Origin of the sequence: Conexibacter stalactiti (assembly GCF_033542075.1) — a bacterium.
GTDB classification, from domain to species: Bacteria; Actinomycetota; Thermoleophilia; order Solirubrobacterales; family Solirubrobacteraceae; genus Conexibacter; species Conexibacter stalactiti.
This window is the reverse complement of sequence record NZ_JAWSTH010000001.1, coordinates 223,130-272,288: the sequence shown is the minus strand read 5'-3', so window position 1 is coordinate 272,288 and position 49,159 is coordinate 223,130. Positions and strand designations below refer to the sequence as shown.

Annotated in this window: 46 protein-coding genes; 30 read left to right on the top strand and 16 right to left on the bottom strand. The window is 72.9% G+C overall.

The genetic code is table 11. From position 1 onward, the window contains the following. Together R7226_RS01250 and R7226_RS01245 are read left to right on the top strand one after the other, a co-directional pair. On the top strand, window positions 1-612 hold a 612-nt coding region (locus tag R7226_RS01250; protein ID WP_318595203.1), incomplete at its 5' end, for a LytR C-terminal domain-containing protein. A gap of 7 nt (window positions 613-619) precedes the next feature. After that, on the top strand, window positions 620-2,428 hold the full coding sequence (locus R7226_RS01245) for a N,N-dimethylformamidase beta subunit family domain-containing protein (protein ID WP_318595202.1): 1,809 nt from the start codon (window positions 620-622) through the stop codon (window positions 2,426-2,428). A gap of 25 nt (window positions 2,429-2,453) precedes the next feature. Here the strand turns inward: R7226_RS01245 and R7226_RS01240 are convergent, their stop codons facing one another. Continuing rightward, entirely contained in the window at window positions 2,454-3,017 is a 564-nt protein-coding gene (locus R7226_RS01240; RefSeq protein ID WP_318595201.1) for a YqgE/AlgH family protein, read from the bottom strand. Between the two features lie 55 nt (window positions 3,018-3,072). Continuing rightward, the gene (locus R7226_RS01235; RefSeq protein ID WP_318595200.1) at window positions 3,073-3,537 is read right to left on the bottom strand and encodes a hypothetical protein; all 465 of its coding nucleotides are present in this window, start codon (window positions 3,535-3,537) and stop codon (window positions 3,073-3,075) included. Window positions 3,538-3,573: 36 nt separating this feature from the next. Here R7226_RS01235 and R7226_RS01230 point away from each other — a divergent pair, with 36 nt between their 5' ends. After that, window positions 3,574-5,064 carry a lipopolysaccharide biosynthesis protein gene (locus R7226_RS01230; RefSeq protein WP_318595198.1) on the top strand — a complete coding sequence of 497 codons (1,491 nt, stop codon included), beginning with the start codon at window positions 3,574-3,576 and terminating at the stop codon, window positions 5,062-5,064. Window positions 5,065-5,138: 74 nt separating this feature from the next. Continuing rightward, window positions 5,139-6,152, top strand: a complete 1,014-nt coding sequence (locus tag R7226_RS01225; protein ID WP_318595197.1) for a GGDEF domain-containing protein — start codon at window positions 5,139-5,141, stop codon at window positions 6,150-6,152. Window positions 6,153-6,180: 28 nt separating this feature from the next. Here the strand turns inward: R7226_RS01225 and R7226_RS01220 are convergent, their stop codons facing one another. Next, complete coding sequence (locus tag R7226_RS01220) at window positions 6,181-7,119, bottom strand: glycosyltransferase family 2 protein (RefSeq protein ID WP_318595196.1); 939 nt, start codon at window positions 7,117-7,119, stop codon at window positions 6,181-6,183. A gap of 23 nt (window positions 7,120-7,142) precedes the next feature. Here R7226_RS01220 and R7226_RS01215 point away from each other — a divergent pair, with 23 nt between their 5' ends. The 6 genes from R7226_RS01215 (at window position 7,143) to R7226_RS01195 (ending at window position 11,171) form a co-directional block, all read left to right on the top strand. Then, window positions 7,143-8,324 (top strand): glycosyltransferase family 4 protein, encoded by a 1,182-nt coding sequence (locus R7226_RS01215; RefSeq protein WP_318595195.1) that lies wholly within the window; start codon window positions 7,143-7,145, stop codon window positions 8,322-8,324. A gap of 50 nt (window positions 8,325-8,374) precedes the next feature. Continuing rightward, window positions 8,375-8,593, top strand: a complete 219-nt coding sequence (locus R7226_RS01210) for a hypothetical protein (RefSeq protein WP_318595194.1) — start codon at window positions 8,375-8,377, stop codon at window positions 8,591-8,593. 15 nt (window positions 8,594-8,608) lie between these two features. Continuing rightward, window positions 8,609-8,797, top strand: coding sequence for a PIN domain-containing protein (locus R7226_RS31625; protein WP_404827732.1), 189 nt, complete (start codon window positions 8,609-8,611; stop codon window positions 8,795-8,797). A 49-nt stretch (window positions 8,798-8,846) separates the two neighbouring features. After that, a complete protein-coding gene (locus tag R7226_RS01205; protein ID WP_318595193.1) occupies window positions 8,847-10,019 on the top strand; it encodes a glycosyltransferase family 2 protein in 1,173 nt (390 codons plus the stop codon). Window positions 10,020-10,083: 64 nt separating this feature from the next. After that, window positions 10,084-10,665 (top strand): sugar transferase, encoded by a 582-nt coding sequence (locus R7226_RS01200; RefSeq protein WP_318595192.1) that lies wholly within the window; start codon window positions 10,084-10,086, stop codon window positions 10,663-10,665. A gap of 356 nt (window positions 10,666-11,021) precedes the next feature. Further along, window positions 11,022-11,171, top strand: a complete 150-nt coding sequence (locus tag R7226_RS01195; RefSeq protein ID WP_318595191.1) for a hypothetical protein — start codon at window positions 11,022-11,024, stop codon at window positions 11,169-11,171. On the opposite strand, the gene R7226_RS01190 is transcribed toward R7226_RS01195, so the two are convergent. The 4 genes from R7226_RS01190 to R7226_RS01175 form a co-directional block, all read right to left on the bottom strand. Continuing rightward, complete coding sequence (locus R7226_RS01190) at window positions 11,168-12,949, bottom strand: peptidoglycan recognition protein family protein (RefSeq protein WP_318595190.1); 1,782 nt, start codon at window positions 12,947-12,949, stop codon at window positions 11,168-11,170. The two genes, R7226_RS01195 and R7226_RS01190, sit on opposite strands and share 4 nt — an antisense overlap. Window positions 12,950-13,032: 83 nt before the next feature. Beyond that, complete coding sequence (locus R7226_RS01185; protein ID WP_318595189.1) at window positions 13,033-13,923, bottom strand: alpha/beta fold hydrolase; 891 nt, start codon at window positions 13,921-13,923, stop codon at window positions 13,033-13,035. Window positions 13,924-13,933: 10 nt separating this feature from the next. Beyond that, window positions 13,934-14,794, bottom strand: a complete 861-nt coding sequence (locus R7226_RS01180; RefSeq protein ID WP_318595188.1) for a methyltransferase domain-containing protein — start codon at window positions 14,792-14,794, stop codon at window positions 13,934-13,936. Further along, window positions 14,791-15,684 carry a haloalkane dehalogenase gene (locus tag R7226_RS01175; protein ID WP_318595187.1) on the bottom strand — a complete coding sequence of 298 codons (894 nt, stop codon included), beginning with the start codon at window positions 15,682-15,684 and terminating at the stop codon, window positions 14,791-14,793. Before R7226_RS01175 ends, R7226_RS01180 begins: the two co-directional genes overlap by 4 nt. Window positions 15,685-15,871: 187 nt before the next feature. Between R7226_RS01175 and tkt the strand changes: the two genes are divergently transcribed. From tkt to R7226_RS01160, 3 genes are all read left to right on the top strand, one after another. Next, a complete protein-coding gene (gene tkt, locus R7226_RS01170) occupies window positions 15,872-17,866 on the top strand; it encodes a transketolase (protein ID WP_318595186.1) in 1,995 nt (664 codons plus the stop codon). A 120-nt stretch (window positions 17,867-17,986) separates the two neighbouring features. Beyond that, a complete protein-coding gene (locus R7226_RS01165) occupies window positions 17,987-18,478 on the top strand; it encodes a DUF4231 domain-containing protein (protein WP_318595185.1) in 492 nt (163 codons plus the stop codon). Continuing rightward, window positions 18,475-19,584 carry a toll/interleukin-1 receptor domain-containing protein gene (locus R7226_RS01160; protein WP_318595184.1) on the top strand — a complete coding sequence of 370 codons (1,110 nt, stop codon included), beginning with the start codon at window positions 18,475-18,477 and terminating at the stop codon, window positions 19,582-19,584. The genes R7226_RS01165 and R7226_RS01160 overlap by 4 nt, the downstream gene beginning before the upstream one ends. On the opposite strand, the gene R7226_RS01155 is transcribed toward R7226_RS01160, so the two are convergent. Then, window positions 19,565-21,049, bottom strand: coding sequence for a transglycosylase SLT domain-containing protein (locus tag R7226_RS01155; protein WP_318595183.1), 1,485 nt, complete (start codon window positions 21,047-21,049; stop codon window positions 19,565-19,567). The genes R7226_RS01160 and R7226_RS01155 overlap by 20 nt on opposite strands. Before the next feature lie 225 nt (window positions 21,050-21,274). Here R7226_RS01155 and R7226_RS01150 point away from each other — a divergent pair, with 225 nt between their 5' ends. Then, the gene (locus R7226_RS01150; protein WP_318595182.1) at window positions 21,275-21,559 is read left to right on the top strand and encodes a helix-turn-helix domain-containing protein; all 285 of its coding nucleotides are present in this window, start codon (window positions 21,275-21,277) and stop codon (window positions 21,557-21,559) included. A gap of 56 nt (window positions 21,560-21,615) precedes the next feature. After that, window positions 21,616-22,497, top strand: a complete 882-nt coding sequence (locus tag R7226_RS01145; RefSeq protein WP_318595181.1) for a DNA-methyltransferase — start codon at window positions 21,616-21,618, stop codon at window positions 22,495-22,497. Between the two features lie 12 nt (window positions 22,498-22,509). Here R7226_RS01145 and R7226_RS01140 read toward each other — a convergent pair whose 3' ends face one another. After that, window positions 22,510-23,190 carry a GntR family transcriptional regulator gene (locus R7226_RS01140; RefSeq protein WP_318595180.1) on the bottom strand — a complete coding sequence of 227 codons (681 nt, stop codon included), beginning with the start codon at window positions 23,188-23,190 and terminating at the stop codon, window positions 22,510-22,512. Between the two features lie 152 nt (window positions 23,191-23,342). Here R7226_RS01140 and R7226_RS01135 point away from each other — a divergent pair, with 152 nt between their 5' ends. From R7226_RS01135 to R7226_RS01105, 7 genes are all read left to right on the top strand, one after another. Then, on the top strand, window positions 23,343-24,140 hold the full coding sequence (locus tag R7226_RS01135) for an SDR family NAD(P)-dependent oxidoreductase (RefSeq protein ID WP_318595179.1): 798 nt from the start codon (window positions 23,343-23,345) through the stop codon (window positions 24,138-24,140). Then, entirely contained in the window at window positions 24,133-24,474 is a 342-nt protein-coding gene (locus tag R7226_RS01130) for a nuclear transport factor 2 family protein (RefSeq protein WP_318595178.1), read from the top strand. The genes R7226_RS01135 and R7226_RS01130 overlap by 8 nt, the downstream gene beginning before the upstream one ends. A gap of 89 nt (window positions 24,475-24,563) precedes the next feature. Continuing rightward, complete coding sequence (locus R7226_RS01125) at window positions 24,564-26,129, top strand: ABC transporter substrate-binding protein (RefSeq protein WP_318595177.1); 1,566 nt, start codon at window positions 24,564-24,566, stop codon at window positions 26,127-26,129. Window positions 26,130-26,136: 7 nt separating this feature from the next. Next, window positions 26,137-27,099, top strand: a complete 963-nt coding sequence (locus R7226_RS01120) for an ABC transporter permease (RefSeq protein ID WP_318595176.1) — start codon at window positions 26,137-26,139, stop codon at window positions 27,097-27,099. Next, the gene (locus R7226_RS01115) at window positions 27,092-27,964 is read left to right on the top strand and encodes an ABC transporter permease (RefSeq protein ID WP_318595175.1); all 873 of its coding nucleotides are present in this window, start codon (window positions 27,092-27,094) and stop codon (window positions 27,962-27,964) included. Before R7226_RS01120 ends, R7226_RS01115 begins: the two co-directional genes overlap by 8 nt. Next, a complete protein-coding gene (locus R7226_RS01110; protein WP_318595174.1) occupies window positions 27,961-28,953 on the top strand; it encodes an ABC transporter ATP-binding protein in 993 nt (330 codons plus the stop codon). The genes R7226_RS01115 and R7226_RS01110 overlap by 4 nt, the downstream gene beginning before the upstream one ends. After that, window positions 28,940-29,827, top strand: a complete 888-nt coding sequence (locus tag R7226_RS01105; RefSeq protein WP_318595173.1) for an ATP-binding cassette domain-containing protein — start codon at window positions 28,940-28,942, stop codon at window positions 29,825-29,827. The genes R7226_RS01110 and R7226_RS01105 overlap by 14 nt, the downstream gene beginning before the upstream one ends. Here R7226_RS01105 and R7226_RS01100 read toward each other — a convergent pair. Beyond that, window positions 29,811-30,542 (bottom strand): acetoacetate decarboxylase family protein, encoded by a 732-nt coding sequence (locus tag R7226_RS01100; protein ID WP_318595172.1) that lies wholly within the window; start codon window positions 30,540-30,542, stop codon window positions 29,811-29,813. The two genes, R7226_RS01105 and R7226_RS01100, sit on opposite strands and share 17 nt — an antisense overlap. Before the next feature lie 2 nt (window positions 30,543-30,544). Continuing rightward, window positions 30,545-31,561: a C-terminal binding protein gene (locus R7226_RS01095; RefSeq protein ID WP_318595171.1), complete on the bottom strand. Its 1,017-nt coding sequence runs from the start codon at window positions 31,559-31,561 to the stop codon at window positions 30,545-30,547. Between the two features lie 83 nt (window positions 31,562-31,644). Between R7226_RS01095 and R7226_RS01090 the strand changes: the two genes are divergently transcribed. The 6 genes from R7226_RS01090 (at window position 31,645) to R7226_RS01065 (ending at window position 39,428) form a co-directional block, all read left to right on the top strand. Then, window positions 31,645-33,030: a hypothetical protein gene (locus tag R7226_RS01090; protein WP_318595170.1), complete on the top strand. Its 1,386-nt coding sequence runs from the start codon at window positions 31,645-31,647 to the stop codon at window positions 33,028-33,030. Continuing rightward, window positions 33,027-33,776, top strand: coding sequence for an SDR family NAD(P)-dependent oxidoreductase (locus tag R7226_RS01085; RefSeq protein ID WP_318595169.1), 750 nt, complete (start codon window positions 33,027-33,029; stop codon window positions 33,774-33,776). Before R7226_RS01090 ends, R7226_RS01085 begins: the two co-directional genes overlap by 4 nt. Further along, window positions 33,773-34,897 (top strand): mandelate racemase/muconate lactonizing enzyme family protein, encoded by a 1,125-nt coding sequence (locus tag R7226_RS01080; RefSeq protein WP_318595168.1) that lies wholly within the window; start codon window positions 33,773-33,775, stop codon window positions 34,895-34,897. Before R7226_RS01085 ends, R7226_RS01080 begins: the two co-directional genes overlap by 4 nt. Next, on the top strand, window positions 34,894-35,691 hold the full coding sequence (locus tag R7226_RS01075; RefSeq protein WP_318595167.1) for an SDR family NAD(P)-dependent oxidoreductase: 798 nt from the start codon (window positions 34,894-34,896) through the stop codon (window positions 35,689-35,691). The genes R7226_RS01080 and R7226_RS01075 overlap by 4 nt, the downstream gene beginning before the upstream one ends. Next, window positions 35,688-36,650, top strand: coding sequence for an MBL fold metallo-hydrolase (locus R7226_RS01070; protein ID WP_318595166.1), 963 nt, complete (start codon window positions 35,688-35,690; stop codon window positions 36,648-36,650). The genes R7226_RS01075 and R7226_RS01070 overlap by 4 nt, the downstream gene beginning before the upstream one ends. Before the next feature lie 201 nt (window positions 36,651-36,851). Continuing rightward, window positions 36,852-39,428, top strand: a complete 2,577-nt coding sequence (locus R7226_RS01065; protein WP_318595165.1) for a glycosyl hydrolase family 28-related protein — start codon at window positions 36,852-36,854, stop codon at window positions 39,426-39,428. Between the two features lie 96 nt (window positions 39,429-39,524). Here R7226_RS01065 and R7226_RS01060 read toward each other — a convergent pair whose 3' ends face one another. Then, entirely contained in the window at window positions 39,525-42,323 is a 2,799-nt protein-coding gene (locus tag R7226_RS01060; RefSeq protein WP_318595164.1) for a PKD domain-containing protein, read from the bottom strand. A 55-nt stretch (window positions 42,324-42,378) separates the two neighbouring features. Next, window positions 42,379-43,671 carry a histidinol dehydrogenase gene (hisD, locus tag R7226_RS01055; RefSeq protein ID WP_318595163.1) on the bottom strand — a complete coding sequence of 431 codons (1,293 nt, stop codon included), beginning with the start codon at window positions 43,669-43,671 and terminating at the stop codon, window positions 42,379-42,381. Window positions 43,672-43,780: 109 nt separating this feature from the next. On the opposite strand from hisD, the gene R7226_RS01050 reads away from it, so the two are divergent. After that, the gene (locus R7226_RS01050) at window positions 43,781-44,797 is read left to right on the top strand and encodes a LacI family DNA-binding transcriptional regulator (protein ID WP_318595162.1); all 1,017 of its coding nucleotides are present in this window, start codon (window positions 43,781-43,783) and stop codon (window positions 44,795-44,797) included. Here the strand turns inward: R7226_RS01050 and R7226_RS01045 are convergent. Further along, window positions 44,794-45,420: a protein-L-isoaspartate(D-aspartate) O-methyltransferase gene (locus R7226_RS01045; RefSeq protein ID WP_318595161.1), complete on the bottom strand. Its 627-nt coding sequence runs from the start codon at window positions 45,418-45,420 to the stop codon at window positions 44,794-44,796. The genes R7226_RS01050 and R7226_RS01045 overlap by 4 nt on opposite strands. A gap of 46 nt (window positions 45,421-45,466) precedes the next feature. On the opposite strand from R7226_RS01045, the gene R7226_RS01040 reads away from it, so the two are divergent. Next, complete coding sequence (locus R7226_RS01040) at window positions 45,467-46,384, top strand: polysaccharide deacetylase family protein (RefSeq protein ID WP_318595160.1); 918 nt, start codon at window positions 45,467-45,469, stop codon at window positions 46,382-46,384. Window positions 46,385-46,386: 2 nt separating this feature from the next. Here the strand turns inward: R7226_RS01040 and R7226_RS01035 are convergent, their stop codons facing one another. Next, window positions 46,387-48,663: a putative bifunctional diguanylate cyclase/phosphodiesterase gene (locus R7226_RS01035; protein ID WP_318595159.1), complete on the bottom strand. Its 2,277-nt coding sequence runs from the start codon at window positions 48,661-48,663 to the stop codon at window positions 46,387-46,389. 145 nt (window positions 48,664-48,808) lie between these two features. After that, window positions 48,809-49,159 (bottom strand): DoxX family protein, encoded by a 351-nt coding sequence (locus R7226_RS01030; RefSeq protein ID WP_318595158.1) that lies wholly within the window; start codon window positions 49,157-49,159, stop codon window positions 48,809-48,811.

Below are 49,159 nucleotides of genomic sequence, written 5' to 3'. Positions count from 1 at the left end.
GCCCGGCCGCGTCCCGGCGGCCGGCCGCAGCCGGCAGCGCCGCTGCGCGCCTCCGGCGGCGCCGCGCGCGGCGTGCCCGCGCCGGAGGAGGAGAAGCCGCACGGCCGTCGCCGCCTCGCGGCCGTCCTCTTCGTCGTGCTCGCGCTGGTCGTCGTCGGCGGCGGTCTCTACGCCGCCGGGGTGATCGGCGGCGGTGACGACGCCGACAGACAGACCGCGGTCGTCAGACCCGAGAGCAGAACGAGAAGAAGCGCGACCAGAAGAGCGTCGACGCAGAGAGCGCAGACGCCCTCCGTCCAGCCGGCCGACATTCGCGTCACGGTGCTCAACGGCACCGGCGTCACAGGTCTCGCCAGCAGAGTGCTCGCAGAGCTGACGGCAGCCGGCTACCCGGAGGGCGCGGCCGCCGACGCCGGCGACTCCGCCCGCACCGTGACGGTCGTCGAGTACCGCAACGGCAGAGAGGCGTACGCGAGAGCAGTCGCCAGAACGCTCGGCCTCTCCGACGACGCGATCGACGCGATCCAGCCGTCGTCGGAGACCGCCTGCGCGGCGCCGACCGGCTCGTGCACGGCGGACGTCGTCGTCACCGTCGGCGCCGACAGGCAGTAGTCCGCGGTTGACCCGCGCCGCCCGGATCGTCTTCGCGCTGCTCGTCGTCGCGACGCTCGGCGCGTTCGTCGTCACGCAGAAGCTGAAGTCGACGCCGCCGCTGATCGTGCGGCCGGAGGTCTCCGTCGTCTTCTCGCCGGCCTCCGACGATCCTGACAAGCCGCGCCGCGCGAAGATCTCCTTCTGGCTCGTCAACGCCGACGACGTCTCGATCTCGATCGTCGACGACGAGGGCAGAATCGTCGCGACCGTCGCCGACGGCGTCAGCGTCCCGCGCAAGGTGCGCGAGAAGTGGTTCTGGGACGGCCGCGTCAGAGACGGCGGCGTCGCCCCCGACGGCTATTACAAGGTCCGCGTCGCGCTGCTGCGGCAGGGCCGCACGATCGACCTGCCCGACATCGAGATCGCCGTCGACACGAAGCCGCCGAAGCCGCGCGTCGTCTCCGTCGAGCCCGAGGGCGACAGCGGCCCCGCCTTCCTGCCGCAGAGAGACGTCGACGCCGTCACGGTCGCGATCAGAGGGACCGAGGGGCGCAGAGCCGAGCTGCAGGTGTGGCGGACCGACGTCGAGCCGGCGCGGATCGTCGAGCGGGTCGCGATCGACCAGCGCCAGGCGTCGGTCACCTGGGACGGCACGATCGACGGCAGCCCCGCCCCGGCCGGCACGTACCTGATGGGGCTGGAGGCGGCCGACCGCGCCGGCAACGCCGGCACCTTCCCGGCCGCGCTGCCGCCCAGAACGGGCGCCGTCAGAGGCCGCGCCGGCGTGACGATCCGCTACCTCGCCGCCGCCCCGCCGATTGCTCCGGTGCAGGCCGGGAGAGTGACGACGGTGCGCGTCGACGCGCGCGGCCGCAGATACACGTGGGCGCTGCGGCGCTACGGCGAGCCGCAGGTGCTGGCGCGCGGCAGAGAGAGCGATTCGAGACTGCGGCTGCGGGCGCCGCGTGGGCAGGCCGGACTGCACGTGCTGACGATCGCGACGAGAACGCACCGCACGCAGGTGCCGCTCGTCGTCTCCGCGCCGGTCGACCGGCGCGTGCTCGTCGTGCTGCCCGCGATCACGTGGCAGGGGCTCAACCCCGTCGACGACGACGGCGACGGGATGCCGAACGTGCTGACCGCTCGCGGTCGCGACGCAAGCGTGCTGCTCGGCCGCCCGCTCGCGCACGGCATGCCGGCCAGCGTCGCGTCGCAGGAGGGCGCGCTGCTGCGCTTCCTCGACGACAACCTGCTGCGCTACGAGCTGACGACCGACGCGGCGCTCGCGAGCGGCGAGGGACCGCCGCTCGACGGCTACCGCGGCACGCTCTTCGCCGGCGACTCGCGCTGGATCACCCCGCGGCTGCGGCGCGACCTGCGCAGACGCGTCGAGGAGGGCGGCCGCGTCTGGTCGCTCGGGACCGACTCGCTGCGCCGCGGCGTGCGGCTCGACGACGGCCTCCTGAGCCGTCCCAGCGCCGCCGCCGCGACCGACGCGCTCGGCGCCCGCCCGCGCCAGCCGCTGGTCGAGGCGCCGCCCGGCGAGACGGTCGCGCTGACGACGACGCTCGACGGCCCGATCTTCGCCGAGACGGGCGGCTACTTCAGCGGCTACGACCGCTACGAGGCGCTCGCCTCGGTGCTGCCGTCGGCTGAGTACAGCGCCACCGCCGGTCCCGAGAGCGACGCCGAGACGGTCGTGATCGCCTCCTGGAGACTCGGCGAAGGCTTCGCCGTCCACACCGGCCTGCCGCAGCTCGCCCAGCTCGCCGCCGACGGCGACAGCGGCGCTGGCGAGCTGATCCGCTCCATCTGGGCGACGCTGGCGCAGTAGGCGGCGCGGCGGTTTCCGCCTGCCGTCAGTTGACCGACGGGTCGAGCGGCATCCGCGCGACCAGCGCGAATCTCCCGCCCTTGCGCGTCAGCACCTCGACCCACAGCTCCTCGGGATCGGCGCTGAACAGCTCCTGCGGCAGCGGCGGCTCGACGATCCAGTCCTCCCGCTCCAGCTCCTCGTCGAGCTGGCCGGGGCCCCAGCCGGCGTGCCCGGCGAAGACGCGCATGTCGCGCGTGGCGTCGCGCGAGGTGGCGAAGTCGGCCTCGGCGGAGAGGAAGCCGACGTCGTCCCTGACCAGCAGCCCGGCCGCCTCCGGCTGTTCGAAGGATGCGAGCACGATCACGGCCGACGGCTGCACCGGCCCGCCGATGTAGATCGGCTCCTCGGCCTCGACCAGCTCTTCCAGCTCCGGCGCGCTCTCGGCGACCGTCGTCGTCGCGGGACGGTTGAGCACCAACCCCATCGCGCCGTCCTCGTTGTGCTCGGCAACGAGCACGACCGTACGCGCGAAGTTGGGGTCCTGCAGTGACGGCGAGGCGAGCAGCAGCTTGCCCTTCAACGACTCCATCCCTTCATTCTGGCGCACCTGCGCCGACCGTCCAGGGCCGCTCTGGACGAGCACCGCCGACAGGCGGTGCGGCTCAGCCGGAGAACTCCGCCACGCCGAGCCGCTCCAGTCGCTCCCACAGCGGCTCGTTGCGGTCGAAGGCGTCGGCCGCGGGGTCCTCGGCACGGCCGGCGGCGTCGTCGGGCGCGAACGCGAACGTCGCCTGTGCGGTCGCCTCGACGGCCGCCTCCGCGCGCCACAGCTCAGCCCCCTCGTGACGCAGCAGCAGCCCTTGCGCGAGCGGCAGCTGAAGCGCGTCGTAGAGCACCACGACGCGCACCGGGCCCGGCAGCTTCAGCCGCTTCGCCTGCCGCACGCCGACCCCGAGCGCGAGCGAACCGGGCAACCGGCCGATCCGCTGCCATGACACACGCGGCGGCTCCAGCGCCAGCACGCGCGGCGCGCGCAGCAGGTCGCGCGCGTGCTCGGCATGGTCGAAGCGCTCCAGCGGGACGGGCAGCAACAGCAGCGCGAGCGGCTCTTCGAGCGGTTCGACCATGAACCTCCGGGACGCTACCGAGTACCGTCCTGCGCCGTGCACGGCTTGCTCAAGCGCCTCCTCACGACGACCGTCGCCTATCAGGTCGGCGACCTCGTCTCGAAGGTCTTCGCGGTTGCGCTGCTGCCGGTCTACACGCGGCACGTCAGCGAGGCCGACTACGGCATCGCCGAGCTGCTGATGACCGCGATCGTGCTGGTCAGCATCCTCGTCCGCTTCGGGATCGGCGAGGCGCTCGTGCGCTACCACTACGTCGACGAGGACCAGCAGCGGCGGGACGCGCTGGCGCGCCGCGCCGTCGGCTTCCTGCTCGTCGCCACGACCGTCGTGGCGATCCCGCTGGCGCTGCTCGCCGCGCCGCTGTCGGAGATCGTGATCGACCGTCGCGACCCGGCCGTCTTCCGCGTCGCCGTGCTCGGCCTGTGGGCCTTCACCAACCTCGAGCTGGCCTACGCGCTGCTGCGCGTCGACGAGCGCGCGAAGGCGTACGCGATCACGACGCTCTCCAACGTCCTGCTGACGATCTCGCTGACCGTCTTCCTCGTCGTCGTCAACGACGAGGGCGCCTTCGGCCTGCTGCTCGGCAACTACGGCGCCTCCGCGGTCGTGCTGCTGGGGCTGTGGTGGACGCTGCGCAGACGGCTGCTGCCGCGTCGCGGCGGCGCCGACCACCCCGGCCTGCACTCGCTCAGAGCGCTGCTGAGATTCGGCTTCCCGACGGTCCCGGCCGATGCCTCCGTCTACGCGCTCAACCTCGTCGACCGCTACTACATCTTCCACAAGTACGGAGCGGCGACCGCCGGCCTCTACGCGCTCGCGGTCAAGCTCGCCGGCACGGTCGCCTTCGTCGTGCGCGCCTTCCAGTACTCGTGGCCGCCGCTGGCCTACTCGATCAAGGACGACGACGAGGCGGCGCGCTTCTACGCCTTCGTCGCGACCTACTACCTGCTGCTGACCGGCTGGGCGGTCGGCGGGCTGCTGCTGCTCGGCCGCTGGCTGACGAGACTGCTGGCGGCGCCCGACTTCTACGAGGCGCACGTCGCGATCCCGTGGCTGGCGCTCGGCTGGGCGCTCTACGGCCTGTTCGTGATCTTCGTCGTGATCGCCGGCCGTGCCGAGGTGACGACGCGCAACTTCCCCGCCGCCGCGGTCGGGCTGGCGGTCAACGTCGTGCTGCTGCTGGTGCTGACGCCGCACTTCGAGCTGGCCGGCGCCGGCCTCGCGCTGGCCGGCGCCTACGTCGCGATGCTGATCGTGATGCGGCTGCTGACGCGCAACCTCTTCCGCGTCGACTTCGAGTGGCTGCGCGTCGCGCAGATCGCGCTCGCCGTCGGCGGCGGCGCGGCGCTCGGCGAGCTGCTGCTGCCGACGTCCGGCGCCGTGGGGTTCGTGGCGCGCGCCGCCGTCTTCGTCGTGCTGCCGCTGCTGCTCGTCCCGCTCGGCTTCTACCGAGCGCAGGAGCGCCAGCTTCTGCGGGCGATGGTCGTGCCCGTGATCCGGCTGCTGCCGGGTCGCCGTAATCGCTGAGAGACATGACCTGCACGGATGCGGACCGGACCGCGCCCGACGGCGCGCGGCCGATGACGGCTGCCGACGGATCGGTGGAGCCTCCCACGGAGCTGGAGCTGGCGCTTGGGATCGCGCGCCAGCTGGCGACCGGATCCGACGTGCGCCGACAGGTCTGCGACGCCGCCCGCGCGGGCGCCGGGGCGGACTGGGCCGCGCTCGTCGAGCGCGAGGGCGAGGCGCTGGTGATCACCGCCGCCGACGGGCTGCTCGAGGGCGTCGTGCGGGCGCGGATCGAGCCGGGCACCGGGGGCGTCGGCCGCGCCTTCGCCAGCGGACAGCAGCGCTTCTCCGCCGACGCGCGCGCCGACGGCGTGCTCGACGCGCGCCTCGTGCATGCGACCGGCACTGGCGCCGTCCTGCACCAGCCGCTGCGCCACGGCGGGGAGACGCTCGGCGTGCTCGCGGTCGGCTGGAGCAGACCGCGGCGGCGGCCGCCGCTGGCCGTGCGGCGGCTGCTGGAGCTGCTGGCGCTCGACGCCGCGATCGCGATCGAGCGCGAGCAGCTGGTCGCTCGGCTGGCGGCCGAGGCTCGCACCGACGCGCTGACCGGCCTCGCGAACCGGCGCGCGTGGGAGGAGTCGGCGCCGCGTGAGCTGAGCCGCGCGGCCCGTCATGGCCTGTCGGTGACGCTCGCGCTGATCGACCTCGACGACTTCAAGCAGCTCAACGACACGCACGGCCACGCTGCCGGCGATGCGCTGCTGCGTGCCGTCGCCGCGCGCTGGCGCGCTGCGCTGCGCGACGCCGACCTGCTGGCGCGCTTCGGCGGCGACGAGTTCGCGCTGCTGCTGGTGCCCTCGGCAGCGGAGTCGGGCGAGACGATCGTGCGGCGGCTGCTGGAGCGGCTGCCCGATGGCGTCACCTGCTCAGCGGGGATCGTCGCGGCCGCCGGCTCGGCCGACGGGTCGCGGCTGCTGCAGCGGGCCGACGAGGCGCTCTACGCGGCGAAGGCCGCCGGCAAGGGCCGGATCGTCGCCGCCGGCCCGGCCGGCCCGGTCGCCGCCGCTCAGGCGACCTCGCGCAGCCGCCCGCTCTCGACCTCGTAGACGAAGCCGCGCACCGGCGCGCTCGCGGCTACAGCCGCGTGCCGCCGCGGTTGTAGTCGGCGGCCGCCTCGCGCAGCCCTTCGCCGCGCTCGGGGTGGAGCGTCGCGCTGACGTGCTGCCAGTAGCGCTGCGGGTCGTGGCGCGGCAGCAGGTAGGCGGCCAGCGCGCGCAGCGCGTACGTCCACGCCGTCAGCCAGCGCACGATCAGCGCCGAGGGCAGCGAGTGGTGCTTGCGCATGTAGCGCTCGCGGTTGCGCGACAGCTCGACGATCCGCCGTCTCGGCACGCTGCCGGTCGACAGCTGCTCGTGGTGGATCGCCTCGGCGCCCGGCACGTAGAGGTTCTTCCAGCCGGCGTCGTGAAGCCGCTTGCAGAAGTCGACCTCGTCGGAGTAGACGAAGAAGGCGGGGTCCATCCAGCCGATCCGCGCCGCCGCCTCGCGCCGCACCAGCAGCGCCGCCGACTGCGCCCAGTCGACCTCGCGCACCTCGTCGCCGCGGCTCTGGACCGTGAACCGCTTGTGCATCCCGATCGCCGCCCAGAAGGCGGTCGTCGGGGTGGGGAAGCGCCATGCCGACGGGTACTGGCCGCCGTCGGGGCGCAGCAGCTTCGCGCCCGCGGTCGCCGCTCTCTCGGTCGTGTCGAGCGCGTCGTGCAGCGCCTTCGTCGCGCCCGGCATCAGCTCGGAGTCCTCGTTCAGCAGCAGGCAGTAGCGGCCGCGGGCGCGCTGCATCAGCGTCGAGTCGTTCTCGGCCTTGCCGCGCCGCTGCTCGCGTCTGATCAGCTCCGTCGTGACCGGATGGGCGCGCGCCATCCCGACCGAGCCGTCGCGCGAGGCGTTGTCGAGCACGAGCACCTCGGTCGCGAACGGCAGCTCGCGCTGCTCGCGCGCGATCGCGTCGAGGCAGCGTTCGAGCAGAGCGCGCTGCTCGGTGTTGACGATGCAGTAGGAGACTTCGATGCTCATGCGTGGTGGGGGATGATGCCTGGATGTCCTCGTCGCCGCTGCGCGTTCAGCTCGTCGACCCGTCGGCGTTCACGCCGCCGTACGACCATGCGCTGGCCGGAGCCCTCGCGCGGGCCGGCGCCGACGTCGAGCTGGTGACCAGCCGCTTCGCCTACGGAGCGGTTCCGCGCGGCAGCGGCTATGCGGTCACAGAGTCGTTCTATCGGATCGCGCCCGGCGCCGCCGGCTCGCGCCTGCGAATGCTGGCCAAGTTGGCACAGCATGTCCCTGACATGGTTCGGTTCCGCGCCCACGCGCGCGGCGCCGACGTCGTCCACTTCCAGTGGCTGACCGTGCAGCCGCTCGACGTCCACCTGCTGCCGCCGCGGCGGGTGGCCGGCCGTCGTCGCCCGCTCGTCCTGACCGCCCACGACGTGCTCCCGCGCGAGCCGCGGCCCGGCCAGCTCGACGCCCAGCGGCGGCTCTACGAGCGCGTCGACGCCGTCGTCGTCCACTCCGAGCACGGCGCCGCGCGGCTGCGTGAGGAGCTGGCGATCGACCCCGCGAAGGTCCACGTGATCCCGCACGGTGCGTTCACGCACTTCGTGCCGGAGCCCTCGCGCGGTGAGGCCGCCGCGTCCGGTGCGCCCGCGCCCGGCGGGGCGCCCCCGCGCCCCCTCCCGCCCGAGCTGGCCGCCGTCCCGCGCGAGCGGCCGGTCGTGCTCTGCTTCGGCCTGCTGCGGCCCTACAAGGGCGTCGACGTGCTGCTCGAGGCGTGGCGCGGGATCGACGACGCCGAGCTGTGGATCGTCGGCCTGCCGAAGCTGGACCTCGCCCCGCTGCGCGCCGCCGCGCCGCCGAACGTCCGCTTCGTCCCGCGCTTCGTCGCCGACGACGAGATCGCCGCCTTCTTCTCCCGCGCTGACCTCGTCGTGCTGCCCTATCGCGAGATCGACCAATCGGGCGTCCTCTTCACCGCGCTCGCCTTCGGCAATCCGCTGCTGCTGACGGCGGTCGGCGGCTTCCCCGAGGTCGCCGCGACCGGCGCCGCGGAGCTGGTCCCGCCCGGCGACTCCGACGCCCTTCACGCCGCGCTCACCGGCCTGCTGGCCGACCCCGCCGCGCGCGCTCGCCTCGCCGCCGCCGCCCGCGCCGCGGCCGCCGGTCCGTACGCCTGGGACGCGATCGCCGAGCGCACCCTCGCGCTCTACAGATCCCTGTTGTAACAACACGGCGGCTATAGACATCGCGAACAGCGCCGCGAAGAATCCGGTGGATGGAGACCACTGCGTCGTATTACCTCACCAACGGCCGTCCTCGACGGCCCTGCCCGCCCGAGACGCGGGCCAATGTCGACCGCCTCGCCCGCGAACAGGGGATCGTCAACTGGGGCAGAGCGAGCGGCCCGCCTTCAGACACCTCCGGAGTCCTGACCGAGGAGGACTGGGAGGAGTACCACGCCATCATCGAAGAGCACTTCATGGCGGAGCCATGAGCGACATGGGCGCGGATGAAGGACGCCGAGCGGCGCCGGGGGCGCACGTTCAGTGAGAACGACCTTTGGATCGCGGCGACCGCCCAGACACTTGGGGTTCCGCTGGTCACCTGCGACAGGGCGTTCCTGCGGATGGAGTCGCTCGACGTAGAGGTCGTGTACCTGCCCTCGCGGATTCCCGCGGAGGTGGGGGAGCCTCGGTGAGAGGGGGTTGAGAAGCGGCGGCGGGCGCGGTCCGCAAGAATCCCCCGCCGTGCTCGTCGTGAAGCTCCTCTTCTGGCTCTGTGCCGCGCTGGTCGTCTACGCGCAGGCCGGCTACGGCGTCGTGCTCGCGCTGCTGGCAAAGCTCCGGCCGGCGCCGCTCGCGCGCACCGGTGCACCGAAGACGGCAGCGGACGGAGCCGATGGCGCTGACGGAGACGCCGAGCTGCCGTCGGTGACGGTGATCGTCGCCGCGTACCAGGAGGAGTCGGTGATCGCCGACAAGGTCGCGAACCTGCGGGCGCTCGACTACCCCGCCGACCGGCTGGAGATCGTCGTCGCCTGCGACGGCTCGCCCGACGCGACGCCGCAGCGGGCCCGCGACGCCGGCGCCGACCAGGTGCTGGAGCTGCCGCGCGGCGGCAAGATCCGCGCGCAGGACGCCGCGGTGCGTGCCGCCAGCGGCCGGATCGTCGCCTTCTCCGACGCCAACGCCTTCTGGGAGCCCGACGCGCTGCGCCGGCTCGTCGCGCCGTTCGCCGGCGCACCCGAAGTCGGCTACGTCTGCGGTCAGGTCGCCTTCGTCAACGAGGGCGGGACCAACCAGGAGGGGCTCTACTGGCGCTACGAGATGGCGCTGCGGGGGCTCGAGTCGCGCCTGGCGTCGGTCACCGGCGGCAACGGCGCGATCTACGCGACCCGCCGCGAGGCGTACATCGAGGTCGATCCGATCATGGGCCACGATCTCTCGTTCCCGTTCAACATGGTCAAACGCGGCTGGCGCGCGCTGTACGCGCCCGACGCTCGCGCGACCGAGAAGATGGTCCCCTCGATCGAGGGCGAGTTCGCGCGCAAGCGGCGGATGATGACCCACGGCTGGCCGATCGTCCTGCACGGCGGGATGCTCGACCCGAAGGGCTACGGCCCGCTCTACGGGCTGATGATCTTCTCCCACCGCCTGCTGCGCTACGCGACCCCCTTCCTGCACGCCGCCGTGCTGTCGACCAGCGTCGTGCTCGCCCGTCGCGGCCGCCCCTACGCGCTCGCGCTCGCCGCGCAGCTCGTGATCCTCGCCGCCGCCGCGCTCGCCAGAGTGGTCCCCGCCCGCCCGCTGCTGGTCGCGCGCTACTACGTGCTGACGACCGCCGCCCTCGGCGCCGGCCTCTACGACGTGCTGCGCGAGCCGACCGAGGCCGGCTGGGAGCCGCCGGCAGGTACTCGATGAAGTGCTTCGCATTGAGAGTTCCACGGCAGGCGGCAGTGCTGTGGGACGTCAGCGGGAACTCGCGGTGAAACGCCTGCTCGACCTGCTGCTGGGCGGCATCGGGACGCTGCTCGGCTTGCCGCTGATCGCGCTCGCGGCGCTGCTGATCCGGCTCGAGTCTCCCGGCCACCCGATCTACAGGCAGCGCCGCGTCGGCAAGGACGGCGCGCCGTTCGAGATCTACAAGCTGCGCACGATGGTCAGAGGGGCCGAGTTCACCGGCGCCGGCCTCGCCGTGCAGGAGGGCGACGATCGCATCACGCGGATGGGCGCCTTCCTGCGCCGTACCTCGCTCGACGAGCTGCCCAACCTCTGGAACGTCGTCCGCGGCGAGATGTCGATCGTCGGCCCCCGCCCGACCGTGCAGGTCCAGGTCGACCAGTACAGCGACCGCCAGCGCGGCCGCCTCAAGGTCAAGCCAGGGCTGACCGGCTGGGCGCAGGTCAACGGCCGCGCCTCGCTGCCGTGGAGCGAGCGGATCGAGCTCGACCTCTGGTACGTCGAGCACCAGTCACTGGCGCTCGACCTGAAGATCCTCAGCCGCACCTGGCGGCTCGTCCTCAGAGGCGACGGCCTCTACAAGGGCGAGACCGGCGGCTGGCGCTGAGCCGACGCGGCCTGGCGGAGAACCGGTTGGCGGCGCGCCGGGCCGCCGCGTAGCGTGCGGCGCGCGCACTGCACGACCGGAGGACAGGACGATGGGGCTGTTCGGCAAGAACGAGGAGAAGGACGCCGAGAACGAGGCGATGAAGGCCGAGTACGCGCGGCTGGAGGCGCTGTCGCTGCTGACGCTCGCGGAGGAGATCCTCGTGCGCGGGTACGGCCCCGGCGGGCCGGGCGAGCACGGCAGCTCGCAGACGATCAGCGAGCTGACCCAGATCTTCAACCCGGGCAAGAGCATCTTCGGGATCGACGAACGGGTCCGCAGCGCCTTCCCACACGCTGATCGCCGAGGGCGTCCAGGTGCTCGAGCACGCACGGCTGCTGGTGCCGCGCTTCAGCGGCGGCGACATATCGTCGCTCGGCTACGCGCTCACGCGCGCCGGCGGCGAGGTGCTCGCCGGCGGCGACGTCGCCACGCGGATCGCGGCCGTGCTCGCGCCGCCGCGTTAGCGGCGACCTCTTCCCGGCGCCCGCACCCGCGCCGTCCGCACCGGCGAGCTGCCGGCGGCGTTGAGCGCGTCGGCCGCGGTCGTCACGACGACGCGGTGGAGGCCCGACGACGGCAGCGGGATCGTCGTCTCGTAGGCGCCGTCGACGGTGTCGAGCGCGACCCGTCGCAGCTGCCGCCACGGCCCGCCGGCGCGCGCCTGGCGCTCGACGAGCACGGTCACGCGCTCCTTCGCCGGCGTCGTCGTGCCGCTCACCGTGACCTCTCTGCCCGGCTGCAGCAGCTGCGGTGTCACGCGCGCGCCGACACCCGCCGCGACCTCGGCGCCGACCGCTGGCGCGGTCACGCCGACGCCATCGGCGACGACGCGGAAGCTGCCGTTGACGGTCACCGGCACCGACGCCGACCAGATCCCGTCGCTCCCGGTTCTCAACGTGCCGAGCTCGCTCCACTCCTCGCCGTCGCGGCGCTGGAGCGTCAGCCGCGCGCCGACAGGCCGGCGTCCGCCCGCAAGCGTCAGGCGGCCGGTCAGCGCCACTGGGCCGCCCTGCGGCAGCACGCCGCCGATCGGTGAGCTGGTCAGCTGGTCGGCCGGCACGTCGACCCGCGGCGCGGTCTGCGCGCGCAGCGCCGGCAGCAGTCCGTAGAAGGCCCCGCCGGGGCAGTCGGTCTCGTCGACGTCGCGATGGCCGACGATCCGCGACAGCCGCACCGTCGAGCCAGTCGGCCAGCGGTTCTCCTCGCCGCCGGCAGAGACCTTCGCGATCGTCCCCGTCGCCGGCACGCCGCCGAGCGACAGCTTCCACGCCAGCACGCGCGAGAGCGCCTCGCGCGCGGCCGCCGGCGGGCGCCGGCTCGTGAAGCTGCCGATCACCGCGACGCCGGTCGCGATGCTGTTCCAGCCGCCGGCGTGGGCGCCGATCACGGGCTGTTCGACGCCGCCGGCGCGGCCTTCGTAGACGGTGCCGAAGCGGTCGACGAGCAGGTTGTAGCCGATGTCGAGCCAGCCGTTGCCGTTGCGGTGGAAGCGACAGATCCCGAGCACCATCGCGGCCGCTTCGTCGCGCGAGTAGGCGGTCAGCGACTCGGTGTGATGGACGACGGAGAAGTCGACGCGGCCGTAGCGGGGGGCGCTGCGCGGCCGGCAGGCGTCGCCCGGGTCCCACTGCGAGCGCGGCACGATCGCCGGCCGCTCGCCGCCGCTGCCGCTGCCGCCGTCGCCGCCCGGCGCGGCCTGAGCTGGGCGGGCGTCGTCCGTGCGAGCGCCGGCCCCGGACGCGGCCCGCACCGCGCCGCGCGGCACCGCGACGAAGTGGACGTGCAGCGCGCGCGGGAGCGTCCGCGCGCGCAGCTGGTAGCGGATGGCGCTGCCGGTCCACAGCGGACCGCTGACGGTCTCGTCGCGCCGATCGGCGGCCGGCTCGTCCTCGGCGTGCGGGACCTCGCCCCAGCGGCTCCAGCGGCCGCTCGCCCGCTGCACGCGCACCTCGACGTGCGCCTCCTCGTCGCCGCGCCAGCGCAGCCCGAGCAGCTGGAAGGGGCGCGGGGCGCGGATCGGCGCGGTCGTGCGCAGCGCGGCGGCGGCGGACGCGTGCGCGGCGGAATCGCTGGAACGCTGCTCGGCGGCGCGTGCCGAGGCGGCAGCGGGGCGGGCGGGGTCAGTGAGCGCGGGCGCGCGCTGCTCGAAGTCGGCGACGGCCGCCGGCGCAGCGGCGGCAGGTGCTGTGCTCGCCGCCGCGGCCAGCGCGGCGAGGATGACGGGGACGACGGTACGGCGCATCAGACTGCAAACACGTTCCCACCCGCGCAGGTGCGCACACGCACGATCACGTGCAGCGCGGGTGCGCGGCGAGGGAGAACCCGTCAGGCGCTGGCGCGTGGGCGCGCTCTGGCGCGGGCTCTGCGCGCTCTCGCGCGGGGTCTGACCGATCTCGCGGCGGCCGGCGCCTCGCGCGGCTTCCAGCAGGCGTCGACGAAGTCGGCGATCTCGGCCGTCAGCCGCTCGGGGCGGGTTCGCAGCTCGAGGATCGAGTCGGCGTTCAGCAACCTGGCGTCGCGCAGCTCCTCGGCGAGCATGTCGGCGTCGGAGAACGGATGGATCGGGTCGCGCTTGTGTCCGATCACCAGCGACGGCGTCGCGAACGTGCGGCGGATCTCGCGATGTGGCGCGATCCGGCCGAAGAACAGCCCTTGCAGGACGGCGGCGCTCGGCCCGGGATCCTGCGAGACCCAGTCGAGCAGGATCTCCGGCACCAGCGGCAGCGGCCGCCGCGGCACCACGCGCGCGACGCGCTGGACCAGCTTCATCGCCGGCTCGCCGAAGGTCAGCGCGACCAGCAGCGGCGTGAAGCCGATCGCGCAGCCGAGCAGCGCGTTGTCGAGCACCGGCATCTCCAGCACCATGCCGCGCAGCCGCTCGGGCGCGGCGGCGGCGACCTCGAGCGCGACGTTGGCGCCGAGCGAGGCGCCGCCGACGACCGCCTGATCGATCCCGAGGTGGTCGAGCAGCGCGACCACCTGGCCGCCGAACGTCGTCATCGAGTAGCGCCACATGTCGCGCGGCCGGTCGGAGTCGCCGTGGCCGAGCGGGTCGAGCGTGATGACGCGGTTGCCGCGCGCCGCGAGCGCGTCGGCGAGCGGCTCCTGCATCCGCTGCGAGAACAGCAGTCCCGGCAGCAGCACGAGCGGCCGCGGGCCGCTGCCGTGCTCGCCATAGGCGAGGCGGTGACCGTCGTGCTCGAAGAAGGAGGGCATCGCGCCGAGCCTACCCGCGCCCGTTCGCGTTCTCGCGCGCCGCGTCGCACGCGTCCGCGCCATCGTCCGCCGCCTCCGCCGGCTTGGTGCCGACGACGACGAAGCCCAGCAGCGCCGCGAAGAAGCCGCCGGCGGCGTGCGCCTCGTCGAGCTGGTCCCACCACGCGATCAGCTGCTGCGGCGTGAAGTCGCCGGCGGCGAGCGCCGCGTCGAGGTGGCTGGAGACGAGCCAGGAGAAGAAGTCGTACGGCAACGCGACGCCGTGCGGCACCGCCGCGACATCGGTGAAGTCGGCCTCCGCCAGCAGTCGCGGCAGCGCCCGGCCGACCCAGCCGTTGCGGATCCCGTCGGAGTAGGAGCGCACGATCCGGCGCGTCAGCTCGCGCTCGGCGCCGTCGATCACGAGCGCGTCCCAGTCGAAGTCGAAGACGACCGCGCGGCCACCGGGAACGAGCACGCGGCGAGCCTCCGCGAGCACGCGTGCGGGATCGCCATCGACGTGCATCAGCAGCCGCTCGATCCGGACGCGGTCGAAGGCGCCGTCGGGCAGGTCGAGCGCGAGCGCGTCGCCGACGCGGAACTCGACCGGCAGGTCGCGCCCCTGCGAGCGGCGCGTCGCCTCGGCGACGAGCGCCTCCGAGCTGTCGATCCCGAGCACATGACCGGCCGCGCCGACGCGCCGCGCGAACGAGCGCACGTCGTCGCCGGCGCCGCAGCCCAGCTCCAGCACGCGCATCCCGCGGCGCAGCGCCAGCTGCTCGGTCATCACCGGCTTCAGCCCGCGGATCCCGGGCAGCGCGTTGCCGGCGTCGAGGAAGCGGATCGCGAAGCCGGGGTCGACGGCGACCGGAACCGCGAGTGTCTCGCTCATCGCGCGTCCAGCCAGTCGACCAGCAGGCGGCCGAGCAGCGGTCCCTGGTCCTCCTGCAGGAAGTGCCCGGCCTGCGGCAGCACGTGCGCGACCTCGCCGCCGAGCGCCCGCGCGAAGCGCTCGCCGGTCGAGAGCGGGATGATCGGGTCGTCGGAGGCCCACACGACCAGCGTCGGGCGGCTGTCGCGGGCGAGCGCGTCGAGCGTGCGCTGGCCGGCCGCGGCGCCCGGCTCCTCCGGCGTGCGCGGGATCAGCAGCGGGAAGGCGCGCGCGCCGGCCTTCGAAGCGGCGTCCGGGAACGGCGCCTCGTAGGCGGCGACGACGGCGTCGCCGGGGTCGCTGTGGCAAGCGCCGCGCACGAGCATCCCGATCGGCAGGTCCTCGGTCTGCTCGACGAAGCCGCGGAACGCCTCCCACGCCGGCGTCATCCGCTGATGACCGGTGAAGAGGCCGGTGTCGGTCACGACGATCCGCGCGATCCGGTCGGGCTGCTCGACGGCCAGGCGCAGTCCGATCGGCCCGCCCCAGTCGTGCACGACGACGGTCACGTCGCGCAGGTCGAGCCGCTCCAGCAGCTCGGCCGCCAGCGCCGTGTGGCGGTCGTAGGAGTACCAGTCGAGCGCCGTCGGCTTGTCGGAGCGGCCGAAGCCGGCGTGGTCGGGCGCGATCGCGCGGTAGCCGCCCGCGACGAGCGCGGCGATCGAGTGGCGCCACAGGAACGACCACGTCGGCTCGCCGTGCAGCAGCAGCACGGGCGGGCCCGCGCCCTCGTCGACGTGCGCCAGCCGCAGCCCGTCGACATCGCGATAGCGCGCTCTGTATGGGAATCCGGGCAGCGCTTCGAAGCGCTCCTCCGGCGTCCGTATGACCTCTCCCGTCCCCGTGCTCACGACATTCAGCGCCCCAGGATTCGCCTCGCCGATTCGTCCAGGCTAGCCGCCGTGCGGTGCGCGAGCGCCGGTCGAACCGAGAATCGGGCCGATCGGGGGGGCGCCCGACGGGATACCCTCTCGCACAGGTGCGTGCGCCGACGCGCGCGCTGCCGTCCTTTCGTCCGCGCCGACCCTCTGGATGCCCATGGCCACCACCGCGCCCCAGTCCACCTCCGAGCAGCTCGCCGTCGACACCATCCGCACGCTCGCGATGGACGCGGTCCAGCACGCAGGAAACGGCCATCCCGGCATGCCGATGGGCATGGCGCCGGTCGGCTACCTCCTCTTCTCGGAGGTCATGAAGCACAACCCGAAGGACCCGCATTGGGCCGACCGGGACCGCTTCGTGCTGTCGGCCGGTCATGGCTCGATGCTGCTCTACGCCTGTCTCCACCTCTCCGGCTACCCGGACATGACGCTGGAGGAGATCAGACACTTCCGCACGTGGGGCTCGCGCACGCCGGGCCACCCGGAGGTCCATCACACCGCCGGCGTCGAGGTCACGACCGGCCCGCTCGGCCAGGGCGTCGCCAACGCGGTCGGGCTCGCGCTCGCCGAGCGCTTCCTGCGCGAGAAGTTCGGCGAGGAGGTGCAGAGCCACCACACCTACGGGATCTGCTCCGACGGCGACCTGATGGAGGGCGTCAGCGCCGAGGCCGCCTCGCTCGCCGGCCATCTCGGGCTCGGCAACCTGATCTTCTTCTACGACCACAACCACATCTCGATCGACGGCAGAACGTCGCTCGCGTTCGACACCGAGGACGTCAACAAGCGCTTCGACGCCTACGGCTGGCACACCCAGGACGTCGACGACGCCAACGACCTCGACGCGCTGCGCGCCGCCGTCAAGGCCGCTCAGGAGGAGACCGGTCGTCCCTCGCTGATCCGCGTCAGATCGACGATCGGCTTCCCGTCGCCGAACAAGGGCGGCACGCCCGGCGCCCACGGCGCGGCGCTCGGCGAGGACGAGGTGCGCGCGACGAAGGAGGTGCTGGGCTGGGATCCCGACCAGCACTTCGTCGTGCCGGAGGGCGTCTACGAGCAGTTCAGCGCCGTCGAGCGCGGCGCCGCGGCGCAGGCCGAGTGGGAGGAGCGCTTCCAGGCGTGGCGCGCCGCCGACTCCGAGCGCGCGCAGGTCTGGGACCTGGCGTGGGCCGGCAAGCCGCTGCCCGGGCTCGACGCGGCGCTGCCGAGCTTCGACCCGGCGCAGAAGTCGTCGCTGGCGACGCGCGCGGCGAGCCACACGACGATCCAGGCGATCGCGCCCTTCCTGCCGACGCAGGTGGGCGGCTCGGCCGACCTCAACGAGTCGGTCAAGACCGGCATCGAGGCCGACGGCCCCTACAGCCGCGAGCAGGCGACGCGCAACGTCTACTGGGGCATCCGCGAGCACGCGATGGGCGCCGCCGTCAACGGCATGGCGCTGCACGGCGGCATCGTCAAGCCGCTCGGCGCGACCTTCCTGCAGTTCGCCGACTACATGCGCCCGGCGATCCGCCTCTCGGCGCTGATGAACATCGGCTCGCTGTGGGTCTACTCACACGACTCGATCGCGCTCGGCGAGGACGGTCCGACCCACCAGCCGGTCGAGCACATCGCGGCGCTGCGCGCGATCCCGAACCTGACGGTGATCCGCCCCAGCGACGCGAACGAGACGGCCGAGGCGTGGCGCGTCGCGGTCGAGCTGGTGGAGGGGCCGACCGTGCTGATCCTCTCGCGCCAGAACCTGCCGGTGCTCGACCGCTCCAAGTACGGCCCGGCGAAGGGGCTCGACAAGGGCGCCTACGTGCTGGCCGAGGCCGAGGGCGCGGCCGCGACGATCGTCGGCACCGGCTCCGAGGTCTCGGTCGCGCTCGCCGCCGCCGAGCTGCTCGCCGAGGACGGCGTCACGGCGCGCGTCGTCGCGATGCCGAGCTGGGAGCTGTTCGAGGCGCAGGACCAGGCCTACCGCGACAGCGTGCTGCCGCCCGGGCAGCCGAAGGTCTCGGTCGAGGCCGGCATCCACATGGGCTGGGAGCGGTGGGTCGACGCGTCGGTCTCGGTCGACAGATTCGGCGCCTCCGCCGCCGGCGAGGTGATGCTGACCGAGTACGGCATCACGGCTGAGGCGGTCGCCGCGAAGGTCAAGACGCTGCTCTAGCGGCCTCGGCGGGCGCGCCGTGAGCGCGCGCCCGCCATCGCGCCCGCCTCACGCGCGCGCTTGACAGCGCGGTTCTTGAAGGACCACAATCCGGAGCGGAACCGCGCTGGAGGGGCGAACGTGGGCGACGCGACAGCCGTCGAAGCGGTGCCGGAGGTGGTGACCTCCGGCGGCGGCCAGGCGCGCGGCGACGCGGCGGCCTGGGCCCGCCTGGAGGAGCAGATCGCCTGGTATGACCGCAAGAGCGGTCACAGCCAGCGGTGCTTCAAGGCGCTGAAGGTCCTTCAGATCGTGATCGCCGCGGCGATCCCCGTCGTCGCGGGGGCGTCCGGCGACGCGTGGAGATGGCTGGTCGCGATCGGCGGCGCCGCGATCGTCGTGCTCGAAGGGTTCCAGCAGCTCTTCCAGTACCAGCAGAACTGGGCCACCTACCGCTCGACCTGCGAGCGGCTCAAGCACGAGAAGTTCCTCTGCGCCGCCGGTGCCGGCCCGTACGCCGGCGCGCCGCGACCGGGCGCCATGCTCGCCGAGCGGGTCGAGGGGCTTGTCTCGCAGGAGCACGCCGCCTGGGCCTCCACGCAGCGCCAGCAGCAGGAGGAGACGACGCGATGAGCGCCGCCGCCCCAAAGCTCTTCATCAGTTACCGCCGCGAGGAGACGGCCGGCCACGCCGGCCGTCTCTATGACGCGGTCGCGACCCGCTTCGGCGCCGACAACGTCTTCATGGACGTCGAGCTGGCGCCGGGGATCGACTTCGTCGAGCGGATCACGCGCGCCGTCGGCGACTGCCACACGCTGCTCGTCGTGATCGGGCCGCGCTGGGCGTCGGTGCGGGCGCCCGACGGCGGCGGTCTGGCGCGGCTCGCGGAGGCCGACGACTACGTGCGGCTGGAGGTCGAGACGGCGCTGCGGCGCGCCGACGTGCGCGTGATCCCCGTGCTCGTCGCCGGCGCCCAGATGCCGCAGCCGGAGCAGCTGCCGGAATCGCTGCGCGCGCTCGCGCGCCGCAACGCGATCGAGCTGAGCGACGGCCGCTGGCGGTTCGACGTCGGCCGCCTCGTCGACGCGCTCGACGACGAGGCGGGCGACGCACGCCCGGCGCCGGCGCCGGCGCCGCTGCGCGTCCCCAGCGGCGCGCTGCTGCTGATCGAGGGCGCGCTCGTGACCGCGTGCGCCGCGCTGCTCGCGCATCGCGTGGCCGTCTCGGTCACCGACGCGCTCGACCTGGACAGAGATCCGGCCACCGTCGTGCGGCGCGCGCTCAACTGGGGCCTGTTGGCGGCGGCGGTCGCGGCCTGGCTGCGCCTGCGCGTCGGCGGTCGCGGCAGCGTCGCCGGCGCCGTCGCGCTTGGCGCGCTCGCCGGGGCAGCCGGCGGCGCGCTCGACGCTGTCCTGTGGCTGTGGGTGATGGAGCCCTCGGCCGGCGCGTTGCGCGACGACGTCGCGCGCGTCGCCGTCGGGCTGCTGCTCGGCGGGCTGCTCGGTGCGCTGTGGTCGCCGCCGCGGGTCGTGTTCGGCGCGCTCGCCGGCGCCTGCGCCGCCTTCCTGGCGCAGGCGCTGCTGAACACCGTCTGGGCACTGGATCCGGGCGCCTCCGCCAGCGACGCGCGCGACTACACCTTCGTGACGTTGCAGGCGGTCGCGGTCGTCGCCGCCGCGCTCGCGCTGCTGCTGTGGCTCGCCGCGCGGCGAGCGCCGGTCAGTCGCCCGCCGCGATGAGATCGGCGGCGTCGCCGGCGACCGTGACGTGGATCGCGGCCGGCTCGCGCACCCACGCGATCGCGCCCAGCACCTGCAGGCGGTCGAGCATGAACTGGAGCGCGCGCGCCTGTCTGTCGTCGGCATAGCGGCGCAGGACGTCGAACGACCAGCCGGTCGTGTGGACGGAGAAGGCGTGGGTCGCCTCCGGGTTCCCGGCCGCGAGCTGCTCCTGGTAACGCTGGTCGCGCACCGTGCTGGTGATCGTCAGCGGCGCCTTCACGCCCGAGATCCGGCGCGTCCCGGCGGCCAGCTCGACGAGCAGTCGCAGCGCGCCGGGCCGCAGGCCGCGGTAGAGCGCGCGCGGCTGCTCGACTCTCGGCGCCAGCTCGCCCATCTGCGGGTCGATCCGCAGGCCGAGCTGGCGCGCGTTGCGCGGCAGCCGTCTCAGCGTCCCGTCGGCGTACGCGGCGCGCAGCGCGTCGCCGTCGGCGAACGCCTCGCCGGCATCCGGCGGATGCAGGAGGTTCTCACTCGACGCCTTCGCGGTCTGCAGCTCGGCGCGTCGCTCGAGCGCCGCCGGGTCGTCGCGCGAGAGAGCCATCAGGTCGCGCGCGGCGCGCACCTTCCAGTAGTAGAGGGACGACTCGTCACCGAGGCCGGCAAGGACATCCCAGGCAACGGCATGGTCGGTCGGCGTGCTGGCGAAGAACAGCTCCGTGTAGCTGGGGTTCGGCTCGCCGTCGTCGTGGCCGAAGGCGTCGATCGCCGTCTCCAGGTTGCCGATCCCCATGTGGTAGCTGACGACGGCGAGGTCGTCACGGCCGAGCCGCTCGCGCGCGATCGTCAGGTAGCGGACCGTGCCCGCGAGCGCCTTGCGCGGGTCGAAGCGCTCGTCGACGCGGCGGCGCTGCGCCACCAGGCGCGCGACCGTGCGCGTCTGACCGCGGTTGGCGGCGCGTCCGATCCGGCGCGTCAGGCGCGTGCTGGCGGCGACGTCGACCTCCATCCCGAGCAGGCTCGTCGCCGTCTCGGCGAGGATCTGCGTCAGCCCGACGGCCCCGCGCAGGTCGTTGCCGGCGATCGCGTCGGGTCGCCCGGCGCTCTCGAGCACGACGATCGCCTCCAGCGTCGCGGGGTCGACGGCGCTGCCGTCGGCGGCGGCGTCGACCAGCGGTCGCAGCGCGGCGACGCGCGCGGCTGTCGCGACGGCGCCGCCGGGGCTTCTCGTGTAGAGCGGGTGGGCGCTGGCGTCGGCGGCGCGCTGCTCGAAGCGCTCGACGTGGCCGGGATCGAAGGCGAACGGATCGCGCGCGCTGCCGTCCGCGCGGCCGGCGGCCGGCAGCGAGCTGTCGCCGTCGCCGCCGCCGCGCTGCGTCAGCACGAAGGCGAGCGCCCCGGCGATCACCAGCAGCGCGAGCGCGAGCCGCAGGCGGCTCGGCGTGGAGGAGGCTGGGGACGGTCTGCGGCGAGAGGACGGCGGCACGGCTCCCATCACCGTGACAGGCCGTCTCTCACGGCGTCGAGTCGCGCAATCCGACGCGCACTTTGCAACAAATTTCCGCGACTCTGCAAATTGTCACGCATCGAACGGGTGTTCGCCCCACGTACCGTCCGCCGCCCCACCTATGTTCGGCCAGCCACACCATCCACAAAGCGGCCGGGGCGCTGCGGACACAGCCCCCGGCCCGGCACAGGAGTCACACATCCCATGCGCGACAAGCGTACTTCCAAGGCAGCCGTCTCGGTCGAGCATGTCGTCCTCGGGCGCGCAGTTCGCGAGCTGCGCGCCCGCCGGGACCTCTCCCAAGAGCGCCTCGGCTTCCATTCCGGCCTGCACCGCAACTACGTCGGTGCGATCGAGCGCGGCGAGATCAACCCCACCTTCAGAACGCTGCTGACGCTCTCCAGCGGTCTCGTCGTGCCGCTCTCGGAGCTGGTTCGGCTGTACGAGCGCCGCCGCGTCGACCACATCCCGGCAGAGGTCGCTCGATGACCGCGCTCGGCCGGGCGCCGCGCGCGGCGCCCGGCCCGGGTACCGTCCGGCGCGCGATGCGCCTCCTGACGAGCGAGCAGCTGCCGGAAACGATCGTGCTGGACGGCGAGGACCTCGTCATCCAGGGCGAGAACCTCGACGTGCTGCCGCGGCTGCCCGACGGCGCCTTCGACGTGATCTACATCGATCCGCCCTTCAACACCGGCAGACCGCAACGCCGCCGCACGCTCGCGACCGCGCCGCACGCCGACGGCGACCGCATCGGCTTCGGCGGCCGCCGCTACCGCTCGGAGCTGCTGCAGGCGCTCGCCTTCGAGGACGCCTTCGGCGACTACCTCGGCTACCTCGCGCCGCGGCTGGAGCAGGCGCGCCGGCTGCTCGCCGAGCACGGCACGCTCTACTTCCACATCGACTACCGCGAGGCGCACTACTGCAAGCTGCTGCTCGACGAGCTGTTCGGCCGCGACTGCTTCCTCAACGAGATCATCTGGGCCTACGACTACGGCGCCAAGCCGAGAACGCGCTGGCCGGCCAAGCACGACACGATCCTCGTCTACGTGCGCACGCCGGGCGCGCACCACTTCGACGCCGAGGCGGTCGACCGCGAGCCGTACATGGCGCCCGGCCTGGTGACGCCGGAGAAGGCGGCGCGCGGGAAACGCCCGACGGACGTCTGGTGGCACACGATCGTGCCGACCAACAGCGCCGAGAAGACCGGCTATCCGACGCAGAAGCCGGAGGGGATCGTGCGGCGGATGGTCACCGCCTCCTCCAGACAGGGCGGCTGGGTGCTCGACTTCTTCGCCGGCTCGGGCACGCTCGGAGCGGTCGCGCGCAGGCTCGACCGCCGCTACGTGCTGATCGACGCCAACGCCGAGGCGATCGACGTGATGGTCAGACGGCTGGGCGGCGGCGAGGCGGCAGCCGCCAGAGGCTGACCTGGGCGGCGCCTATCCGGCTTCGGGCGGCAGCGCGTCGCCGACGCGCTGCGCCGCGACCTCGATGTGTCTCGCCATCGCGCGCTTGGCCGGTCCGACTCTGCGCGCGGAGAGCGCGTCGATCAGCTCGCCGTGCGAGCTGGCGTGAGCGCGCAGCGCGGCCGGCTCGAGCGCGGTCGTGGCCGCGCGCAGGAAGCCGCCGATGCGTCCGCGCAGCTGGGCGACGAGGTCGATCAGGATCTCGTCGTCGGTCAGCGCCCACAGCTCCTCGTGGAAGCGGACGTCGAGGTTGGAGAGCCGTCTGGTGTCGCCGCGGTCGGCAGCCGCCTCCATCTGCGCGACGATCTCGCGCAGCGAGCGCTCCGCCTGGTCGTTCCAGTTCTCGATCGCGCGCTCGGCGACGTACTGCTCCAACAGGACCCGCAGCCGCGACAGGTCGCGCAGCTCCTTCGCGTTGATCGCGGCGACGCGGCAGCCGCGGCGCGGCAGCCGCTCGACGAGCCCCTCCTCGATCAGTCGCGTCAGCGCCTCGCGCACGGGGATGTGGCTGACGCCCAGCTCGGCGGCCAGTCTGCGCTCCACGAGCCGCTCGCCCGGCGCGTAGGCGCCGCTCTGGATCGTCTCGCGCAGCTGGTCGGCCACGCGGTCGGCGAGGTTCTTGGAGTCGACGGGCTGGAGGCGGAGGGAAGGCATATATCCAGAGTTTCGATGGGGGAGCTAGATGCTATATCGCAGGGCGTGGACGGCGCCAGCGAGAACTGGCGCATCGGCGTCCGGCGGAGCGTTTCGCCGTCGCCGCGGCGCCTGAATCCGATGTGCAACATGCTATAGGGTATCTCAGCGTCATGGATACCACTTCGGAAGTGCCGGCAGGCGGGGCCGCGGATGCGCGCACGGCCCGCCGCCGGGCGTTGGTGACGGGCGCGAGTTCGGGCATCGGTGCCGCTGCGACCGCGGCGCTCGCCGCCGACGGCTGCGACGTCTGGATCACATACGCGCGCGATGAAACCGGCGCGTCGGCCGCCGCGGAGGCGGCGCGCGCCCATGGCGCGGAGGCGCACGTCTCGCGCCTGGACCTGGGGCAGCCGAGACAGATCGACGCGCTGCTGGCGGAGGTCACCGCCGCCTGGGGCGAGCTGCACGTGCTCGTCAACAACGGCGGCGTCTGCCCCTACACGCCGCACGACGAGATCTCCGTCGAGGAGTGGGACGCGGTGCTCGCGACGAACGCGCGCGGCACCTTCCTCGCGCTGCGCGGGGCGCTGCCGCTGCTGCGTGCCGCCGCCGGTGACCGCTCGATCGTCAACGTCTCGTCGGTCGCGGGCGAGCTCGGCGGGGTCGCGACCTCGGTCCACTACGCGGCGAGCAAGGCGGCGATCCTCGCGATCACGCGCTCGTACGCGCGCCTGCTCGCGGGCGAGGGAATCCGCGTCAACGCGGTCGCCCCCGGCCCCGTGCGCAGCGGCATCACCGACAAGCTCTCGGCGACCGCGGAGGCCGGGCTCACGAGCGGGACGCCGCTGGGCCGCTTCGGCCAGCCGCACGAGGTCGCCTCGGCGATCGCGCTGCTGGCCTCACCGGCCGCCGGCTTCACGACCGGCGCAACCTACGACGTCAACGGAGGGGTGCGGATCGATGGCTGAGCCTGAGCTCGTCTTCCGCGAGCAGGTGCGCGCCTTCAACGCGCGCGACCTGGACGCGTTCCTGGCCACCTACGGACCGGAGGTCGAGTTGCACGGCCTCGTGCCCGACCGCGTCGTGCGCGGCCACGAGGAGATGCGGCCGCTCTACGAGACGCGCTTCGCGCAGGAGCCGCTGCACTGCGAGATCCTCGGGTTGACGGTCTACGGCGACCGCTGGGTGGCTGCGCACGAGCAGGTCCTCAGCCCGGCTGGCACGGTCGTGCTGGTGGGGGTGTTCGAGGTCGTCGACGGAGTGATCGTGCGCGCCGACATGACGGGGCGCCTGCCGGTCTGACGCCGTCGGGCGTTGACGACAAATGCTATAGCCTCTAGTATGTGTAATCGGGGGAGGAAACCCAGCAAGTCAGTCAACGAGAGGTGCTCATGAGGTGGAAGAAGATGGTCCCCGGCGCGATCGCCATCTGTGCGCTCGCCGTCGCGGGATGCGGCGGCAGCAGCTCCGACGACGGTGGCGGGACCACTCCGTCCGACAGCGGCACGACGGCGCAGGTCGCCAGAGGCGGCAGACTGACGGTTGCCGACACGATCGGGATTCCGCAGCTGAACCCCGTCATCCGCACCTTCGGCTGGGAGGAAGTGCTCTTCCCGCTGCTCTGGAACGGTCTCTCGAAGGCTGACGAGAGCGGCGAGATCGTGCCTGATCTCGCGACCGGCTGGAGAGCCTCCGCCGACCAGAGAACCTGGACCTTCGACCTTCGCACCGACGTCAGATACTCCAACGGCAGACCGCTGACCTCCGCGAACGTCGTCGCGGCCTTCGAGTACTACCTCGACCCCAGAACGACGACGCAGGAGGCGGGCAAGATCGCCTCGATCGCGAGCATCAGAGCCGACGGCCCCGCGAGAGTCGTCGTGCAGCTGAGATCGCCGAACGCGCTCTTCCCCGCCGCGATCGTGTGGGTCAAGATCATCGACGTCGACAACCTCGACCAGATCGACAAGAGACCGGTCGTGACCGGCCCCTACATGGTCTCGGACTTCGTTCCGGACGACCACGTCACGCTCGTGCCCAATCCCGAGTACGCGGGCGACCCGGCGCCGCTGGACGAGCTGAGAATCGTCAAGGCGACCGACTCGACCTCGGCGCTGAGCGCGCTGCGCGCCGGCGACCTCGACGTGCTGTGGGCGACCAACCCGGCCGACGTCTCGTCGGTCGAGAGCGACCCCGACCTCAAGACGGTCTCGCCCGAGGTCCCGAGCAAGTACGTCGACTGGGAGTTCGACACGACGTCGCCGCCGTTCGACAACGTCAAGGCGCGTCAGGCGGTCGCCTACGCCGTCGACCGCGAGGCCGTCCTCGAGAGCGCCTACTACGGCCTCGGCGACCTGGCCCCGACGAACAACCCGCTCAGCACCAACAACCCGTTCTACGGCGGCGAGCTGACCGACTACAGCTACGACCTCGAGAAGGCCAGAGCGCTCTTCGCCGAGGCCGGCATCAACGCCGGCGACACGATCACCTGGTGGGGCACCGCCGGCGCGAACGCCGAGTGGACGACCGCCGCCGAGATCGTCCAGGCGAGCCTCAAGGAGATCGGGATCGAGCTGAAGATCGAGAACAGAGAAGTCGCGACCTGGGCGGACAAGTTCTACCCGGCCGGCAAGAGATTCCCGAACTTCATCGTCCCGAACCTGGCCTCGTTCCCGCCCTCCCCGGCTGACGCCTTCGGCTTCTACCGCGAGGGTCGCTGTGAGTGCAACTGGAAGAGCCCGGAGTTCGAGAGAGCCTACGAGGACGCGATGGCCGAGCCCGACGAGACGGCCGCCCTGGCGAAGTGGGGCACCGTGCAGGAGATCGTCAACCGCGAGGTCCCGCTGATCATCCCGCTGCAGGCGAAGCTCGTCGCTTCGCTGCGGTCCAACGTCGACGGCGTCTGGATGGAGGGCGGCGGTCAGCTGCACCTCGAGCAGGCGGGCCTCGCCGACTGAGGCTGACGTGCTCCGGTTTGTCATCCGGCGGGCGGCGATCAGCATCCTCATGCTGGTCGCCGCGTCGGCCCTCGTCTTCGCGATCCTGCGGCTCCTGCCGGGCGATCCGATCATCACGCGCCTCGGCGCGACCGCCGGTGCAAACCCGGAAGCGATCGACCAGCTTCGCCGCGAGGCGGGGCTGGACGATCCGATCTTCACGCAGTACCTGCGCTGGCTCGGCGACATCTTCACCGGTGACTTCGGCCAGTCGTACTTCAGCCAGTTCTCCGTCACCGAGCTGATCAGCCGGCGCATCGGCCCGACGCTCGAGCTGACGGCGGTCTCGATCGTCTTCGCGCTGCTGATCGCCGTGCCGTTGGCGGTCTTCTGCTCGCTGCGCCGCGGCAGCTGGTTCGACCGCGCCGTCACGACCGGCTCGACGGTCGGCCTGGCGCTCCCGCAGTTCGTGCTGGGGATCCTGCTGATCCTGATCTTCGCCGTCGAGCTGCAGTGGCTGCCGGCGCGCGGGTACATCCCCTTCAACGAGGACCCGGCCGAGAACGTGCGGCGGATGATCCTGCCGGCGCTGACGCTCGCGATCGCGGCGGCACCGTTGATCCTGCGCTACCTGCGCGCCTCGATGATCGAGGTGCTCGACTCCTCCTACATCCGCACGGCCGAGGGCAAGGGCGTCCCGCACCGCCGCGTCGTGATCGCGCACGCGCTGCGCAATGCGCTGATCCCCGGCCTGACGATGCTCGGCATGGTCATCGGCTACACGCTCGGCGGCGTCGTGATCATCGAGTACGTCTTCGGGATCCCGGGGTTGGGATCGCTGGCGGTCGAGTCGGTCTTCAAGCGCGACTACGCCGTCCTGCAGTCGGTCGTGCTGCTGATCTGCGCGCTGTTCATCCTGACCACGCTGCTCGTCGACGTCCTCTCCGAGTTCCTCGATCCCCGGCTGCGGACTGGAAGATCCCATGGCTAGCCCTGCGACGCTCTCTCTCGCCGGCCGCTTCGGCGGCCGTCGCCGCCGCGTTCCCCGCCACGGTTCCGGCACGACGATCGCCGCGATCGCGGTGCTCGCCGGGATCGTGCTGCTGTGCGCGATCGGCCCGCTGTTCGCGGACGATCCGGGCGTGCTCGACAACGCCAACCGCTTCGCCGGGCCAAGCGCCGCGAACTGGTTCGGCACCGACCAGCTCGGTCGCGACCTGTTCGCGCGGATGGTCGTCGGCGGCCGCATCTCGCTCGGGATCGCAGCCGGCGCGACCGTCGTCTCGATGCTGCTCGGAGCGCTCTGGGGTTTCACCGCCGCGCTCGCCCGCGGCTTCTTCGACGAGCTGCTGATGCGGCTCGCCGACGTGACGATGGCGATCCCGCAGCTGCTGTTCGCGCTCGTCTTCGTCGCCGCCTTCGGTGCGACCACCGCCGGCCTGGCGCTGATCATCGGCGTGCTGCTGACGCCGGTCACCGCGCGCATGATCCGCAGCGCCGTGCTGACCGAGCTGCAGTCCGACTACACGCAGGCGGCGGTCGCCTACGGCGCCTCGCGCTGGCGCCTGGTGCTGCGCGAGATCCTCCCGAACGTCTCGGCGCCGCTCGGCGTGCAGGCGTCGATCAACGCCGCCAACGCGATCATCCTGGAGGCGGCGCTGAGCTTCGTCGGCCTCGGGGTCCAGCCGCCCGACGCCTCGTGGGGGACGCTGCTGCAGCAGGGCTACCAGAAGATCTACCAGTCGACGAGCGGCGTGATCATCCCCGCGCTGGCGATCTTCCTGACGATCTGGATGCTGAACCTGCTCGCCGACCAGCTCGGCGGCACCGACGACGTGCGAGGACGAACGGGATGACGACGGACACGGTGCTGGATGTGCGCGACCTGCGCGTCGCGTTCGGCGATGTCGAACCGGTGCGCGGCATCTCCTTCAGATTGCGCAGAGGCGAGCGCCTCGGCCTCGTCGGCGAGTCGGGCTCCGGCAAGTCGCTGACGGCGCTGGCGATCATGCGACTGGCGCGCCGCGCCCAGCTCTCCGGCGAGGTGCTGCTGGAGGGCGAGGACCTGCTGACGCTGAAGCCGCGCCAGATGGAGAAGGTGCGCGGCGGCCGCGTCGCGATGGTCTACCAGGATCCGATGTCGGCGCTGAACCCCGTCTACACCGTCGGCAAGCAGCTGGAGGAGGCGATCCGGCTGCACAGACGGCTCGACCGCCGCGCCGCGCGCGAGCGCGCGATCGAGCTGCTCGACGACGTCGGCGTCCCGCATCCGCAGCGGCGCGTCGAGCAGTACCCGCACGAGTTCTCCGGCGGGATGCGCCAGCGCGTGATGATCGCGATGGCGATGTGCGCCGATCCGACGGTGCTGATCTGCGACGAGCCGACGACCGCGCTCGACGTCACGACACAGGCGCGGATCATGGACCTGCTCGACCGGCTCGTCGAAGAGCACCACACGGCGGTCGTGCTGATCACGCACGACCTCGGCGTCGCCGCCGGCTTCTGCGACAACGTGCAGGTGATGTACGGCGGGCGGATCGTCGAGCGCGCGGAGGCGGAGGCGCTCTACCGCGCCTCGCTCCATCCCTACAGCGAGGCGCTGCTGGGCGCAGCGGTCGACCTGAATCTGGAGCTCGGCGTGCCGATCCCGACGATCGGCGGCTCGCCGCCGCTGGCCGGCTCGCTGCCGAGCGGGTGCAGCTTCCATCCCCGCTGCGCGTGGGCGCAGGACCGCTGCCGCACCGAGGTGCCGCTGCTGAGAGAGGTCGCGGGCCGGCTCGTCGAGTGCCATCGCGCCGACGAACGCGCCGCGGCCGTCAAGGAGGAGACGCATGTCGGAGCCTGAGACCACACCGTCCGGCGCGGCCCCCGTGCCCGCCGCGCCGGGCGCGCCGCTCGTCGTCGCAAGCGGGCTGACGAAGCACTTCCGCCTGGGCTCGAGAGAGACGCTGGTCGCGCTCGACGACGTCTCGCTGGAGATCCGACGAGGCGAGACCTTCGGGCTCGTCGGCGAGTCCGGCTCGGGCAAGTCGACCGTCTCGCGCGCGCTGCTGGGACTGCTGCCGCTCGACGCCGGCAGCGTCCAGTTCGACGGGCTGGAGGTCACGAGACTGAAGGGCGGCGAGCTGCGCCGGCTGCGCAAGCGGATGCAGATGGTCTTCCAGGATCCCTTCGCCGCGCTCAACCGGCGCCAGTCGGTCGCGCAGATCGTCGCCGCGCCGCTGGAGGCGCACGGCATCGGCGACCGCGCCTCGCGCGCGGCGCGCGTCGAGGAGATGCTGGACCTCGTCGGGCTCGGACCCGCCTACAGAGAGCGCCGTCCGCGTGAGATGTCGGGCGGCCAGTGCCAGCGCGTCGCGATCGCGCGCGCGCTCGCGCTCGACCCCGAGCTGGTCGTGCTCGACGAGTCGGTCTCCGCGCTCGACGTCTCGATCCAGGCGCAGGTGCTGAACCTGCTCGGCGAGCTGCAGCAGCGGCTCGGCCTGACCTACCTCTTCATCAGCCACGACCTCGCGGTCGTCCGCTACATGGCGTCGACGGTCGCCGTCATGCAGCGCGGCAGAATCGTCGAGCGCGGCAGTCGCGAGCAGCTGTTCCGCTCCGCCGAGCACGAGTACACGCGGCAGCTGATGAGCGCCATCCCGGCCGTCGACCCGACGGTGGAGCGTGCGCGCCGGCGCTCGGCGCGCACGGAGGCCGGCGTCAGTAGCGGTGGATGACGCGGCCCGGAGGCAGCGTCAGGTCGATCAGGCGGTGCGTCGCCCCGCGCACCGTCCGCACGGGCAGCTGATGGATCGGCACCTGCGCGTTCGGGCGCAGCTCGACGGTCGCGGGGCCGGTCCAGCACTCGTGCACGATGACGTCCTCGAAGTCGCGCACGACCAGCTCGCGGCGCACGTCGGCGCCGTCGAGCGGCAGCACGCGCAGGTTCACGTTCGTCCCGCTGCCGGGCACGAGCGCCTCCAGCAGGTCGGGCGCGCAGGCCTGCTGCTTCCAGCAGATGGTCGCCGTCAGCAGGTCGATCCCGTTGCGCTCGACGCGCCCGACGAGCAGGTCGCCATCCGGTCTCAGCGTCACGCGGCCGGCCTTCTTCGGCTGCCCGTACAGCTCGCGCCCGGCCGCGACGGCGGCGTCGGAGTCGAGCACGAGGAAGGGCGAGTACATCGCCGGGGCGCCGTCGGGCAGCCGCACCGGCAGCTGCACGGCCGACTCGCCGTAGACGCCGAAGAACTCGGCGTCGTGCATCCAGTAGACGTTGACCAGCACGAGCGGCGCGGCCAGCTCCAGCGGCTGCGGCAGCAGCGCGTCGGCGGCGGCCGCGTCGGTCTCGTAGACGACGGTCAGGATCTCGGTCCGCCGCAGCCGGATCGGCAGCGGCGGCACCAGCGGCGCGCCGTAGGGGGTTCCGGAGATCGTGCGCGGGTCGAAGGTCATCGTCAGATCATCGCGCGCGCGGCGCGCGCGTCGGCATATCCGGGGTTGACGATCGTCGCGACCGGGCGGCCGTCGAGGAAGTCGGCGACCTGCTGCGCGGCGCGCTGCTCGAGCTCCTGCAGCGCGACCGGGGAGTACCAGGCGGCGTGCGGCGAGAGCTGGAGGTTGGGCGCGTGACGGAGCGGGCTGTCGAGCGGCAGCGGCTCGCGCTCGAAGACGTCGAGCGCGGCGGCGCCGAGCTGGCCGGAGGCCAGTGCCGCGGCGAGCGCGACCTCGTCGATCAGACCGCCGCGGCAGGTGTTCACGAGCGCGCTGCCCGGTCGCATCCGCGCCAGCGCCGGCCCGTCGAGCAGATGCCGCGTGGCGTCGGTCAGCGGCGCATGCACGCTGACGAGGTCGGCGCGCTCGAGCAGTTGCTCGAAGGTGGCGGCCGTGTGCCCGTCGGCGGCGATCCGCTCGTCGCCGACGTGCGGGTCGTGGACGACCACCTCGAAGCCGACGCCGGCGGCCATCTCGGCGACGCGCGCGCCGATGCGGCCGTAGCCGATCACGCCGGCGGTCACCGCGGTCGTGCGCTGTGCGCCGGCGCCGTCGGCGGCGGCGGCCCAGCGGCCCGCGCGCAGACCGGCGTCGAGCTGCGGCAGCCGCCGCGTGAGCGAGAGCATGAACGCGAGCGTGTGGGTCGCGACCTCCTCGACGCAGTAGTCGGGCACGTTCGCGACCGGGATGCCGGCCGCGGTCGCGGCGGCGACGTCGATCATGTCGTAGCCGATCCCCAGCCGGCTGATGAAGCGGCAGCGCTCCAGCTCGGCCAGCACGGCCGCCTCGACAGGGGCCCACTGCACGATCAGCGCGTCGGCGCCGGCGGCGGCCGCGCGCACCTCGTCGGACGTGCGACAGGCGGCACGGCGCACCGTCCAGCCCGCCGGCTCCAGCACGCGCTCGGCGACGCCTTCGGTCGGCAGGTCGGAGTCTGTGACGACGACGACGCCACGGTTGCGCCCATCGCTCGCGGTCATGCGGGGTCCATCCTCGATCAAGTTGACGGAGTAGAGCTAGATACTATAGCGTCTAGCAAGATAGTGATCAATGTGAGGGATGCATGAGGACGATCGCCGCACCAGGATTCGCAGGCTCGATCGGCGTCGCCCGGCGTGACGTGACGCCGCCGATCGGGATCGCCCAGAACGCCTGGGGCCCGGCGGTCGAGCGCCGCTCGACCGGCGTCCACCGGCCGCTCGAGCTGACGGCGCTGGCGATCCGCGACAGAGCCGGCGCTCCGCCGCTCGTGCTGGTCGCCTTCGACGGCTCATGGTTCCGCTCGCCCGATGACGAGTGGCACATCCGCGAAGCCGTCGTGGAGGCTGCCGGCGGCGACGAGGCGCGCGTGCTCGTCACGCTCAGCCACACGCACTCCGGGCCGCTGTTGACGCGTGCGGCGGCCGACTGGCCCGGCGGCGAGCTGATCGCCCCCTACCTCGACGCGTTGCGCGAGGCGGCCGGTGCGGCCGCGCGCGAGGCGCTCGCCGGCACCGTTCCCGCGACGCTCGACTGGGCGACGGGTCGCAGCGACGTCGCGGGCGCGCGCGACCTGACCGTCGACGGACGGCCGCTGATCGGCTGGAACCCCGACGCCCCGGCTGACGACACGCTGCTGGTCGGTCGCGTCAGCAGCGCCGACGGCGCCGTGCTCGCGACGATCGTCAACTACGCCTGCCATCCGACGACGCTCGCGTGGCAGAACACGCTCACCTCGCCCGACTACGTCGGCGCGCTGCGCGAGACGGTCGAGCGGGCGACCGGCGGCGCGCCATGCCTCTTCCTGCTCGGCGCCGCCGGCGAGCTCGCTCCGCGCGAGCAGTACACCGGCGACGTCGCCGTCGCCGATCGGCACGGCCGCGCGATCGGCCACGCCGCGCTCGCCGCGCTGGAGGGACTGCCGCTGCCCGGCTCGGCGCTGGCGCTCCATCCGGCGGTCGAGTCGGGCGCGCCGCTGGCGCCGTGGTGGCCGGTCCCGCATGCCGCCTCCGAGCGGCTCGCGGCGACCGTCGAGGAGGTCGAGCTGTCGCTCAAGCCGCCGGTGAGCCTCGACGAGCTGGAACGGCGCTGGGCCGACGTCGATCCGCGCAGCCGCGAGGAGCGGATCCGCCGCGCGGCCGAGCAGCAGGCGAACCTCACGAGCGGATCGTCGGTCGTCTGGCCCGTGCGCGTCTGGCAGCTCGGCGACGCCTTCGTCGTCGCGCAGGGCGGCGAGTGCTATTCGAGCTTTCAGCGCGAGCTGCGGCGGCGCCATCCCGACCGCGCGGTGGTGGTCATGAACCTGACCAACTGGCCAGGCCAGGCCTACCTCTCGCCGGCCGAGCTGTACGCCAGCGACGACGCGTACACGGTCTGGCAGAGTCCGCTCGCGGAGGGCTGCCTGGAGTTGACGATCGAGGCCGCGGCGACAGCCGTCGCGCGGCTGGTGGACGAGGAGACTGCGCGATGAGCGCGAGAACGGCAGTCATCACCGGGGCACGCGGGGGGATCGGGCGCGCGACGGCGCGCCGGCTGGCGGCGGAGGGGTGGACGGTCGCATCGTTCGACCTGAGCGCGCCGGAGCAGCCCGACGCGGCGATCGAGGATCTGCTCGTCGACGTCACCGACCAGCCCGCCCTGGAGGCCGCCGCGCGCGCCTTCGCCGCCGCCAACGGCGGCCTCGGGCTGTTCGTCAACAACGCCGGCATCACCGTCCGTGCGCCGCTGGAGCAGCTGACCGTCGAGCAGTGGCGGTCGGTCGTCGAGGTCAACCTGCACGGGACCTTCAACGGCACGCAGGCGGCCGGCCGCATCATGCTCGAGCAGGGCGCGGGGTCGATCGTCAACATCGCCTCGATCGCCGCCGAGCGCGGGCAGCCGGGACGCGCGCCGTACGGCGCGACGAAGTCCGGGATCGTCGGACTGACGAAGGCGGCCGCGGTCGAGTGGGCGGCGCGTGGCGTGCGCGTCAACGCCGTCGGACCTGGCTACGTCGACAGCGGCGTCTACCAGGCGGCGCTCGCGACCGGCTCGCTCGACGGCGACGAGGTGCTCGCGCGGATCCCGATGGACCGCGTCGCCGACGCCACCGAGATCGCCGCCGTGATCGCCTTCCTCGCCTCGCCGGCCGCCTCCTACATCACCGGCCAGGTGCTCTACGTCGACGGTGGCTTCCTCGCCGACTTCGGCATCGGCGTCGTCGGGACGGCGAGATGAGCGACGCCGTCCGCGACGTCCGCGTCACGACCGTGCGGCTGGCGCTGCCGCAGCCGCTGCGGCTCGGCCCGATCGAGGTCGTCTCGCGCGAGTACGCGGCGATCACGGTGACGACCGCGGACGGCCTGCGCGGACACGCCTACTGCCTCACGCGGGAGGCGCCGGTCGCGGCGCTGGTGGAGCGGCTCGTGACGCCGCACCTCGTCGGTCGCGATCCGGAGCCGGTCGAGCGGCTGTGGGACTCCGTCCAGCGCGCGAACATGATGATCGCGCGCTCCGGCCTCGCGCTGCGCGCGATCGGGCTTGCCGACGTCGCGCTGTGGGACATCCGCGCCCAGCGCGCCGGGGTGCCGCTGTGGCAGCTGCTCGCGCGCGAACGCGGCGCCGCGGGACCTGCCGCCGACGGCAGCGCGCCGGCGCTGCTGGTCGCCGCCTACCCGACGCCCGACCGCACGCCGGGCGAGATCGCCGAGGAGGTCTTGGCCGGCGCCGCGCGCGGCTTCGCGCGCGTGAAGATCAGCCGTGATCCCGATCCCGCGCGGATGCGCGAGCTGATCGAGCGCATCGTCGCCGGGCTGCCGAGCGGCTGCGAGCTGGTCGTCGACTGCGGCTTCGTCTGGCGCGACGCCGACGAGGCGCTGGCGGAGCTGGCCCAGTGGGGCAACCCGCGGCTGGCGTGGCTGGAGGACCCGCTCGTGCCCGAGGACGCGCTCGGGACCGCGCGCGTGCGACGCGAGAGCGGCTTCCCGATCGGCGCCGGCGACGAGGTGACCGAAGCGCGCACCCACATCGCCCTGCTCGACGCCGACGCCGTCGACGTCCTGCGCGTCGACCTGCTCGCGCTCGGCGGCGTGACGCCCGCGCTCGACGTGCTCCGGCGCGCCGCCGTGGCCGGCGTCGAGCTCTCGTTCCACGTCTATCCCGAGATCAGCGCGCAGCTGGCGGCGGCGCAGACGCCGCCAGCATGGGTCGAGCTGTTCGACGGGGAGGTGCCCGGCGGCAACCCGTACGATCCCGCCCACCGCCTGAGCGCGCGTCCGGCGGTGTTGCGCGACGGTCGTCTCGTGGCGCCGGATGCGACCGGCCTCGGGCTGGAGTTCGACAGGGAGCTGGTGCGATGAAGAGCGTCGTCGTCACGGGAGCGGGAGCGGGCATCGGGCGCGCGATCGCCGAGCGCCTCGCGCGCGACGGCTGGGCCGTCGTCGGCCTGGAGCGCGACGCCGCGTTCGCGACCGAGGTCGAGGCGGCGCTCGCCGCCGTCGTCGTCGGCGACGTCGCCGAGCGGGCGACGCTGGAGGAGGCGGTCGCCGCCGCCGAGCGTCTCGCGCCGCTGACGGGCTGGGTCAACAACGCCGGGGCGACCTCGCAGGGGACGCTGCACGATCCCGATCCCGAGCAGGTGCGGCGGCTGCTGTCGGTCAACGTCGAGGGCACCTACTGGGCCTGCTCGACGGCCGTGCGCGCCTTCACCCGCGCGGGGACGGCGGGCGCGATCGTCAACATCTCCTCGATCCACGGCCGTCGCGGCGCCGTCGCGCACGCCGCCTACGACACGTCGAAGGGTGCGATCGAAGCGCTCACGCGTCATGTCTCGACCGCCTATGGGCCGTACGGGATCCGCGCCAACGCGATCGCGCCCGGCGCGATCCACAGCGCGCAGCTCGACCGCAGTCTCGCGGACTCCGCCGGCGGCGCCGCGCGCCGTGCGGCGTTGGAACGCCAGGCGCCGTTGCGCCGGATCGGCCAGCCGGCCGAGATCGCGTCGGTCACCGCCTTCCTGCTCTCCGACGAGGCGTCGTTCCTCACGGGCCAGTCGATCGCCGTCGACGGCGGCTGGAGCACCGCGCTGGTGCCGCCGGTGCTCGACGACGAGCTTGCCGAGCGCTACGGGATCGGGCCCGAGACGGACGCATGAGCCGCGCTCCGGCGCGCCGCATCGAGCGGGTCGAGGAACAGCTCGACGACGGCCGCTTCCTCTGCGTCTTCCTGCTGATCGGGAGCGCGGGGGCGGTACTGGTGGACACCGGTCTCGCGGCCACTCCGGAGCGCACGATCGCGCCCGCGCTGGCGCGCCTCGGTCTCGCCTGGGAGGACCTGCGCGCGGTCGTCGTGACGCACGCCGACGTCGACCACGCCGGCGGCCTCGGCGCCGTGCGCCGGCTCGCGCCGCGCGCGGCGGTGCTCGCCGGCGCCGCCGACCGGGCGCTGATCGAGTCGAGCGAGCTGCTGCTCGCGCGGCGCTATCGCGAGTTCCGTGACGAGCACGGGATCGACCAGCCGGAAGCGTTCTCCGCGTGGGTGCGCGCGAACGCCGACGACGGCGCGATCGACCTCGCGCTGGGAGGCGACGGCACGCTGCGCGTCGATGGGGAGTGGACGGTCGAGCTGCTGGCGGCGCCCGGCCACACGGCTGGCCATCTCGTCGTCCACGACGCCGACAGCGCGACGGTGATCGCCGCCGACGCGGTGCTCGGCGGCTTCTCGCCCGGCGCCGACGGCGAGCCGGCGTTTGCGCCGACCTACCGTTTCCTGCCCGGCTACCGCGAGACGATCGCGCGGCTGGCGGAGATCGCGCCGCGGCGCCTGCTCTGCTCCCACCTGCCGCCGTTGGAGGGCGGCGCGGTCGCCGCCTACCTGCGCGAGAGCAGCGACTTCGCCGACCGCTGCGAGGCAGAGCTGCTGGCCGCGCTCGACGGCGGCGGTCCCAGCACGCTGGCCGAGCTGATCGAGGCGATGGCGCCCACCGTCGCGACCTGGCCCGACGCGGCGCGCGACACGCTCGCGCAGCCGCTCGTCGGTCACCTCGAGGAGCTGTGCGCGCAGGGGCGCGCACGGCGATTGCCGGGCCGCCCCGCGCGTTACGCGCGGGGCTGATCGCCTGCGCCGCTCCGCCCTGACCGCCTGACGCTCTCGCGTCAGTGCGATCAACGAAGACTCAATTGTGCAACCGGAGTCATAGCGATGAACGACTCGCTGTGCCGGTCACTGTGAGCGGGTCGATCGTCCGAATTGCTTGCGCTCACGCACCTCGAGTGATAGCTATAGCATTTAGTATCTAGCCTAGAGGAGCGTGGAATGCGGTCGAAATTGTGGTTCACGGCGGTCCTCGCCGTGCTGTTCGCGTTTCCAGCCGTCGCGCACGCGGCTGGCAGAGTCATCGATGTCAAGCAGGCGGGCTACGGCGCCGTCGGCGACGGCACCACCAACGACCGAGCGGCGATCCAGAGCGCGCTCGACGACGTCGCCGCGGACGGTGGCGGCACGGTCGTGATCCCGGCCGGGAACACGTTCCTGACCGGCTCGTTGAGAATCGGCAGCGGCACGACGTTGAGAGTCGACGGCACGCTGCTGCAGAGCCAGGACACCGCCCACTACTCACCGGCGGTCGAGCGCGGCCACGACCGCGCCGTCCCGCGCGCGCAGTGGGACCACATGTGGCTCGCCAATCAGCCGTTCCTCTTCTCGAGCCATTCGAGAGACGTGACGATCGAGGGCAGCGGCACGCTCAGAATGACGCGCGAGCCGTCGGAGGAGCAGACGATCCACATCTCGCCGATCGGCTTCTACAGAGTCGACGGCTTCGAGATCCGCGACGTCACGCTGCTCGACGCGATGGGCTACAACGTCGCGCTCTACTCGACCAGACACGGTCTCGTCGAGAACGTCACCGCGCACGTCGCGCTCGCCGGTCACGGCAGCAGCGACGGCTTCAGCATCCAGAACTCGCAGCACCTGCGCATCACGCGCAACGACATCATCTCCAGCGACGACGGCATCTACGTGTGGTCGTCGTACAGAGATCCGCGCGGCACGAGCTGGTGGTCGAGCGACGAGCCGCAGCCGTCGAAGGACATCGAGATCGACCACAACGTCGTGAAGGTGTCGCCGGCCTGCTGCAAGGCCGTCGCGATCATCGCGTGGGGCGCGCAGGCGCCGGACGTCAACCAGGTCGCGATCAGCGACATCGACGTCCACCACAACAGACTCGAGGCCCCCGAGGCCGTCGGCTGCTGGTGCGACGACGTGATGACTCCCGAGGTCGGCGACCAGGCGCCGATCTCGCGGGTGCGCTTCGCCGACAACGAGTACATCGGCTCGACCAGCTCCAGCATGGCCGGGGCGCGCATCTCCGATCTGGAGACCGACTTCGGCCAATCCTCGACGATGAGATTGCAGAACCAGGCGTTCGACCTCCACGGCCTCGCGTGGTGGAGCGCCGTCGGCGATCCGGTCGTCGAGCAGCGTCCCGACGGCGACTGGGCCGCCAGAGTGCAGGGCGCCGCGGGCGCGCGCACGGCGATCTACCAGGGCATCTCGCTCGGCGACAGACACTGGGGCGCCAACACGGTGACGTACCGGCTGACGGCCGAGGTCGCCGTCAGAGGCGAGCCGTTGCGGCTGTTCGCGTACGAGACCTGCACCGGCGCGACGATCGCCGAGCGCTGGGTCGACGGCGCCCGCCGCCACCCGGAGCTGCTGGAGTTCAGAGCGAGCGCCTGCGGCAACGTGCGGATCGGGCTCGACAACGGCGGCGACGGCGGTGCGACCGGCACAGCGCACCTCTACGAGCTCGACCTGCGGTCGGAGAACTTCGCCGTGCTGGCGACCGATCCGACGGTGACGACGACCGGCTCATGGCTGGTCTTCGGCGCCGCCGGCGACCTCGGCGGGTCGCACCTCCTCAACCACCCGCCCGAGCAGCCGGCGACCGTGACGATCCCGTTCCACGGCACGCGCGCCGTCTTCCTGGCGTCGAAGGACGTCAACCTCGGCGAGGCCGAGATGTCGGTCGACGGCGCTGTCGTGGGGAGAGTCAGCTTCGTCGGGCCCGAGCGCGTCGACGGCGTGGAGGTCTTCAACACCGGTCCGCTCGCGCCCGGGGATCACACGATCACGATGCGCCCGCTGAGCGGCTACAGCGTCTTCAACGCGCTGCTGGTCGAGGACCAGCTCGTGCCGATCGAGCCTGGGGCCGCGCCGGCGGTCGCCGGTCCGAGGGAATGGCTCGACCGGATCGTCACGGTCGCGCCGGTCGAGGGCGCGACGGCGGAGGTCGAGCTGTTCGGCCCCGAGGACGAGCGGATCGCCAGCTACCCGCTCACGGGCAGAACGCGCAAGACGGCGATCGAGCTGCCGGACGCCGACGGCACCTACGCCGTCCGCGTCCGCTACCGCGCGCCGTCGGGGACCGTCGTCAGCGCCGAGACGGCGGTCGTGCTCGACCGCACGGTGCCGACGCCGCCGGTCGATCCGAGACCGCAGCCGCAGCCGCAGCCCCAGCCGAGACCGCAGCCGAGACCGGCCCCGGTGCGCGCGACGATCGCGGCCGTCAGAGGCGCGCAGACGATCGGTCGCGCGGGCGTCGCGAAGCTGGCGACGGTGAGCTGCCCGGAGAACGTCGTGAGCTGCCGCGTCAGCGTGCCCGCGCGCGTCACGGTCAAGCTCGGCGGCAAGCGTTACAGCGTCGCCGTGGTGGCCGCCAAGACGGTCAGAGGCGGCGCGAAGGCGGCGGTCGAGGTGCGCCTGCCGAGAGCGCTCGCCGCGAAGCTCGCCGGCCGCCGCGTCGCGATCGTGGCGAAGGTGACCGCCAGCGCCGGCGGCCCCGCGACGACGCGCACGGTGCGCGTCACGCTCAAGGGCCGCACGCGCTGAGCGGCCGGTGCCGCGCCGGGGGGAGGGAGTCCGGCGCGGCACCCGCTCGCTCGCGGCGGCCGGCCCTCCCCAAGGGCCCGGCCGCCACGTCTTGCGCTACCGGACGGCGCGCGCCGGCACGACGAGCCGGTGCGCGACGCCGTTCACCCGCAGCTGCACGACGACGCGAGCGTTGCCGCGCAGCCGCTGCTTGGGACGCAGCGTGACGGTCGCGCTGCCGCGGCCGGTCGCTCGCGCCGTCACGCCGGCGGCGCGGAACGTGCCGCTGATGCGCGCGGCGGTGCGTGCCCGCGCTCTCGTCGTCGTGACCGCGCAGCGGACCGCGGTGCGGCGCTTGACGAGCGTGCAGCGGACCGCGACGGTCGGCGTCTCGCCCCTCGCTCCGGTCTCGCCCTTCGCTCCGGTCTCGCCCTTGGCGCCCGCGTCACCCTTCGCGCCAGGCTGGCCGGCAGCGCCGGCTTCGCCCTTCGCGCCGGCGCCGCCCGCCGGGCCTGCCGGGCCGGTGGCACCCGCGGCGCCGTCGGCGCCCGGCGCCCCTGCCGCCCCGTCACTGCCGGACCCACCGGCCGGTCCGGCCGGTCCGATCGCGCCCGCCGGTCCGTCGGCGACGACGATCGTGCGCGTCGCCGTCGTCGTCTCGCCGTGCGTGTCTCTCGCCGTGATCGTCACCGTGTAGGTGCCGGCCGCGTCGTAGACGTGCGCGACGCGCGAGCCTCTGAGCGAGGTGCCGTCGCCGGTTCTCCACTCGACCGTCACGCCGCCGCCGAGCGGCGCCCACGCGGGCGCCTCGACGTAGACCGGATGGCCGACCAGCGCTCTGCCCGGCACGACGACCGTGCCGAGGTCCGGACGCAGCTCCTCCAGGTGCGCGTCCGGCGCGGCCGGGCTGGCCCACTCCGGCAGCACGAGCGCGTCGAACGTCGTGTGGATGCCGCTCGACGCCGGGTTTCTGCGCCCGGACGTCGTCAGTCTCAGCGTGTGTCTGCCGGCGCTCAGCGTGCCGCTGTCGAACTTCAGCAGGCCGCCGATCTGCGGGCCGTAGAAGTCGGCGTCGCCTCTCGCGACACCGTCGAGCTCCAGTTCGCCGATGCCGCCGAACGGCTTCTCGGCCGCGTACAGCTTCGCGCCTCTGCCATTGAACGCGATCGAGATCCACGCGCCCGCCTCGCCGTTCTGGTGGTCGGTGCCGCCGGCGTCCCAGCCGGACCAGTCACGCGCCCACGTCCCTCTCAGGACCCAGCGCGGATCCTCCGAGTCGATCACCGGCATCTCCAGCGCGGCGTTGTCGATCAGCGCCCACGCGCCGTTGGCGTCGGTCCGCTCGATCCCGACGCGCACGAGCCCGCAGCTCGCCTCGACGGGGATCAGCAGCCGCTCGCGACGGAGCGTGCGCGGCGCGACCAGCCGGCGGGCGAGCGTTCTGTTCGTGCAGGTGTCGCGCGCGACGAGCGCGAAGGCGTGGCCGCTGGTGACGACGTCGGCCTCGAACGTGTAGACCGCTCTGGTGCCGAGCCCGAAGCGGTTCATCTGCAGGTCGGCCGCGTTCTTGAACGCGATCCCCTGGTAGAGGCCGGCCTGCTCGCCGCGGCGCGCCTCGAGGAAACCGGCGAAGCTGCCGCTGCGCTGCGCGAACGCGGCCTCGGCCGCCTCCGGCACGTCGGCCGCTCTGTCGGTCGCGCCGGCGTTGCCCTCGGGGCTCCACCAGACGGCGGCCGTCTGCTCGAAGTCGCCGTTCATCAGCGCGTGCACGTTCGCGAAGTCGATCTGGAGGCGCGAGTCGGTGAAGTACGGCGGCACCCACGAGTAGAACGGCCACATCTGACCGCTGACCGTGTTTCTCTCCATCACGACGCGCGTCATCGGCGCCTGCTCGCCGCGCCGGATCGGCTGGATGAACGGTCTTCTCTCCGGGTTGAACGGGTTGTCGCAGTCGCAGTTGACCCAGGTGTCGTTGAGCGAGACCAGTCTGTTGTCGTGGATCCAGAGGTCGGAGATCTCGGCGTCGCGCTTGTCGGTCGGCGTGCTGGCCCACGGCAGGAAGGCGATTGCGTTGCGGGTGCCGAAGTTCTCGATGTCGTTGAAGGCGATCTCGACGTCGTGCAGCGGCGTCGACGTCGCCGAGCTCCACCACGAGCCGATGTCGCGCGGGTCGAGGTGCTTGGTCTCGAGCACGATTCCGTCGTCGCTGGTGCGGACCTTGTTGTGCAGCACCTTCACGTGCTGCGAGCCGCTGACGACGATGCCGTCGGCGCCGAGGTCGGGCGACGTTCTGACGTCGACGTTGGCGACGACGCCATTGCTGCTGTGCAGCATCGTGATGATCGTCGTGCGCGCCTCGCGGATCGTGATGCCGCGCACGGCGAACCGTCTCGCCTCGTAGAAGCCGACCGGGATCACGTCGATCCGTCTCGCCTGGTCGGGCAGCACCGTCATCTGCAGCAGGCCTCTGCCGACGAGCGCGACGTCGTGGACGCCGACGGCGCCGACGAGCGGATCGTTGTGGAAGTAGGCGCGATGCCACGGGATGTCGGTCGGCATGTCGAGACCCGGGATCGGGGCCTTGCCGTAGTCGGCGACGTCCTGGCTCTGTCTGAGCGTGCCGTCGAGCCGCAGCGTGACGCCCGATCTGAGCATCACGCTGCCCGTCAGGAACTCTCTGCCGGCCGGGATCACGACCTCGCCGCCACCGGCCGCGCCGATGTCGTCGATCGCCTGCTGGATCGCGAGGCGGTCGTTGGTGACGCCGTCGCCGACGGCGTTGTAGGGGGCGGCCGTCACGTCGGCGGACGGCTCGCCAGCTGTCGCCGCGGCGGCGGGGACGCTTGCGCCGCAGGCGACAGCAGCGGTGACGGACGCGCACAGCAGCGCGCGCCGTCCCGCGGAGGGGATGGACATAGACCTTCTCTCCTTGCTCAGCGCCGCGGCGGCGACCCCGCCGCGGCGCGTTTGATCACCGCGCGCCGGTCAGCGCGTCGGCGTACTTGCGCACGCGCACGTCACAGCTGCGTGCGTGGCCCTCGAAGTGCTCCAGCCGGCATTGGCGCGCGCAGATCTCCCCGATCCGCGCGCTCGCCGCCGGGTCGCACTCCTGGTAGGTCACGGTCTTGAGGTACTTGCCGACCCAGAGGCCGCCGGTGTAGCGGGCGGCGCCTGCGGTCGGCAGCACGTGGTTGGTGCCGATCGCCTTGTCGCCGTACGCGACGGTCGTGCCCTCGCCGAGGAAGAGCGCGCCGTAGTTGCGCAGACGGTCGAGGAACCAGCGCGGCTCGGCGGTGAGGATCTCGACGTGCTCGTAGGCGTAGTCGTCGGCGAGCGCGGCGGCCTCCTCCGGCGTCGCGACGACGTGGACGGCGCCGTGGTCGCGCCAGGCGGGGCCGGCGACGTCGGCGGTCGGGAGCGTCGCGAGCTGGCGCTCGACCTCTTCGAGCGTCTCGCGCGCGACGCGCTCGCTGGTCGAGATCAGCACGGCCGGCGAGGTCGGGCCGTGCTCGGCCTGGCCCAGCAGGTCGGCGGCGACGATCTCCGGGTCGGCGCTGCCGTCGGCGATCACGAGGATCTCCGTCGGGCCGGCGAAGAGGTCGATCCCGACCTCGCCGAACAGCTGCCGCTTGGCCTCGGCGACGTAGGCGTTGCCGGGACCCGCGAGCACGTCGACGCGAGCGATCGTCTCGGTCCCGACGGCCATCGCGGCGATCGCCTGGACGCCGCCGAGGATGCGGATCTCGTCGGCGCCGGCGAGCTGCATCGCGGCGACGGTGAGCGCCGGCGGCGCGCCGTCGAGCGGCGGTGTGCAGGCGATCACGTGCTCGACGCCGGCCGCCTTCGCGGTCACGATCGACATCGCCGCGGAGGCGATCATCGGGTAGCGACCGCCGGGGATGTAGGCGCCGACGCGCCCGACCGGCACGTTGCGGTGGCCGAGTCTGACGCCGGGCAGCGTCTCGACCTCGATGTCGAGCAGCGACTCGCGCTGGGCGCGCGCGAAGGTGCGCACCTGCTGCTGGCACCAGCGCAGGTCCTCCAGCGCCTGCTCGTCGACCTGCTCCATGCAGGCGGTGATCTGCTGCTCGTCGAGGCGGAAGTCGGTCGGCTCCCAGCGGTCGAATCTGGCCGAGTAGTCGCGCACGGCGGCGTCGCCGCGCTCGCGCACGTCGGCGACGATCGCGGCGACCGTCGCGGCGACGGCCGGGTCGCTGCCGCCCGTCGTGGCGGGTGCGGCGGGGCGTTTCAGATCGACGGGCACTGTCCTTGCTCCTCTCGTGGCTTCGGAGTCACGATACGAGTCATGCGGTGGCAAAGCAAGTGCGGTGATCGCCGAGGTGACGATCTCCCATATGCTTCAGCGCTGAGTCATGCCCGTCACGAGCCGCGACATCGCCCGCGAGATCGGCCTCTCGCAATCGACCGTCTCACGCGCGCTGCGCGGTGATCCGCGCGTCGCGCCGGAGACGCTCTCGCGCGTGCAGGCGGCGGCCGAGCGGCTGCGCTACATCCCGGACGCCGCCGCGCGCAGCCTCACGACCGGCCGCACCGACAGAGTCGGCGTCGTCGTCTCCGACATCACCAACCCCTTCTATCCCGAGATCGTCGAGGTGCTGCACGCCGAGCTGCTGCACGAGGGCTACGCGACCGTGCTGCTGAACGAGCCGCTCGGCGCCGACCTCGCCAGACAGCTGCGCGGGCGCTCGGTCGACGGCCTGATCGTCGTCGCCGCGACGCTCGACGCGACCTTCGTCGAGCAGCTGCCGCGCACCGGCATCCCGCTCGTGCTGCTGAACCGCTACGTCGACGGCGTCGCCGTCGACCGCGTGCTGTCGGACAACGTCGCCGGCGGGGCACTCGCCGTCGAGCATCTGCTCGACCTCGGCCACCGCCGCATCGGCCTGATCGCCGGCCCGGCCAACACCTCGACCGCGCGCGACCGCGAGCAGGGGCTGCGCGCCGCGCTGGCGCGGCGCGGCGTCGCCTTCGACGAGTCGCTGCGCCGCGAGGGCCCGTTCTCCCACCACAGCGGCCATCAGCACTGCAGCGAGCTGCTGGGCGGCGAGCGGCCGCCGACCGCGGTCGTCTGCGCCAGCGACGTCGTCGCCTTCGGCGCGCTCGACGCCGCCAAGCGGCTCGGCGTCGCGGTGCCCGAGCAGCTCTCGGTGATCGGCTACGACGACGTCGAGATGGCCGGCTGGGAGGCGTTCGCGCTGACCACCGTCCGCCAGCCGATGACGCAGATGGCCAAGCGCGCCGTGCGCGTGCTGCTGGAGCGGTTGCAGGGCGCCGGTGCCGTGCCGCCCGTCGAGGCGGCGCCGATACGCGAGATCTTCCCGCCGCACCTCGTCAAGCGCGAGACGACCGCACCGCCGCCCGCCCCTTAGGGCTCGCCCTCCACCAGCGGCACGAAGCGGACCGCCTCCAGTCCCGTCCGCCGCAGCGCCGCGCCGTCGGCCGAGCGCTGCACCAGCACGAGCTGCTGACCGTCGCCGCCGACGGGCGCCACCAGCCGCCCGCCCGGCGCGAGCTGCTGCTCCAGCGCCGTCGGCAGGTCCCACGCCGCCGCGGCGACGTTGATCGCGTCGAACGGCGCCGCCTCCGGCAGCCCGCGCGAGCCGTCGCCGGCAATCACCGTGACGGCGTCGCCGCCGATCCCGGCCGCCGCCAGGTTGCGCTGCGCCCAGCCGCTGAGGTCGGGATGGCGCTCGATCGTCCACACGTGCGCGGCGAGCTGCGCCAGCAACGCGGCGTGCCAGCCGGAGCCGGTGCCGACGTCGAGCACGCGGTCGTCGGGCCCCAGCTCCAGCAGCTCCAGCATCCGCGCGACGATCAGCGGCTGCGAGATCGTCTGCCCGCGCCCGATCGGCAGCGCCGCGTCGTCGTAGGCGCGGTCGAGCAGGTGCGGCGGCACGAACAGCTCGCGTGGCACCGCGGCGATCGCGTCGAGCACCCGCTCGTCGTCGATCAGCGAGCGCAGCGAGCGCACGAGCCGGGCCGCCGGATCCATGTGACGGGGTCTTCCCGTCCGTCTCTGCCACCATGCTGGGTCTCGCATGTCAGGGGTCCCGCCGCACATCCTGCGCCGGCGCATCGTCGCGCTGCTGGTGCTCGTCGCCGCGCTGCTGCTGGTCGTGGTCGTCGTCGCGCGCGTGCTCAGCGGCGAGGACGGCCCGCAGACGGCCCGCGCCGGCGAGACGACAGCGACGACCACGAGAGCCGCAAGAAGAGCGGCGAGAAGAGCCGCCGTCGACCCGACCGCCGCGCGCGACATGGGCGAGCCCGGCCCCGCCCGCCCGGTGCCGATCCTGATGTACCACGTCACGACCGATCCGCCGGCCGACGCGCCCTTCCCCGACCTCTACGTGAGAGCGTCCGAGTTCGCCGACCAGATGCAGGCGCTGCACGACGCCGGTTACGTCGCCGTCACCCAGCAGGAGGTGTGGGACTTCTGGCACAGAGGCGGCCCGCTGCCGGCGAGAGCGGTCGTCGTCTCGATCGACGACGGCTACCACTCCAACTTCGCCAACGCCCGCCCCGTGCTGAGAAGACTGGGCTGGCCGGCCGTCCTCAACCTCAAGGTCGGCAACCTGCACGAGCCGACCTACGGTCTCACCGACGGCCAGGTCAAGCAGCTGATCGCCGACGGCTGGGAGATCGACTCGCACACGATCGACCACCCCGACCTGACGACCGTCGACGCCGCCACGCTGGCGCGCGAGATCGGCGAGTCGCGCAGACGGCTGCAGAAGGCGTTCGGCGTCCCCGTCAACTTCTTCTGCTACCCGGCCGGCAGATACGACGACGCGGTGATCGCCGCCGTCGAGCAGGCCGGCTACCTCGCGGCGACGACCGTCAACCCCGGCCTCGCCGAGCCCGACGACAGCGCCCGCTTCGCGCTCAACCGCGTGCGCGTCAACGCCGGCGTCTCCGGCGCCTCGCTCGTCGGCCAGCTGCAGGGTCTCGGCGCGTAACGTCAGCCGAGCAGCTCGCCGAGCTGGTGCACGTCGAGCAGCTGCGCGACGTCACCGGGCGACTGCGGTCTGGCGAAGTGGAAGCCCTGCGCGACGTGGCAGCGCATCGTCCGCAGCACGGCGGCCTGCTCGGGCGTCTCGACGCCCTCGGCGACGGCGTCGACGCCGAGCGAGCGGGCCAGCTCGACGATCGCGGTCACGATCGCGCGGTCCTCGCCGCGCAGCACGAGCCCGTCGATGAACGATCTGTCGATCTTCAGCACGTCGACGGGCAGCAGCTCGCGCAGGTGGCTGAGCGACGAGTAGCCGACGCCGAAGTCGTCGATCGCGAGCTTCACGCCGAGCCGCTTGAGCATGTGCAGCGACTCGATCGCGGCGTCGGGATCGGCCATCACGGCGCTCTCGGTGATCTCGAGGCAGAGCCTGTCCGGTGGCAGGCTCGCGCCCTCCAGCGCCCCGCGCACGGTCGCCGCCAGGTCGGTCGCGCCGAGCTGGCGCGGTGACAGGTTGACCGCGACGACGACCCCGTCGCCACCGTTCTGCGCGTTCCAGCGGGCCGCCTGGCGGCAGGCCTCGCGCAGCACCCAGGCGCCGATCGGGACGATCAGGCCGCTCTGCTCGGCGATCGGGATGAAGCGCCCCGGCGAGACCGGGCCGTGCTGCGGGTGATCCCAGCGCAGCAGCGCCTCGACCGCGACGATGCGGCCGCTCTCCAGCGACACCTCTGGCTGATAGACGACGCGCAGCTGCCCGCGCGTGAGCGCGTCGCGCAGGCCGCTCTCCAACTCCAGCCGTTCGACCGCCCTGCGCCGCATCGTCGTGTCGAAGACCTCCGCGCGCGCCTTGCCGCGCTCCTTCGCGCGGTACATCGCGGCATCGGCGTCGCGCAGCAGTGTCTCCGGCGAGCGCTCGTCGTCGTCGGGCCCGGCGATCGCGATCCCGAAGCTGGCGGTGACGAAGCGCTGTTCGCCGTCGAGCACGAACGGCGCGCGCAGCGCGGTCGCCATCCGGTCGGCGACCTTCAGCGCGCGGTCGGTGTCGTCGACCTGCTCGATGCAGACGGCCAGCTCGTCGCCGCCGAAGCGCGCCAGCAGGTCCTCCGGCCGCAGCACCCGCCGCAGCCGCTCGGAGACGTTGCGCAGCAGGCGGTCGCCGGCCTCGTGGCCGAGCGAGTCGTTGATGACCTTGAAGTTGTCGAGGTCGACGAAGATCACGGCGACGCCGCGTCTGCTCTCACTGCCGCGTTCCAGCGCCTCCTGCAGCCGCGCCGCCAGCTGGGTGCGGTTGGGCAGGTCGGTGAGCGGGTCGTGGTTGGCATTGTGCGCCAGCTCCTGCTCGACCTGCTTGCGCTTGGTGAGGTCGAGCACCTGCACGACGTAGTTCTGCAGCGTGCCGTCGTCGTCGAGCATCTGCGAGAGGCTCCAGAGCCCCCAGCCGACGGTGCCGTCCTTGCGCAGGAAGCCGAACTCGAGGTCGCGCTGGTCCTCGGCTGGCGGCCAGTTGTCGCGGTGGGTGTCGCGCACGTCGTCGGTGCAGAGGTCCCAGATGAACAGCTCCGCAAGCTCCTGCGCGCTGTAGCCGGTCTTGCGCTGCAGCGAGCGGTTCGCCTCGATGATGCGCCCGTCGCGGTCGATCAGCGACATCCCGAGCGGAGCGTCGTCGAAGGCGCGGTGGAAGCGCCGTTCGCTCGCGCGCAGGTTCATGCGGACGGAGTCGTTGGCCTTCCACGTCGCCATGCTGGCGATCCCGAGCGCTGCGACGAAGCCGCCGTGGATCCCCGCCCACAGCCACGGGCTGCGCTCGTCTCCCTCGCCGTGCTCGTAGACGGTGCTCGGATCCATTGCGCCCATCAGACCGTGCTGCAGCACGACGTAGGCGAACGCCAGCAGGTAGGGGAACCACTCCTCGTAGGCGGCGAGCGCGACGACCATCACGAAGTAGTGGAAGTGCGCTTCGATCGTGCCGTCCCACAGGTGCACGAGGATCGCCGAGCAGGTCAGCAGCCCGACCGTGACGGCGGCGGCGCGTCCGCGGCGGCCGAGCCGCTCGACCTGCGCGAGCGCGGCGCAGAGGACGATCGGCGTCATCTCCAGCAGCGCGTGCGGGACCCCGGTGCCGCGCGCCAGCGCGAAGGCGAACAGCGCCGGGACGTGCGCCCACAGCAGGATCAGCAGGCCGGCGTGGCGTCTGTGCCAGACCGCGTCAGGCAGTTGATGGCCGCGCGGGATCCACGCGAGCGCGCGCGTCCGGACCCGACGAGCCGTGGAGACTGCCTCCATGCCATCTTGATCGGTGCGCGACACACCGCTCTGAAGGTCGAATCCGGTATGAACGTGGCGCGTACGCGCCATGTTGTCACCGTGATGTCACGGTGAAGGAACCGGACTGTTTACCAGTGAATTTCGGTGTGATGCGATGTGGCGGTCAATCGCGGCCGGCGGCGTGGGCCCAGGCGATCAGCAGCAGCTGCAGCGGCAGGCGCGCCAGCAGCGCGACCTGTCCACCGGGGATGGCGCGATAGCGCTCAGGATGGAGCGCCATGTGCAGGTTGGCGGGGAAGACGGCGACGAGCGTCGCGATGCTCAGCCAGCCGCCGGCGCGGCGCGTGCGCGGGTGCAGCGTGGCAGCACCCGCGACGATCTCGGCGACCCCGCTGGCGTAGACCAGCTCGCGGTGAGCCGGCAGCCAGTCCGGCATGATCGACTCGTAGATCCGCGGCTTGGCGAAGTGAAGGATGCCGGTGAAGACGAAGACCGGACCGAACAGGCGGCGCAT

What these genes read in the sequence shown, in the direction of transcription:
- R7226_RS01235 (WP_318595200.1), bottom strand. Translation starts at nt 3,537, where the DNA reads ATGGTCGAACCGCTCGAAGAGCCGCTCGCGCTGCTGTTGCTGCCCGTC.
- R7226_RS01220 (WP_318595196.1), bottom strand. Translation starts at nt 7,119, where the DNA reads ATGAGCATCGAAGTCTCCTACTGCATCGTCAACACCGAGCAGCGCGCT.
- R7226_RS01215 (WP_318595195.1), top strand. Translation starts at nt 7,143, where the DNA reads ATGTCCTCGTCGCCGCTGCGCGTTCAGCTCGTCGACCCGTCGGCGTTC.
- R7226_RS01210 (WP_318595194.1), top strand. Translation starts at nt 8,375, where the DNA reads ATGGAGACCACTGCGTCGTATTACCTCACCAACGGCCGTCCTCGACGG.
- R7226_RS31625 (WP_404827732.1), top strand. Translation starts at nt 8,609, where the DNA reads ATGAAGGACGCCGAGCGGCGCCGGGGGCGCACGTTCAGTGAGAACGAC.
- R7226_RS01190 (WP_318595190.1), bottom strand. Translation starts at nt 12,949, where the DNA reads ATGCGCCGTACCGTCGTCCCCGTCATCCTCGCCGCGCTGGCCGCGGCG.
- R7226_RS01185 (WP_318595189.1), bottom strand. Translation starts at nt 13,923, where the DNA reads ATGCCCTCCTTCTTCGAGCACGACGGTCACCGCCTCGCCTATGGCGAG.
- R7226_RS01180 (WP_318595188.1), bottom strand. Translation starts at nt 14,794, where the DNA reads ATGAGCGAGACACTCGCGGTTCCGGTCGCCGTCGACCCCGGCTTCGCG.
- tkt (WP_318595186.1), top strand. Translation starts at nt 15,872, where the DNA reads ATGGCCACCACCGCGCCCCAGTCCACCTCCGAGCAGCTCGCCGTCGAC.
- R7226_RS01160 (WP_318595184.1), top strand. Translation starts at nt 18,475, where the DNA reads ATGAGCGCCGCCGCCCCAAAGCTCTTCATCAGTTACCGCCGCGAGGAG.
- R7226_RS01150 (WP_318595182.1), top strand. Translation starts at nt 21,275, where the DNA reads ATGCGCGACAAGCGTACTTCCAAGGCAGCCGTCTCGGTCGAGCATGTC.
- R7226_RS01145 (WP_318595181.1), top strand. Translation starts at nt 21,616, where the DNA reads ATGCGCCTCCTGACGAGCGAGCAGCTGCCGGAAACGATCGTGCTGGAC.
- R7226_RS01140 (WP_318595180.1), bottom strand. Translation starts at nt 23,190, where the DNA reads ATGCCTTCCCTCCGCCTCCAGCCCGTCGACTCCAAGAACCTCGCCGAC.
- R7226_RS01135 (WP_318595179.1), top strand. Translation starts at nt 23,343, where the DNA reads ATGGATACCACTTCGGAAGTGCCGGCAGGCGGGGCCGCGGATGCGCGC.
- R7226_RS01130 (WP_318595178.1), top strand. Translation starts at nt 24,133, where the DNA reads ATGGCTGAGCCTGAGCTCGTCTTCCGCGAGCAGGTGCGCGCCTTCAAC.
- R7226_RS01125 (WP_318595177.1), top strand. Translation starts at nt 24,564, where the DNA reads ATGAGGTGGAAGAAGATGGTCCCCGGCGCGATCGCCATCTGTGCGCTC.
- R7226_RS01115 (WP_318595175.1), top strand. Translation starts at nt 27,092, where the DNA reads ATGGCTAGCCCTGCGACGCTCTCTCTCGCCGGCCGCTTCGGCGGCCGT.
- R7226_RS01110 (WP_318595174.1), top strand. Translation starts at nt 27,961, where the DNA reads ATGACGACGGACACGGTGCTGGATGTGCGCGACCTGCGCGTCGCGTTC.
- R7226_RS01105 (WP_318595173.1), top strand. Translation starts at nt 28,940, where the DNA reads ATGTCGGAGCCTGAGACCACACCGTCCGGCGCGGCCCCCGTGCCCGCC.
- R7226_RS01100 (WP_318595172.1), bottom strand. Translation starts at nt 30,542, where the DNA reads ATGACCTTCGACCCGCGCACGATCTCCGGAACCCCCTACGGCGCGCCG.
- R7226_RS01095 (WP_318595171.1), bottom strand. Translation starts at nt 31,561, where the DNA reads ATGACCGCGAGCGATGGGCGCAACCGTGGCGTCGTCGTCGTCACAGAC.
- R7226_RS01090 (WP_318595170.1), top strand. Translation starts at nt 31,645, where the DNA reads ATGAGGACGATCGCCGCACCAGGATTCGCAGGCTCGATCGGCGTCGCC.
- R7226_RS01085 (WP_318595169.1), top strand. Translation starts at nt 33,027, where the DNA reads ATGAGCGCGAGAACGGCAGTCATCACCGGGGCACGCGGGGGGATCGGG.
- R7226_RS01080 (WP_318595168.1), top strand. Translation starts at nt 33,773, where the DNA reads ATGAGCGACGCCGTCCGCGACGTCCGCGTCACGACCGTGCGGCTGGCG.
- R7226_RS01075 (WP_318595167.1), top strand. Translation starts at nt 34,894, where the DNA reads ATGAAGAGCGTCGTCGTCACGGGAGCGGGAGCGGGCATCGGGCGCGCG.
- R7226_RS01070 (WP_318595166.1), top strand. Translation starts at nt 35,688, where the DNA reads ATGAGCCGCGCTCCGGCGCGCCGCATCGAGCGGGTCGAGGAACAGCTC.
- R7226_RS01065 (WP_318595165.1), top strand. Translation starts at nt 36,852, where the DNA reads ATGCGGTCGAAATTGTGGTTCACGGCGGTCCTCGCCGTGCTGTTCGCG.
- R7226_RS01060 (WP_318595164.1), bottom strand. Translation starts at nt 42,323, where the DNA reads ATGTCCATCCCCTCCGCGGGACGGCGCGCGCTGCTGTGCGCGTCCGTC.
- R7226_RS01050 (WP_318595162.1), top strand. Translation starts at nt 43,781, where the DNA reads ATGCCCGTCACGAGCCGCGACATCGCCCGCGAGATCGGCCTCTCGCAA.
- R7226_RS01045 (WP_318595161.1), bottom strand. Translation starts at nt 45,420, where the DNA reads ATGGATCCGGCGGCCCGGCTCGTGCGCTCGCTGCGCTCGCTGATCGAC.
- R7226_RS01040 (WP_318595160.1), top strand. Translation starts at nt 45,467, where the DNA reads ATGTCAGGGGTCCCGCCGCACATCCTGCGCCGGCGCATCGTCGCGCTG.
- R7226_RS01035 (WP_318595159.1), bottom strand. Translation starts at nt 48,663, where the DNA reads ATGGAGGCAGTCTCCACGGCTCGTCGGGTCCGGACGCGCGCGCTCGCG.
- R7226_RS01030 (WP_318595158.1), bottom strand. Translation starts at nt 49,159, where the DNA reads ATGCGCCGCCTGTTCGGTCCGGTCTTCGTCTTCACCGGCATCCTTCAC.